This window comes from Superficieibacter sp. HKU1 (assembly GCF_029319185.1).
Lineage (GTDB): Bacteria > Pseudomonadota > Gammaproteobacteria > Enterobacterales > Enterobacteriaceae > Superficieibacter.
In genome coordinates, this window is the sequence record NZ_CP119754.1 from 343,910 (window position 1) to 401,580 (window position 57,671).

The 57,671-nt window shown below is 54.6% G+C and carries 51 protein-coding genes (2 of these 51 running past the window's edge); 37 read left to right on the forward strand and 14 right to left on the reverse strand.

Annotated elements, in window-relative coordinates:
- From P0H77_RS01630 to rsmD, 3 genes are all read right to left on the reverse strand, one after another.
- Positions 1-512, reverse strand: partial view of a lysoplasmalogenase gene (locus P0H77_RS01630; protein ID WP_276165220.1) — the 5' portion only. 115 nt of this gene lie to the left of the window's left edge; only the first 512 of its 627 coding nucleotides appear in the window; its start codon is at positions 510-512; its stop codon lies beyond the left edge, outside the window.
- 160 nt (positions 513-672) lie between these two features.
- The gene (locus P0H77_RS01635) at positions 673-945 is read right to left on the reverse strand and encodes a DUF1145 family protein (protein ID WP_276161664.1); all 273 of its coding nucleotides are present in this window, start codon (positions 943-945) and stop codon (positions 673-675) included.
- Positions 935-1,531: a 16S rRNA (guanine(966)-N(2))-methyltransferase gene (gene rsmD / locus P0H77_RS01640; RefSeq protein ID WP_276161671.1), complete on the reverse strand. Its 597-nt coding sequence runs from the start codon at positions 1,529-1,531 to the stop codon at positions 935-937. The genes P0H77_RS01635 and rsmD overlap by 11 nt, the downstream gene beginning before the upstream one ends.
- Positions 1,532-1,726: 195 nt before the next feature.
- On the opposite strand from rsmD, the gene ftsY reads away from it, so the two are divergent.
- The 8 genes from ftsY (at position 1,727) to P0H77_RS01680 (ending at position 10,015) form a co-directional block, all read left to right on the forward strand.
- Positions 1,727-3,247 carry a signal recognition particle-docking protein FtsY gene (ftsY, locus tag P0H77_RS01645; RefSeq protein WP_276161677.1) on the forward strand — a complete coding sequence of 507 codons (1,521 nt, stop codon included), beginning with the start codon at positions 1,727-1,729 and terminating at the stop codon, positions 3,245-3,247.
- A 2-nt stretch (positions 3,248-3,249) separates the two neighbouring features.
- Positions 3,250-3,918, forward strand: coding sequence for a cell division ATP-binding protein FtsE (ftsE, locus tag P0H77_RS01650; protein ID WP_276161680.1), 669 nt, complete (start codon positions 3,250-3,252; stop codon positions 3,916-3,918).
- Positions 3,911-4,969, forward strand: a complete 1,059-nt coding sequence (gene ftsX, locus P0H77_RS01655; RefSeq protein WP_276161685.1) for a permease-like cell division protein FtsX — start codon at positions 3,911-3,913, stop codon at positions 4,967-4,969. Before ftsE ends, ftsX begins: the two co-directional genes overlap by 8 nt.
- A gap of 270 nt (positions 4,970-5,239) precedes the next feature.
- On the forward strand, positions 5,240-6,094 hold the full coding sequence (gene rpoH, locus P0H77_RS01660) for an RNA polymerase sigma factor RpoH (protein WP_176919445.1): 855 nt from the start codon (positions 5,240-5,242) through the stop codon (positions 6,092-6,094).
- 175 nt (positions 6,095-6,269) lie between these two features.
- Complete coding sequence (locus tag P0H77_RS01665) at positions 6,270-7,535, forward strand: 4-aminobutyrate--2-oxoglutarate transaminase (RefSeq protein WP_276161694.1); 1,266 nt, start codon at positions 6,270-6,272, stop codon at positions 7,533-7,535.
- Between the two features lie 217 nt (positions 7,536-7,752).
- On the forward strand, positions 7,753-8,856 hold the full coding sequence (gene livJ, locus P0H77_RS01670; RefSeq protein WP_103675794.1) for a branched chain amino acid ABC transporter substrate-binding protein LivJ: 1,104 nt from the start codon (positions 7,753-7,755) through the stop codon (positions 8,854-8,856).
- A gap of 355 nt (positions 8,857-9,211) precedes the next feature.
- A complete protein-coding gene (locus P0H77_RS01675) occupies positions 9,212-9,481 on the forward strand; it encodes a DUF1778 domain-containing protein (RefSeq protein WP_176919441.1) in 270 nt (89 codons plus the stop codon).
- Positions 9,482-9,484: 3 nt separating this feature from the next.
- Complete coding sequence (locus tag P0H77_RS01680; protein WP_276161710.1) at positions 9,485-10,015, forward strand: GNAT family N-acetyltransferase; 531 nt, start codon at positions 9,485-9,487, stop codon at positions 10,013-10,015.
- Between the two features lie 12 nt (positions 10,016-10,027).
- Here P0H77_RS01680 and P0H77_RS01685 read toward each other — a convergent pair whose 3' ends face one another.
- Positions 10,028-11,866 (reverse strand): DUF2207 domain-containing protein, encoded by a 1,839-nt coding sequence (locus P0H77_RS01685; protein WP_346429456.1) that lies wholly within the window; start codon positions 11,864-11,866, stop codon positions 10,028-10,030.
- 474 nt (positions 11,867-12,340) lie between these two features.
- On the reverse strand, positions 12,341-12,724 hold the full coding sequence (panM, locus tag P0H77_RS01690) for an aspartate 1-decarboxylase autocleavage activator PanM (protein ID WP_276161728.1): 384 nt from the start codon (positions 12,722-12,724) through the stop codon (positions 12,341-12,343).
- Positions 12,725-13,146: 422 nt separating this feature from the next.
- Between panM and livK the strand changes: the two genes are divergently transcribed.
- From livK to ugpQ, 12 genes are all read left to right on the forward strand, one after another.
- Positions 13,147-14,256: a high-affinity branched-chain amino acid ABC transporter substrate-binding protein LivK gene (livK, locus tag P0H77_RS01695; RefSeq protein WP_276161734.1), complete on the forward strand. Its 1,110-nt coding sequence runs from the start codon at positions 13,147-13,149 to the stop codon at positions 14,254-14,256.
- Between the two features lie 48 nt (positions 14,257-14,304).
- Positions 14,305-15,231 carry a high-affinity branched-chain amino acid ABC transporter permease LivH gene (gene livH, locus P0H77_RS01700; protein ID WP_176919434.1) on the forward strand — a complete coding sequence of 309 codons (927 nt, stop codon included), beginning with the start codon at positions 14,305-14,307 and terminating at the stop codon, positions 15,229-15,231.
- Complete coding sequence (gene livM / locus P0H77_RS01705) at positions 15,228-16,505, forward strand: branched chain amino acid ABC transporter permease LivM (RefSeq protein WP_276161746.1); 1,278 nt, start codon at positions 15,228-15,230, stop codon at positions 16,503-16,505. The genes livH and livM overlap by 4 nt, the downstream gene beginning before the upstream one ends.
- Positions 16,502-17,269: a high-affinity branched-chain amino acid ABC transporter ATP-binding protein LivG gene (gene livG / locus P0H77_RS01710; protein ID WP_176919432.1), complete on the forward strand. Its 768-nt coding sequence runs from the start codon at positions 16,502-16,504 to the stop codon at positions 17,267-17,269. The genes livM and livG overlap by 4 nt, the downstream gene beginning before the upstream one ends.
- 1 nt (position 17,270) lies before the next feature.
- On the forward strand, positions 17,271-17,984 hold the full coding sequence (livF, locus tag P0H77_RS01715) for a high-affinity branched-chain amino acid ABC transporter ATP-binding protein LivF (RefSeq protein WP_276161760.1): 714 nt from the start codon (positions 17,271-17,273) through the stop codon (positions 17,982-17,984).
- Positions 17,985-18,071: 87 nt separating this feature from the next.
- Positions 18,072-18,293 carry a type II toxin-antitoxin system Phd/YefM family antitoxin gene (locus P0H77_RS01720; RefSeq protein WP_276161769.1) on the forward strand — a complete coding sequence of 74 codons (222 nt, stop codon included), beginning with the start codon at positions 18,072-18,074 and terminating at the stop codon, positions 18,291-18,293.
- Entirely contained in the window at positions 18,290-18,658 is a 369-nt protein-coding gene (locus P0H77_RS01725; protein WP_276161778.1) for a type II toxin-antitoxin system death-on-curing family toxin, read from the forward strand. The genes P0H77_RS01720 and P0H77_RS01725 overlap by 4 nt, the downstream gene beginning before the upstream one ends.
- 168 nt (positions 18,659-18,826) lie before the next feature.
- Positions 18,827-20,143 carry a sn-glycerol-3-phosphate ABC transporter substrate-binding protein UgpB gene (gene ugpB, locus P0H77_RS01730; RefSeq protein WP_276161786.1) on the forward strand — a complete coding sequence of 439 codons (1,317 nt, stop codon included), beginning with the start codon at positions 18,827-18,829 and terminating at the stop codon, positions 20,141-20,143.
- A gap of 101 nt (positions 20,144-20,244) precedes the next feature.
- A complete protein-coding gene (gene ugpA / locus P0H77_RS01735; protein ID WP_276161794.1) occupies positions 20,245-21,132 on the forward strand; it encodes a sn-glycerol-3-phosphate ABC transporter permease UgpA in 888 nt (295 codons plus the stop codon).
- Positions 21,129-21,974, forward strand: a complete 846-nt coding sequence (ugpE, locus tag P0H77_RS01740) for a sn-glycerol-3-phosphate ABC transporter permease UgpE (RefSeq protein WP_276161799.1) — start codon at positions 21,129-21,131, stop codon at positions 21,972-21,974. The genes ugpA and ugpE overlap by 4 nt, the downstream gene beginning before the upstream one ends.
- A gap of 1 nt (position 21,975) precedes the next feature.
- A complete protein-coding gene (locus P0H77_RS01745) occupies positions 21,976-23,049 on the forward strand; it encodes a sn-glycerol-3-phosphate import ATP-binding protein UgpC (RefSeq protein WP_276161806.1) in 1,074 nt (357 codons plus the stop codon).
- Positions 23,046-23,789, forward strand: coding sequence for a glycerophosphodiester phosphodiesterase (gene ugpQ / locus P0H77_RS01750; RefSeq protein WP_276161813.1), 744 nt, complete (start codon positions 23,046-23,048; stop codon positions 23,787-23,789). The genes P0H77_RS01745 and ugpQ overlap by 4 nt, the downstream gene beginning before the upstream one ends.
- Here the strand turns inward: ugpQ and P0H77_RS01755 are convergent.
- Entirely contained in the window at positions 23,786-24,166 is a 381-nt protein-coding gene (locus P0H77_RS01755) for a DUF2756 family protein (RefSeq protein WP_276161820.1), read from the reverse strand. The two genes, ugpQ and P0H77_RS01755, sit on opposite strands and share 4 nt — an antisense overlap.
- Before the next feature lie 123 nt (positions 24,167-24,289).
- On the opposite strand from P0H77_RS01755, the gene ggt reads away from it, so the two are divergent.
- Complete coding sequence (gene ggt, locus P0H77_RS01760) at positions 24,290-26,023, forward strand: gamma-glutamyltransferase (RefSeq protein ID WP_276161826.1); 1,734 nt, start codon at positions 24,290-24,292, stop codon at positions 26,021-26,023.
- A gap of 560 nt (positions 26,024-26,583) precedes the next feature.
- On the opposite strand, the gene yhhY is transcribed toward ggt, so the two are convergent.
- The 4 genes from yhhY to P0H77_RS01780 all read right to left on the reverse strand — a co-directional run bounded on the left by yhhY (position 26,584) and on the right by P0H77_RS01780 (position 33,077).
- Positions 26,584-27,072 (reverse strand): N-acetyltransferase, encoded by a 489-nt coding sequence (gene yhhY / locus P0H77_RS01765; RefSeq protein WP_276161829.1) that lies wholly within the window; start codon positions 27,070-27,072, stop codon positions 26,584-26,586.
- 222 nt (positions 27,073-27,294) lie between these two features.
- Positions 27,295-28,554, reverse strand: coding sequence for an MFS transporter (locus tag P0H77_RS01770; RefSeq protein WP_276161835.1), 1,260 nt, complete (start codon positions 28,552-28,554; stop codon positions 27,295-27,297).
- Positions 28,555-28,617: 63 nt separating this feature from the next.
- Positions 28,618-31,710: a beta-galactosidase gene (locus P0H77_RS01775; protein WP_276161841.1), complete on the reverse strand. Its 3,093-nt coding sequence runs from the start codon at positions 31,708-31,710 to the stop codon at positions 28,618-28,620.
- Positions 31,711-31,994: 284 nt separating this feature from the next.
- Positions 31,995-33,077: a LacI family DNA-binding transcriptional regulator gene (locus P0H77_RS01780; RefSeq protein ID WP_276161846.1), complete on the reverse strand. Its 1,083-nt coding sequence runs from the start codon at positions 33,075-33,077 to the stop codon at positions 31,995-31,997.
- Between the two features lie 137 nt (positions 33,078-33,214).
- Here P0H77_RS01780 and P0H77_RS01785 point away from each other — a divergent pair, with 137 nt between their 5' ends.
- From P0H77_RS01785 to P0H77_RS01815, 7 genes are all read left to right on the forward strand, one after another.
- Positions 33,215-34,249, forward strand: coding sequence for an oxidoreductase (locus tag P0H77_RS01785; RefSeq protein ID WP_276161854.1), 1,035 nt, complete (start codon positions 33,215-33,217; stop codon positions 34,247-34,249).
- Positions 34,250-34,371: 122 nt separating this feature from the next.
- Positions 34,372-35,067 carry a pirin family protein gene (locus tag P0H77_RS01790; RefSeq protein WP_276161863.1) on the forward strand — a complete coding sequence of 232 codons (696 nt, stop codon included), beginning with the start codon at positions 34,372-34,374 and terminating at the stop codon, positions 35,065-35,067.
- A gap of 93 nt (positions 35,068-35,160) precedes the next feature.
- Positions 35,161-36,156, forward strand: a complete 996-nt coding sequence (gntR, locus tag P0H77_RS01795) for a gluconate operon transcriptional repressor GntR (protein ID WP_276161870.1) — start codon at positions 35,161-35,163, stop codon at positions 36,154-36,156.
- 151 nt (positions 36,157-36,307) lie between these two features.
- Positions 36,308-36,841 (forward strand): gluconokinase, encoded by a 534-nt coding sequence (gene gntK / locus P0H77_RS01800; RefSeq protein ID WP_276161872.1) that lies wholly within the window; start codon positions 36,308-36,310, stop codon positions 36,839-36,841.
- On the forward strand, positions 36,838-38,178 hold the full coding sequence (gntU, locus tag P0H77_RS01805) for a gluconate transporter (RefSeq protein ID WP_276161873.1): 1,341 nt from the start codon (positions 36,838-36,840) through the stop codon (positions 38,176-38,178). The genes gntK and gntU overlap by 4 nt, the downstream gene beginning before the upstream one ends.
- A gap of 144 nt (positions 38,179-38,322) precedes the next feature.
- On the forward strand, positions 38,323-40,416 hold the full coding sequence (locus tag P0H77_RS01810) for a RecQ family ATP-dependent DNA helicase (protein ID WP_276161874.1): 2,094 nt from the start codon (positions 38,323-38,325) through the stop codon (positions 40,414-40,416).
- The gene (locus tag P0H77_RS01815) at positions 40,413-41,600 is read left to right on the forward strand and encodes a DNA-processing protein DprA (RefSeq protein WP_276161876.1); all 1,188 of its coding nucleotides are present in this window, start codon (positions 40,413-40,415) and stop codon (positions 41,598-41,600) included. Before P0H77_RS01810 ends, P0H77_RS01815 begins: the two co-directional genes overlap by 4 nt.
- 15 nt (positions 41,601-41,615) lie before the next feature.
- Here the strand turns inward: P0H77_RS01815 and P0H77_RS01820 are convergent, their stop codons facing one another.
- The gene (locus P0H77_RS01820) at positions 41,616-42,311 is read right to left on the reverse strand and encodes a TIGR00266 family protein (RefSeq protein WP_276161877.1); all 696 of its coding nucleotides are present in this window, start codon (positions 42,309-42,311) and stop codon (positions 41,616-41,618) included.
- Positions 42,312-42,464: 153 nt separating this feature from the next.
- Positions 42,465-42,917, reverse strand: coding sequence for a hypothetical protein (locus tag P0H77_RS01825; RefSeq protein WP_276161878.1), 453 nt, complete (start codon positions 42,915-42,917; stop codon positions 42,465-42,467).
- Between the two features lie 459 nt (positions 42,918-43,376).
- Between P0H77_RS01825 and P0H77_RS01830 the strand changes: the two genes are divergently transcribed.
- On the forward strand, positions 43,377-44,111 hold the full coding sequence (locus P0H77_RS01830; protein WP_276161879.1) for a metallophosphoesterase: 735 nt from the start codon (positions 43,377-43,379) through the stop codon (positions 44,109-44,111).
- Between the two features lies 1 nt (position 44,112).
- Here P0H77_RS01830 and P0H77_RS01835 read toward each other — a convergent pair whose 3' ends face one another.
- Both P0H77_RS01835 and yhgN read right to left on the reverse strand, forming a co-directional pair.
- A complete protein-coding gene (locus tag P0H77_RS01835) occupies positions 44,113-44,784 on the reverse strand; it encodes a DUF4440 domain-containing protein (RefSeq protein ID WP_276161880.1) in 672 nt (223 codons plus the stop codon).
- Positions 44,784-45,377, reverse strand: coding sequence for an NAAT family transporter YhgN (gene yhgN / locus P0H77_RS01840; protein WP_194207392.1), 594 nt, complete (start codon positions 45,375-45,377; stop codon positions 44,784-44,786). Before yhgN ends, P0H77_RS01835 begins: the two co-directional genes overlap by 1 nt.
- A gap of 198 nt (positions 45,378-45,575) precedes the next feature.
- On the opposite strand from yhgN, the gene asd reads away from it, so the two are divergent.
- The 8 genes from asd to P0H77_RS01880 form a co-directional block, all read left to right on the forward strand.
- Positions 45,576-46,682 (forward strand): aspartate-semialdehyde dehydrogenase, encoded by a 1,107-nt coding sequence (asd, locus tag P0H77_RS01845; protein WP_276161881.1) that lies wholly within the window; start codon positions 45,576-45,578, stop codon positions 46,680-46,682.
- A 297-nt stretch (positions 46,683-46,979) separates the two neighbouring features.
- Entirely contained in the window at positions 46,980-49,166 is a 2,187-nt protein-coding gene (gene glgB / locus P0H77_RS01850; protein ID WP_276161894.1) for a 1,4-alpha-glucan branching enzyme, read from the forward strand.
- Positions 49,163-51,139 carry a glycogen debranching protein GlgX gene (gene glgX / locus P0H77_RS01855; RefSeq protein WP_276161900.1) on the forward strand — a complete coding sequence of 659 codons (1,977 nt, stop codon included), beginning with the start codon at positions 49,163-49,165 and terminating at the stop codon, positions 51,137-51,139. Before glgB ends, glgX begins: the two co-directional genes overlap by 4 nt.
- A 14-nt stretch (positions 51,140-51,153) precedes the next feature.
- Positions 51,154-52,437 (forward strand): glucose-1-phosphate adenylyltransferase, encoded by a 1,284-nt coding sequence (glgC, locus tag P0H77_RS01860; RefSeq protein WP_276161902.1) that lies wholly within the window; start codon positions 51,154-51,156, stop codon positions 52,435-52,437.
- Positions 52,438-52,526: 89 nt separating this feature from the next.
- On the forward strand, positions 52,527-53,960 hold the full coding sequence (gene glgA, locus P0H77_RS01865; RefSeq protein WP_276161908.1) for a glycogen synthase GlgA: 1,434 nt from the start codon (positions 52,527-52,529) through the stop codon (positions 53,958-53,960).
- A gap of 17 nt (positions 53,961-53,977) precedes the next feature.
- Positions 53,978-56,425, forward strand: a complete 2,448-nt coding sequence (glgP, locus tag P0H77_RS01870) for a glycogen phosphorylase (protein ID WP_276161913.1) — start codon at positions 53,978-53,980, stop codon at positions 56,423-56,425.
- A 399-nt stretch (positions 56,426-56,824) separates the two neighbouring features.
- Positions 56,825-57,337, forward strand: coding sequence for a hypothetical protein (locus P0H77_RS01875; RefSeq protein WP_276161919.1), 513 nt, complete (start codon positions 56,825-56,827; stop codon positions 57,335-57,337).
- A 228-nt stretch (positions 57,338-57,565) separates the two neighbouring features.
- Positions 57,566-57,671: the start of a hypothetical protein gene (locus tag P0H77_RS01880; RefSeq protein WP_276161924.1), read on the forward strand. The gene runs 323 nt beyond the window's last position; the window shows 106 of its 429 coding nt (coding positions 1-106); it begins with the start codon at positions 57,566-57,568; the stop codon falls past the right edge of the window.

Consider the following 57,671-nt stretch of genomic DNA (forward strand, 5'->3'; position numbering starts at 1 on the left):
CTGAGCAGCAGCAGTGCTGCCCCCACGAAGGCAGAAAGTGCCGTGTCGGTGGGGCGGAAGAACCACAGCTCCCCGGCCAGCCAGACCATCACCAGCGTCATGGCGATAAACGTGCAAATCGGCAGGCGTAACTCTTCCAGCCGCGTCCAGACGGTCGCGATCAGCAGCGCACCAATCACCAGTAGCACCAGCGGCAGCGGCCAGAAGAACGACAGCGTCATCTGGCTGGCAAAGTAAATGGTGTACAGCAAATGTGAGAGAAAGAACGCGCCGATGGCATACAACAGGCGCTGGCGTGACAGCAGGGTTAAAGCATCGCCCACCAGCGTCGCGCACAGTCCGGCCAGCACCAGGTAACTGATGGCATTAAACATGGGCGCTTGCCAGGCAAGCAGGAGTAAAAGCAGCAGCGTAACCGGTTTAAATACCCAGCGTTGCCAGACGGGTCCACGATAAGAAGCATCGACATACAGCCAGGCAGAAAAACAGACAGCGATAAATGACCAGAGCATCATAATTCCTTGAATTCGTTATACTCGTCGGCTTTAAGGTTGCACACACCGTTCTGCAACGTAAAATCCATCGAGTATGTCACTACGCAGGCATTATGCCTACAGCCCTGTTAATGAGTGTAGTGTCTGGCGCAGGGAGATGACAACGCCAGATCCCGGCTCATTTTTTTGTCGCTTTCAGCTTTTTCTGCCAGGCGACCAGTTCAAAAACGCCAAACAAGAAAATACGCACCTTCTGGCCGGTGGTTAAAGGCGGACCCTCTTTTGGCTGAGTTGCCTTGAGCAGCGCCAGTTGCAGACCGTGCATCAGGATCATAAATACCATTGCCACGTTGATAAAAATGTTGGCAGGAAACTTAAACGGATGCACCACATTCAGAAGCAAAAATGCCCAGACGCAGAGCATAAGCAAACGACCAAGATTAATCAGCATGTTGTTCTCCTTGCGCATCGCGCTGATACAGACGGTAAGCGACCTGGCCCGCCACTTTTTCACGGTATAATTGCCAGCTGGCCGGGACCGGCGGCATGCCGTTCTCTACTTCACTTTCGACGTAGATAAGCGCGTTATCCGCCAGCCAGCCGTGACTTTCCAGCAGGTGCAATGTCTCTTCCAGCAATCCTTTCCGAAAAGGAGGATCGACAAACACGATATCGTAAGGCGTCCCTGGTCGATTAAGGAACGCGAGCGTATTACCCGTTTCGACCCGCCCGTGAGTTGCGTTAAGTGTTGCAAGATTTTTCTGTAGCTGCCGGGCGACGCTGCGTTCCATTTCAAGCAGCGTGGCCTGAGCCGCGTAGCGTGACAGCGCTTCCAGCCCCAGCGCACCGCTCCCGGCGAAGCAGTCGAGACAGCGGGCATCGACCATTGACGGGGCCAGCCAGTTAAATAACGTCTCTCTGACCCGGTCCGTGGTAGGGCGCAGACCGGGGCTGTCCGGAACCGGTAATTTACGGCCACGCCATTGCCCGCCGATAATGCGAATCTGGCCGCTGCCTGCGTGATTAGGTTTCTTCATTAAATGCTGCTCTGGTCACTATTTCGGCCTGCTATTCTAACGATGCGACGCTTGCGGTGAAACCTTATTCCGCAAGCGGTGATGCGAGTTAAGTTAAGTGATAGACTAGGTTACGAATTTCATCCTGATTTTCAGCGCCCGGCAGTATGGTTCCGGGGCTGAGCTTTGAATTAACAGCGGGGAGTGTGGTCGCAAATGGCGAAAGAAAAAAAACGTGGCTTTTTTTCCTGGCTGGGCTTTGGTCAAAAAGATGACGAGCAAACGGCACAGGCGGAGCAAAAGCCCGAAGAACAGTTGCCGGTTGCAGACGAGGCCGCGCCAGAAGCAGAGCCGCGTAGCGAGGCAGAAACCGACGCGTTTGCTGCTGAGATTGTTGAGGTAACGGAGCAGGTTGCGGAAAGCACCTCGCCGCAAGAAGCTGCGCAGCCTGAGCCGGTTGTCGAGCCCGAAGCGATCGTTGAGGTTGAGCCGGTTGTTGAGCCTGAAGTAATTATCGAGGTTGAACCGGTTGTTGAGCCTGAACCTGTTGTCGAACCTGAGCCAATCGTTGAACCCGAACCGGTTGCCGTCATCGAACATGAAGAACTACCGCTGGCGGAAGAACTGACGCCCGCCACGGTTGAGCCGGAAGAGTGGGTTAGCGAACAGGAGCCGTTAGCGCCGGAAGACGCCCCGATTAGCGACGAAGAGCTGGATGCGCTGGCCGCCGAAGCGGCGGAAGAAGCCGTGATCGTGGTGCCGGTCGAGGAAGATGCGCCCCAGGAAGAGGTTGCTCAGGAGCAAGAAAAACCGACCAAAGAAGGTTTCTTTGCGCGTCTCAAACGCAGCCTGGTGAAAACAAAAGAAAATCTCGGTTCCGGATTTATCAGTCTTTTCCGCGGCAAGAAAATCGATGATGATCTGTTTGAAGAGCTGGAAGAACAGCTGCTGATTGCCGATGTGGGCGTCGAAACCACCCGTAAAATCATCGCTAATCTGACCGAAGGCGCGAGCCGCAAGCAGCTACGCGACGCCGAAGCGCTGTATGGCCTGTTAAAAGATGAAATGGGTGAAATCCTCGCAAAAGTGGACGAACCGCTTAATATTGAAGGCAAAACCCCGTTTGTGATTTTGATGGTCGGCGTCAACGGCGTGGGTAAAACCACCACGATCGGCAAACTGGCACGCCAGTTTGAGCAGCAGGGTAAATCGGTAATGCTGGCCGCGGGCGATACCTTCCGTGCCGCCGCGGTTGAGCAGCTTCAGGTGTGGGGCCAGCGCAATAATATTCCGGTGGTCGCGCAGCATACCGGTGCCGATTCCGCCTCGGTGATTTTCGATGCGATTCAGGCGGCGAAAGCGCGCCATATTGACGTACTGATTGCCGATACCGCAGGGCGTTTGCAAAACAAAGCGCACCTGATGGAAGAGTTAAAGAAAATTGTCCGCGTGATGAAAAAGCTCGACGTGGACGCGCCGCATGAAGTCATGCTGACGCTGGACGCCAGCACCGGGCAAAATGCGGTAAGCCAGGCCAAACTGTTCCATGAGGCAGTGGGACTGACCGGGATCACGTTGACCAAACTGGACGGTACGGCGAAAGGCGGGGTGATCTTCTCCGTCGCCGATCAGTTCGAAATTCCGATCCGCTATATCGGCGTCGGCGAACGTATAGAGGACTTGCGTCCGTTTAATGCGGGCGATTTTATTGAGGCACTTTTTGCCCGAGAGGATTAATAATGATTCGCTTTGAACACGTCAGCAAAGCCTATCTCGGCGGGAGACAAGCGTTGCAGGGAGTGACTTTCCACCTGCAGCAAGGCGAGATGGCCTTCCTGACCGGGCATTCCGGCGCGGGGAAAAGTACGCTGCTTAAGCTGATCTGTGGCATCGAGCGGCCCAGCGCCGGGAAAATTTACTTCAGCGGTCACGACATCAGTCGGCTTAAAAACCGTGAAGTTCCGTTTTTACGCCGGCAAATCGGGATGATCTTCCAGGATCACCACTTGCTGATGGATCGCACGGTATTCGATAACGTGGCTATTCCGCTGATCATCGCGGGAGCCAGCGGCGATGATATCCGTCGTCGCGTTTCAGCGGCGCTGGATAAAGTCGGGTTGCTTGATAAAGCGAAAAACTTCCCCATTCAGCTTTCCGGCGGTGAACAGCAGCGCGTGGGGATCGCCCGCGCGGTGGTGAATAAACCCGCCGTATTGCTGGCGGACGAACCGACCGGTAACCTGGACGACGCGCTGTCTGAAGGCATTTTACGCCTGTTCGAAGAGTTTAACCGCGTAGGGGTAACGGTACTGATGGCGACGCACGATATCGGACTGATTTCCCGTCGTACGTATCCGATGCTGACCCTCAGCGACGGTCATTTGCATGGAGGCCATCACGGTGAATAAACGCGACGCTGTGAATCACATCAGGCAGTTCAGTAATCGCTTCGACCGCTTTCGTAAGCCACAGGGTGGCGCGGGTGACGGCAATCGCGGTGCGCCAAAACGTAATAAGCCTGCGCCAAAAGCGGCGTCGCGTAAGACCAACGTTTTTAACGAGCAGGTGCGCTATGCCTGGCACGGCGCGGTCCAGGATCTTAAAAGCAAGCCGTTTGCGACCTTCCTCACCGTCATGGTGATCGCCATTTCCCTGACGCTGCCGAGCGTCTGCTATATGGTGTACAAGAACGTCAGCGAGGCGGCGGCGCAGTATTATCCTTCGCCGCAAATCACCGTCTATCTCGACAAAGCGCTGGATGACGATGCCGCGGCCCGCGTCGTGGGGCAGCTTCAGGCGGAGCAGGGCGTCGATAAGGTCAACTACCTGTCGCGTGAGGAAGCGCTGGGCGAGTTCCGTAACTGGTCAGGCTTTGGCGGCGCGCTGGACATGCTGGAAGAGAATCCGCTTCCTGCTGTGGCAGTGGTCATCCCGAAACTGGACTTCCAGAACACCGACTCGCTCAACACCCTGCGCGACCGCGTCAGCCGCGTGCAGGGCGTAGATGAAGTGCGCATGGATGATAGCTGGTTTGCGCGTCTGGCCTCGCTCACCGGGCTGGTGGGCCGGGTGTCGGCGATGATTGGCATACTGATGATTGCCGCGGTATTTCTGGTCATCGGTAACAGCGTGCGCCTGAGCATCTTTTCCCGTCGTGACAGCATTAACGTGCAAAAGCTGATCGGTGCGACGGATGGTTTCATTCTGCGGCCGTTCCTTTACGGCGGCGCGGTGCTTGGCTTCTCCGGCGCGTTATTGTCGCTGATTTTGTCCGAGATTTTAGTCATGCGGCTCTCTTCGGCGGTGACTGACGTGGCGAAAGTGTTTGGCACCCAGTTTTCGCTCAGCGGCCTCTCTTTTGATGAGTGCCTGCTGCTGTTACTGGTGTGCTCAATGATTGGCTGGGTCGCTGCCTGGCTGGCTACGGTGCAACATTTACGTCACTTTACGCCTGACTAAAAAATTTCTGATATACTCTTCCCCTGCAATGCAATATTCCCTGTGCAGGGGAAGCGTAGCCAACCATTCCCGTCTTCCCTTGCCTGACTCTTTCAACGATATGTCACATTTTGTGCGTAATCTATTCACACGGTTGCATTGAACTTGTGGATAAAATCACTGTCTGATAAAAGAGTGGATGATATTCTCGTTGCTCGTACGCACTGGCACGTTTGTTGCTGTATCACGGGACAAGCCGCTGCCGGTAAGCTGTAAATTGAGAGGATTTGAATGACCAAAGAAATGCAAACTTTAGCTTTAGCCCCTGTTGGTAACCTGGAGTCATACATCCGGGCTGCGAACGCATGGCCGATGTTGACGGCCGATGAAGAGCGGGCGCTCGCTGAAAAGCTGCATTACCAGGGCGATCTGGAAGCAGCTAAGACGCTGATCCTGTCACACCTGCGCTTTGTTGTTCATATTGCTCGTAACTACTCGGGCTATGGCCTGCCGCAGGCTGACCTCATTCAGGAAGGTAACATCGGCCTGATGAAAGCCGTGCGCCGTTTTAACCCTGAAGTCGGCGTGCGCCTGGTCTCCTTTGCCGTGCACTGGATCAAAGCTGAAATTCACGAATACGTGCTGCGTAACTGGCGTATCGTGAAGGTCGCCACCACTAAAGCACAGCGTAAGCTGTTCTTTAACCTGCGTAAAAACAAGCAGCGTCTGGGCTGGTTTAACCAGGATGAAGTCGAAATCGTGGCGCGTGAGCTGGGCGTGACCAGTAAAGACGTGCGTGAGATGGAATCGCGGATGGCGGCGCAGGACATGACGTTTGATATGTCTTCCGACGATGAATCCGACAGCCAGCCGATGGCACCCGTGCTGTATCTCCAGGATAAAACGTCTAACTTTGCCGACGGCATTGAAGATGACAACTGGGAAGAGCAGGCGGCGAACAAGCTGACCGATGCGATGCAGGGCCTCGACGAGCGTAGCCAGGCTATTATTCGCGCGCGTTGGCTGGACGATGACAATAAGTCCACGCTACAGGAGCTGGCCGACCGCTACGGCGTTTCCGCTGAACGTGTGCGTCAGCTTGAAAAGAACGCGATGAAGAAACTGCGCGCCGCTATCGAAGCGTAATCCGCGCCGTACCCCGATAACCCCTGGACACGTCCGGGGGTTTTTGTTTTCTGCCTCCCCACCATAATCCTTTCCTCTGTCTGACTCCTGACATTCACTGGCGTTAATTCACGCTATGGCAAACAATTAGCTGTGCGCTCTATCCGTTTCGGGCTTCTTGTGGCAGGGGGTTATCGTGAGTAATGAATCACTCAATCAGCGACGTTTACAGGCAACGCCGCGCGGCATCGGCGTTATGTGCGGCTTCTACGCCGAACGGGCAGAAAACGCGACGCTGTGGGACAGTGAAGGAAAAGAAGTTATTGATTTTGCAGCCGGTATCGCCGTGCTGAATACCGGACATCGCCATCCGGACGTGGTGGCCGCTATCGAAAAGCAACTTCAGGCTTTCACCCATACCGCTTATCAAATCGTTCCGTATGAAAGCTATATTTTGCTGGCCGAGCGTATTAATGCCCGGGTGCCGATCGATGGCGTGGCCAAAACCGCGTTCTTCACCACCGGCGCGGAAGCGGTCGAAAATGCGGTAAAAATAGCGCGCGCTTATACCCGGCGTCCCGGCATTATCGCCTTTGGCGGCGGCTTCCACGGGCGTACCTCCATGACCCTCGCGCTGACCGGCAAAGTTGCGCCTTACAAAACAGGCTTCGGCCCGTTCCCCGGTTCCGTTTTTCACGCGCTTTATCCGAACGAACTGCACGGCATCAGCACGTCTGAGGCACTGAAAAGTCTCGAACGTATTTTTAAAGCTGATATCGGGCCGGATCAAGTCGCCGCTATTATTCTGGAGCCGGTGCAGGGAGAGGGCGGATTTAACATCGCGCCGCCCGATTTTATTCAGGCGTTGCGTGCGTTGTGCGACACCCACGGCATTTTGCTGATTGCCGACGAGGTTCAGAGCGGCTTTGCCCGTACCGGCAAACTGTTTGCGATGGAACACTACGCGCAAAAAGCGGATCTTATTACCATGGCGAAAAGCCTGGCGGGCGGGATGCCGCTCTCCGCCGTGGCCGGGCGCGCAGACGTGATGGATGCGCCCGCGCCGGGTGGCCTGGGCGGGACGTATGCGGGTAATCCGCTGGCGATTGCTGCCGCACACGCGGTACTGGACGTGATTGACGCAGAGCAGTTGTGCACCCGCGCCCGCGAACTGGGGGCGCATCTGGTGGAAGTGCTTAATAACGCCCGATCAGAGTGCGCATTCATTGTCGATGTTCGTGCGCAAGGCTCAATGGTCGCCGTCGAGTTTAACGATCCGCAGACCGGCCAGCCTTCGCCAGAGTTTACCCGACAGGTGCTGGAAGCTTCACTGGCCGAAGGACTGCTGCTATTAAGCTGTGGCGTCTACGGCAACGTCATCCGTTTTCTCTACCCGCTGACGATCCCGGAAGCGCAGTTCCGCAAGGCGCTGGAGATTATTTATCGCGCGTTAACGCGCTAAATCTGCTGTTTTTCCCCGGTAGCGCTGCGCTTGCCGGGGCATTCCTTCGCCCACTTCTTATTACTGCGACAAATTAGCTATTCCAAAATCATAAAAATGGGGTATGTTTTAGCATAGAATGCTGAAAAGACACGCTCAGCAGTCTTACAATCAAAATAATGTGTCGCATAACAACATCACAACACACGTAATAACCGCAATAATGGGGAATCTCAGGATGAAAATGAAGGGTAAAGCGTTACTGGCAGGATGTATCGCGCTGTCGTTAAGCAACATGGCGCTGGCTGAAGACATTAAAGTGGCCGTGGTCGGCGCAATGTCAGGCCCGGTAGCGCAGTATGGCGACCAGGAGTTTACCGGCGCTGAACAGGCCGTCGCCGATATCAACGCCAAAGGCGGCGTGAAAGGCAACAAACTGACCATCGTAAAATATGACGATGCCTGCGACCCGAAACAGGCGGTGGCGGTGGCAAACAAAGTGGTTAACGACGGCATCAAATATGTTATCGGTCACCTGTGTTCTTCTTCTACTCAGCCCGCGTCGGATATCTATGAAGACGAAGGCATTCTGATGATCACGCCAGCGGCAACCGCGCCGGAACTGACCGCCCGTGGTTACAAGCTGATCCTGCGTACTACCGGTCTGGATTCCGATCAGGGGCCGACCGCCGCGAAATATATTCTTGAGAAAGTGAAGCCGCAGCGTATCGCGATTGTTCACGATAAACAGCAGTACGGCGAAGGTCTGGCGCGCGCGGTTCAGGACAACCTGAAGAAAGGCAACGCGAACGTGGTGTTCTTTGACGGTATCACCGCCGGTGAGAAAGATTTCTCCACCCTGGTGGCGCGTCTGAAGAAAGAAAACATCGATTTCGTTTACTACGGTGGTTATCACCCGGAAATGGGCCAGATCCTGCGCCAGGCGCGTGCGGCGGGTCTGAAAACGCAGTTTATGGGACCGGAAGGGGTAGCGAACGTCTCACTATCTAACATCGCCGGTGATTCTGCCGAAGGGATGCTGGTCACCAAGCCGAAGAACTACGATCAGGTTCCGGCTAACAAACCAATTGTGGATGCTATCAAAGCGAAGAAACAAGATCCGAGCGGCGCATTCGTGTGGACTACCTACGCAGCGCTGCAATCTCTCCAGGCCGGTCTGAACCAGTCTGACGAGCCGGAAGAGATCGCTAAATACCTGAAGGCGAACAAAGTCGAAACGGTGATGGGGCCGTTGTCCTGGGATGAGAAAGGTGACCTGAAAGGCTTTGAATTCGGCGTTTTCGACTGGCACGCCAACGGCACGGCGACCGACGCGAAGTAATCATTTTGCTTAACCCTCTCCGTTAAGGCTGTCTCTTATACACAAATCCTCCGGCAACATTGTCGGAGGATTTTTTTTGAATCTTTTCTGTCTATGGTCGGCCTTATCGACCAGCAACGCTGGTGCCGTGTGACGGCGGATTACGGGGGAGCGTCCTTCAGTTTCTTCATTTGCGCTTATATAGTCATTTGTTTGTTCGTTATGGTTATAAATATCATGATCAGGAGATCTGAACGAGAGGCAGCCGTTTAGGGGAGGGTATTCCTTTGGCAACTCTCCGCACCCCCATGTTGAAATACGCGCTTACCGGGATTATCATATGTACGGATTAACACCGTACATATTGCGAGGAACTATGCCTGTACTAAAGAAACAGCGCATTGATCTCAGGCTCAGCGATGACGATAAAGGCATGATTGAAGAGGCGGCTGTACTCACCAACCAGACAATCACTCAATTTATGCTGCGCAGCGCGTCTGAACGTGCCGCACAGGTGATTGAACAACATCGTCGGATGGTCCTGAATGATGAATCGTGGGCGCGTGTGATGGATGCACTCAGCAACCCACCTGAACCCAATGAAAAACTGAAAAAAGCAGCCAGACGTCTACAAAACATGGAGTAAAGCGTGGACGAGTTAATTATTGAGCTTTTTGCTGACGCGACAGAATATAACCTCAACGAATTTGACTGCGGCGAAGAGACATTAAACCGCTTTTTATTTGAACACCTCAGCCGTCAGCACCATAGAAAAATCCTGCGTGGCTATGTGCTCAGAACCACAGGGCCTGTTCCTGCTGTTTTAGGGTACTACACGCTTTCCGGAAGCTGCTTTGAAAAAGCGTCTCTTCCCTCAAAAACACAGCAGAAACAAATACCTTATCGAAACGTACCCAGCATCACGCTCGGGCGTCTGGCCGTAGACAAAAGGCTTCAGGGTCAGGGATGGGGAACCATGCTTGTAACCCATGCTATGAAGGTTATTTTTGGCGCATCTCAGACTGTTGGCATCCACGGCATGTTTGTGGAGGCGCTAAATGATAACGCCAGAGCATTTTATCTCAGCCTGGGGTTTATTCCGCTATCAGGCGAGAACAATCATGCGCTCTTTTATCCTGTGAAATCCATTGAATCGCTTTTTGCGTCAGATATAGCGTAATGTGTAAATCGTCTACCACCCGCCACCACCGCCGCCTCCCGAACCGCCGCCGGACGAACCGCTGTCCGATGACCCCGACCCGCCTGAACCTGAATCCGACCCGCTGGAGCCTGAATCGGATGAGCCGCTGTGCGAGTTAAACGTCGGCATCTCCTGAGAAGAACTGTAAATAGCGTGGTTAAGATGATGCAGATGCGTCCAGTCAGCGCCGGAGAATGCGGTTGATGTCGCGCCGATGCCGCTCAGATATGCCGTAAAACCATTCGTCCAGGATTTTCCCACGCCGAGCGCCAGCGCGGCAGGCAGCAGGCTTTCAAAACTGAGTATCGTCTGACGGGGCTGGTAAACCGTCTGGTGGTGATGTTTTTCCGCCGTTTTGAGGTAGCGCTTCAGCCCTTTTGCCATCGCCAGCGCATTCAGTCCGCGCTGGGTATAACGCGGGGTGATCCAGCAAAAAAGCAGGCACAGTACGATAGCGACGGCGAGTGCGCCGGGATAACCTGCCGGGATCTGCTCAAGGGGAGGCAGCATGGCCGAAAGGAACACCGTACATCCTGTAATTAAACCCGCGCCGAATAAAAACGAAAACAGCAGCACCAAACCTCTGTTACGTCCGGTTTCGCGCGGATTGAAGATCGCTATCAGGAAGACCAGCAAAAGTATCAGTCCCGGAATCAGCATAAGCAGTCCCGGCAGCGTCAGTACTGCGACCGGAGTATTAAAAAATATTCCACAAATCAGGGGAATGAACAGGGCAAGCAAAATACAGCGACGTACGGGTTTACCCCATTTCCGGAAAAGCAGTTCCCGTTGCGCTTCACAGCGCTGAGTTAACCATTTACGCGCGTGGTTGACCATCGGCTGACGGGCGATGCGCAGATCGATACGGCTGCCATTACCGCCAAAAAGGATGTTCAGTAATTTCTGGTCGTCCGCCGTTAAACGTGGATTCCCTCCGGCAGACAGACGGGTTAACGATGGGGCGTTGTCGGAGGTCATACTGAGCGTCATACCTCCTTTGGCTACCAGCCCCAGCAGATCGCTGGTAAAAGCCACATCATCATAAATCCGGCGGGTGATAAAGCGCAGGTAGCCCGGCGACATACCGGCGGGGAGGCTGTATTGCGGCGTCACAGGCGGCATTTTCAGTCCGTCTGGCGTCACGTTTCTCCACCACCAGAGCAGGTAATACAACCCCATCAGCAGCACAGGGAGCCACAGTATGCTGGTATTCAGCGTCGGCAACAGCACATGCGCCAGGGGCGCAGTGGCTTGCGGGGTGGGTGCCCGGGCAAGTACCGTGCGCGGCCAGGTATAAACAACGGTCAGACCTTCCCCTTTTTTCAGCGGCTGCGAGGTTTCAACGCCGCCATCAGGGCGCAAAATGGCATTATGCTGTTTTGCCCCCAGTGGCCCAGTATAGACATCTATTGAGCGCAGACGGGTATCTTTACCGTCTTCATTCAAATAACCCGCCGCGTCAGGCAATTGCAGATGAAAACTGGCCTGGCTAATGGGCCAGTTCCAGTCGTTGCCCGTTACGTTCCAGTAAAGCTCATCCCCGTCAGAAAAACGGCTGAAATGGTTGCTGACCTGATAGCGAATTTCATAGCGGTAAATGCCTGGCTTCAGCGTGCGATCGGTGTTGCCAATACGCACCGTCAGCGTCTTGCCTGAGGCTTCAAGGCTGTAAGGTTCCGCTACCTCGTTACGAGAAACAGACTGGATCTGATAATCGACGCTGAACATCTTGCCGTCAGGACGATGCCAGGAGAGGGGAAGAGTGCGAAAAATACCGCGCCGGATCTCCTTGCCCAACGAAATCACGGTGATATTTTCCTGCACTTCCATCCGGCCATCCGGGGCGAAACGGGCGCGGGAGTCGAAGGAAAGAATATGTTCATAGGTTCGTGCCGCATTGGGCTGTAATCGGACCATATTCACGGCGGCAGGGGTATTCTCTGTTATCAGGATCAGCACGAGTGCCAGTAAGGCTGCTCGCCACCCTAATAAACCAGTCATAGCATTACCCCTTTAATGATAAGGGGCTTCTTCAGATGTTTGTACTGTGAAGAGTGATTCCCCGGGAAAATAAAAGGCGCCCGATGGTCATCAATAAAACGGTACCGACGTATTTATTGCTGCCCGTCAGGCAAAAATGAGCTACCGTTATTGACGCTCAACCGCCAGTCTGCCAGTGATTTACAGGCGAAATAAGCGTGATGAAGGTTATCGTACCGAAGTTGGGGGAGTAAACACCCAGTAATGGCGGGTATCGTTGCAAGAACTCCTCACGGCGGCGCCGAAAGGTAAACTCACGTAATGCTATCGCTTCACCCAGCCGTTCGCCTGTGCGGTAAAGCCCAGCGCCTGCATAAACGCCGCCATCACGCCCCGGTCTTCCACGCCGACATCCGCCATCCACCAGGAGGCGATGCCAGGGTTATCGCGCACAACCTCTTCCACCAGATACTGACCGACGCCGCGACGGCGGGTGACTTCACGCACGCGCAGGGAATCCAGTGCGCCTTCGGTGCCGCTTAACGTCACGCGGACCGCGCCGAGCAACCGTTCATTAAATCGCGCCGCGTAGAGACGATGCGTGTCATCAACGCGTAGTGAAGAGGGTGAATACTCCGGCCAGATTTTACCCAGATCGACGTAATCCTGAGCGCTCAGTGTTTCCAGACGGATGATAGTCAGTTTCATTAGCGGCATATCCAAAGCAAAAAAGTATGACGATTTTACTCATTTTCCTCCGGCATACGCTTTCTCTTTTTGAAGCATTCATCAGGTGATTAATTTTTGACGGGTCCAAAGCGCAGTGTGAAACAGTAAGGATCGAAAAATAAGCAGAATTTTAACCTAACAGGCAGCGTTTTATTCCACGCATTGTCCCGTTATTTTATGCTGCAATGCGGGCTTTTTTTTGTTTATCTCCGCCTTAATACAGAATATTATCTCTGCTTAATCGACTGAAATATAGCGGTTTTAGTCTGGATTGCGCCACAAAACAGCGCTAAACCATTAAAGATGCTGGTAAAAGTAGCGTTGTTTACAAAAAGTACAGAATGCTTTTTAACCATAAAAAAACAAAATATTTACATCATCACGAACGGGGATTCAGAAGTATGAAAAGGAATGCAATAACGCTTATCGCGGGCATCATTACGCTGGCCTGTGCGCACACAGCGATGGCGGAAGAGATCAAAGTCGCCGTTGTCGGCGCGATGTCCGGTCCGGTAGCCCAGTGGGGTGATATGGAGTTCAACGGCGCACGCCAGGCGATTAAAGACATCAATGCGAAAGGCGGCGTAAAGGGCAACAAGCTGGTCGGCGTGGAATATGACGACGCGTGCGATCCAAAGCAGGCGGTAGCCGTTGCCAACAAAATTGTTAACGACGGTATTCAGTACGTTATCGGGCATCTCTGCTCCTCCTCAACGCAGCCTGCCTCTGATATCTATGAGGATGAAGGCATCCTCATGATCACGCCGGGGGCGACTAACCCTGAACTTACTCAGCGAGGCTATCAGTACATTATGCGTACTGCCGGGCTGGATTCGTCGCAGGGGCCGACCGCTGCAAAATATATTCTGGAAACGGTGAAGCCACAGCGTATCGCCATCATTCACGACAAGCAGCAGTACGGCGAAGGGCTGGCGCGCTCGGTGCAGGATGGCCTGAAAAAAGGCAATGCTAATATCGTCTTCTTTGATGGCATCACCGCCGGGGAAAAAGATTTCTCCGCGCTGATTGCCCGCCTGAAGAAAGAGAACATCGATTTCGTGTATTACGGCGGCTACTACCCGGAGATGGGGCAAATGTTGCGCCAGGCGCGTTCCGTCGGCCTGAAAACGCAGTTTATGGGCCCGGAAGGCGTGGGGAATGCATCGCTTTCTAACATCGCCGGTGATGCGGCGGAAGGGATGCTGGTCACAATGCCAAAACGCTATGACCAGGATCCGGCGAACAAAGGTATTGTAGACGCGCTGAAAGCTGACAAAAAAGATCCGAGCGGACCTTACGTCTGGATCACCTACGCTGCCGTGCAGTCGCTGGCAACGGCAATGGATCGCAGCGGCAGTCAGGAACCGCTGGATTTGGTGAAAGATTTGAAAGCGCACGGGGCAAATACCGTGATTGGGCCGCTGAACTGGGATGAAAAAGGCGATCTGAAGGGATTTGAGTTTGGTGTCTTCCAGTGGCACGCCGATGGGTCTTCCACGGTAGCCAAATAATAGTCCCGCCGCCCGGTTTCGTCCGGGCGGGTTGAGAAAGGTTATTTTATGTCCGAGCAGTTTCTCTATTTCTTGCAGCAGATGTTTAACGGCGTCACGCTGGGAAGCACCTACGCGCTGATCGCCATCGGCTATACGATGGTTTACGGCATTATCGGCATGATCAACTTCGCTCACGGCGAAGTTTACATGATTGGTAGCTATGTCTCCTTTATGATCATCGCCGCGCTGATGATGATGGGTATTGATACCGGCTGGCTGCTGGTAGCCGCCGGGTTCATCGGGGCAATCGTAATTGCCAGCGCCTACGGCTGGAGCATCGAACGGGTGGCCTACCGGCCGGTGCGTAGCTCCAAGCGCCTGATTGCGCTGATCTCCGCCATCGGGATGTCGATCTTCCTGCAAAACTATGTCAGCCTGACCGAAGGTTCGCGCGATGTGGCGCTGCCCAGCCTGTTTAATGGTCAGTGGACCGTCGGCAGCAGCGAAAACTTCTCTGCCTCCATTACCACCATGCAACTGGTGATTTGGATTGTGACTTTCGTGGCAATGCTGGCGCTGACGATTTTCATCCGCTATTCACGGATGGGACGCGCCTGTCGCGCCTGTGCGGAAGACCTGAAAATGGCAAGTCTGCTGGGCATTAATACCGACCGGGTCATTGCCCTGACCTTCGTGATCGGCGCGGCGATGGCAGCGGTAGCGGGTGTGCTGCTCGGACAGTTCTACGGCGTAATTAACCCCTACATCGGTTTTATGGCCGGGATGAAAGCCTTTACCGCCGCGGTGCTCGGCGGCATCGGCAGCATTCCGGGGGCGATGATCGGCGGCCTGATTCTGGGTGTGGCCGAAGCGCTCTCCTCCGCCTACCTGAGTACGGAATATAAAGATGTGGTGTCGTTTGCTCTGCTGATCCTGGTGCTGCTGGTCATGCCGACCGGTATTCTGGGCCGCCCGGAGGTAGAGAAAGTATGAAACCGATGCATTTTGTCATGGCGTTGCTTTCTGCCGCGATGTTCTTCGTGCTCGCCAGCGTCTTTATGGGCGTTCAGCTGGAGCTGAACGGGACAAAACTGGTGGTCGATACGGCGGCGGACATCCGCTGGCAGTGGATTTTTATCGGTACGGCGGTGGTCTTTTTCTTCCAGCTATTGCGTCCGGCATTCCAGAAGTCGCTGAAAAGCGTCTCCGGGCCGAAGTTTGTCCTGCCAGCGATTGATGGCTCAACGGTTAAGCAGAAGCTGTTTCTACTGGCGCTGCTGGTGATTGCCGTAGCGTGGCCGTTTATGGTCTCGCGCGGAACGGTGGATATCGCCACCCTGACCATGATTTACATTATTCTCGGCCTGGGGCTGAACGTGGTGGTCGGGCTGTCCGGCCTGCTGGTGCTTGGCTACGGCGGCTTCTATGCTATCGGTGCCTACACTTTCGCGCTGCTCAATCACTATTACGGTCTCGGCTTCTGGACCTGCCTGCCGCTGGCGGGACTGGTGTCGGCGGCGGCGGGCTTCCTGCTCGGCTTCCCGGTGCTGCGCCTGCGTGGCGACTATCTGGCGATTGTGACCCTGGGGTTCGGTGAAATCGTTCGTATTCTGCTGCTCAATAATACTGAAGTGACCGGTGGCCCGAACGGCATCAGCCAGATCCCGAAACCGACGCTGTTTGGTCTGGAGTTCAGCCGCAGCGCGCGTGAAGGCGGCTGGGATACCTTCAGCAACTTCTTTGGCGTGAAATACGATCCGTCTGACCGGGTGATTTTTCTTTATCTGGTGGCGCTGTTGCTGGTGGTGTTCTCGCTGTTCGTGATTAACCGCCTGCTGCGCATGCCGCTGGGCCGCGCGTGGGAAGCCCTGCGCGAAGACGAAATCGCCTGCCGCTCGCTGGGCCTGAATCCGACGCGTATTAAGCTGACCGCCTTTACCATCAGCGCTGCTTTCGCAGGCTTTGCCGGCACGCTGTTTGCCGCACGCCAGGGATTCGTCAGCCCGGAATCCTTTACCTTCGCCGAGTCGGCGTTTGTACTGGCGATTGTGGTACTGGGCGGCATGGGATCGCAATTTGCGGTGATCCTGGCGGCGGTCCTGCTGGTGGTATCGCGCGAATTGATGCGTGATTTTAACGAATACAGCATGTTGATGCTGGGTGGCTTAATGGTTCTGATGATGATCTGGCGCCCGCAGGGGCTTCTGCCGATGACCCGTCCGCAGCTAAAACTGAAAAACGGTCAGGTGAAAGGAGAGCAGGCATGAGTCAGCCATTATTATCCGTTAACGGCCTGATGATGCGTTTTGGCGGCCTGCTGGCGGTCAATAACGTCTCGCTGGAGCTGCATCCACAGGAGATTGTCTCGCTTATCGGTCCCAACGGCGCGGGCAAAACCACGGTCTTTAACTGCCTGACCGGTTTTTATAAACCGACCGGCGGCACCATTATGCTGCGCGATCAGCATCTGGAAGGGCTACCGGGCCAGCAAATTGCACGCATGGGCGTGGTGCGAACTTTCCAGCACGTGCGCCTGTTCCGTGAGATGACGGTGATTGAAAACCTGCTGGTGGCGCAGCATCAGCAGCTGAAAAGCGGCGTCTTCTCCGGCCTGCTGAAAACCCCGTCCTTCCGCCGCGCCCAGAGCGAGGCGCTGGATCGTGCGGCCACCTGGCTGGAGCGTATTGGTTTATTAGCACACGCTAACCGTCAGGCCAGCAACCTGGCGTACGGCGATCAGCGTCGTCTGGAGATTGCGCGTTGCATGGTCACGCAGCCGGAGATCCTGATGCTGGATGAACCCGCAGCGGGTCTGAACCCGAAAGAGACCAAAGAACTGGACGAGCTGATCGTGGAATTGCGCAGCCATCACAACACCACCATCCTGCTGATTGAGCACGATATGAAGCTGGTGATGGGCATCTCCGACCGCATTTATGTCGTCAATCAGGGTACGCCGCTGGCCAACGGCACGCCGGAGCAAATTCGTAATAACCCGGACGTGATCCGCGCTTACCTGGGTGAGGCATAAGATGGAAAAAGAGATGTTGTCCTTCGATAACGTGAACGCCCACTACGGTAAAATTCAGGCGCTGCACGACGTCAGCCTGACAATCAATCAGGGCGAAATCGTCACCCTGATCGGCGCGAACGGCGCGGGAAAAACCACGCTCCTCGGCACCCTGTGCGGCGATCCACGCGCGACCAGCGGCCGTATTGTGTTTGACGGTAAAGACATTACCGACTGGCAAACGGCGAAAATTATGCGCGAAGCGGTGGCGATCGTCCCGGAAGGGCGTCGTGTCTTCTCACGCATGACGGTAGAGGAGAACCTGGCGATGGGTGGCTTCTTTGCCGATCGCGACCAGTTCCAGAGTCGTATTAAATGGGTCTATGAACTGTTTCCGCGCCTGCACGAGCGCCGTATTCAGCGTGCCGGCACCATGTCCGGCGGCGAACAGCAGATGCTGGCGATAGGCCGCGCGCTGATGAGCCAGCCGCGCCTGCTCTTGCTGGACGAACCCTCCCTGGGACTGGCGCCGATCATTATCCAGCAGATTTTCGACACCATTGAGCAACTGCGCGAACAGGGAATGACCATCTTCCTCGTTGAGCAGAACGCCAATCAGGCGTTGAAGCTGGCGGATCGCGGCTACGTGCTGGAAAACGGTCACGTGGTGCTGTCTGATACCGGTGACGCCCTGCTGGCGAATGAGGCGGTGAGAAGCGCCTATTTGGGCGGGTAAACTCACTATAGTGTAAAGAAGGAGCCGAAAGGCTCCTTTTTTGTACCTGATAGTTGTACAATTAACATGTACAATTAAGGAGGGAATATGCGTACAATTAACTATAGCGAAGCCCGGCAAAATCTTGCGGCCGCCCTTGAAACGGCTGTGACAGGTACGCCAGTGACCATTACACGACGTGGTCGCAAACCCGCCGTCATTATTAGCGCCGAAGAGTTTGAACGCTATCAAACGGCAAAACTTGATGCAGAGTTTGCTGCCATCATGATGGTACATGGAAATGAAATAAGGGAACTTGCGGATAAATGACACTGCAACTTATCTCAGCGGAAGAGATTGTATCGTTTCATGACAAACTGCTGAGCGTGACGCCCGGTGTACCCGGTATGCCCGATCCAGGGCGCGCTGAAGCGTTGCTCTATCGTGTTCTCAATAAATATGATTATGAAGGGATTTCTGGCCTGTGGAATCTGGCGGCCATGTATCTGCTGGCTATTTCACGTGGTCATATATTCAATGATGGTAATAAGCGTACGGCGTTGTTTATTGCGTTGCTTTTTCTGAAGCGTAATGGCGTGTCACTTCCTGCTAATCCGGCTTACGTTGAGTTAACCGTCGACGCTGCTGCGGGGCGTTTATCTCTTGAGGAAATTGCCGGGCGCTTGCGCGGGTAAATATTTTTCCCGCCATCTAACCTTCACCAATCCATCATCCCACCGACGCCTGGCTGTCATTTCTTCGTCATCAAACAGTTATTTTTCTGTCATTAGCGCATGTCATGTTAATTCGCGAACACGAAACGCGTGATTCCGCGCATCCGGCACAACAAGAGAGATAACCGAATGACATCGTTAAGACATACAGCACTGGCAATGGCGCTAAGTCTGGCATTTGCTGGCAACGCCCTTGCCGTTACCACCATTCCGTTCTGGCACTCAATGGAAGGGGAACTGGGTAAAGAAGTCGATTCTCTGGCGCAGCGTTTTAACCAGGCCAATCCGGATTACAAGATTGTGCCGACCTACAAAGGCAACTACGAACAGAGCCTGAGCGCGGGGATTGCAGCATTCCGTACCGGCAACGCACCAGCCATTTTACAGGTTTATGAAGTCGGTACAGCGACTATGATGGCGTCGAAGGCCATTAAACCAGTCTATGAAGTGTTTAAAGACGCGGGGATTAATTTCGACGAGTCGCAGTTCGTGCCGACCGTTTCCGGTTACTACACCGATTCTAAAACCGGGCATTTGCTGTCCCAGCCGTTCAACAGTTCCACTCCCGTCCTGTATTACAACAAAGACGCCTTCAAAAAAGCCGGTTTAGATCCGGAGCAGCCGCCGAAAACCTGGCAGGATCTGGCGGAATATACCGCGAAACTGAAAGCGGCAGGAATGAAGTGCGGCTACGCCAGCGGCTGGCAGGGCTGGATCCAGATTGAAAACTTCAGCGCCTGGCACGGTTTGCCGGTGGCGACCAAAAACAACGGTTTCGACGGCACCGATGCAGTACTTGAGTTCAACAAGCCGGAGCAGGTCAAGCATATCGCCTTGCTGGAAGATCTGAATAAGAAGGGTGATTTCAGCTACTTCGGGCGTAAGGACGAATCGACCGAGAAGTTCTATAACGGCGATTGCGCCATTACCACCGCCTCGTCCGGCTCGCTGGCTGATATTCGCCACTATGCCAAATTCAATTACGGCGTGGGCATGATGCCGTATGACGCGGACGTAAAAGGCGCGCCGCAGAACGCCATTATCGGCGGGGCCAGCCTGTGGGTAATGCAGGGTAAAGATAAAGACATCTACACCGGCGTGGCGAAGTTCCTCGATTTCCTCGCGAAGCCGGAAAACGCGGCGGAATGGCATCAGAAAACCGGCTATCTGCCGATTACCAAAGCGGCTTATGACCTGACCCGCAAACAGGGTTTTTATGACAAGAACCCGGGAGCGGATATCGCCACACGGCAGATGCTGAACAAGCCGCCGTTGCCGTTTACCAAAGGGCTGCGTCTGGGCAATATGCCGCAGATCCGCACCATTGTGGATGAAGAACTGGAGAGCGTGTGGACCGGCAAGAAAACCCCACAGCAGGCGCTGGATTCAGCGGTAGAGCGGGGTAATCAACTGCTGCGTCGCTTTGAGCAGTCGACGAAATCGTAATATGCAATGCCGGGTGACCCGGCCTACGATACTGCATTATGCACCCTGTAGGCCAGGTAAGGCGAAGCCGCCACCCGGCATTTTTTGGAAAGAGTCCATTTATGTCATCATCCCGTCCGGTGTTCCGCTCCCGCTGGCTACCCTATGTGCTGGTTGCGCCGCAGCTGATCATCACCATCATTTTCTTTATCTGGCCTGCGGGCGAAGCACTGTGGTACTCGCTGCAAAGTGTCGACCCTTTCGGCTTCTCCAGCCAGTTTGTCGGGCTGGCGAACTTTGTTTCCCTGTTCCACGACAGCTATTACCTTGACTCCTTCTGGACGACGATAAAATTCAGCGCCCTGGTCACTTTCAGCGGCCTGATCGTCTCCCTGTTTTTTGCCGCGCTGGTGGATTACGTCGTCAAAGGCAGCCGCTTCTACCAGACGCTAATGCTGTTGCCTTACGCCGTCGCGCCTGCGGTCGCTGCCGTCTTGTGGATCTTTTTATTCAACCCCGGACGCGGGCTAATCACCCATGCACTGGCATCGCTCGGCTATGACTGGAACCACGCACAAAACAGCGGCCAGGCGATGTTCCTCGTCGTTTTCGCTTCCGTATGGAAGCAGATCAGCTACAACTTCCTGTTTTTCTTCGCCGCGCTGCAATCCATCCCCCGCTCGCTGGTGGAAGCCGCCGCGATTGACGGCGCGGGGCCGGTGCGCCGCTTCTTTAAACTGTCGCTGCCGCTGATTGCGCCGGTGAGCTTCTTCCTGCTGGTGGTCAATCTGGTATATGCCTTCTTCGACACCTTCCCGGTGATCGACGCCGCTACTGCAGGCGGGCCGGTGCAGGCGACGACAACGTTAATCTACAAAATTTATCGCGAAGGCTTTGCCGGACTGGATCTCTCCGCCTCCGCCGCTCAGTCGGTAGTGCTGATGTTCCTCGTTATCATCCTGACGGTGATCCAGTTCCGCTACGTTGAAAGTAAGGTGCGCTACCAATGATTGAGAATCGTCGCGGGCTGACGATATTCAGCCATACCATACTGATCCTGGGGATCGTGGCGATCCTGTTTCCGCTGTACGTCGCCTTTGTCGCGGCGACGCTGGACAATCAGGCGGTGTTTGACACGCCGATGACGCTGATCCCCGGCACGCACCTGCTGGAAAACATGAAAACCATCTGGGTCAACGGCGTGGGTGTCAACAGCGCGCCGTTCTGGCGGATGATGCTTAACAGTTTCATCATGGCGTTCAGTATCACGGTGGGCAAAATCGCCGTCTCAATGCTCTCAGCGTTCGCCATCGTCTGGTTCCGTTTTCCGCTACGTAACCTGTTCTTCTGGATGATTTTTATCACCCTGATGCTGCCGGTAGAGGTGCGTATTTTCCCGACGGTGGAAGTGATCGCCAATCTGAAAATGCTCGACAGCTATGCGGGCCTGACGCTGCCGCTGATGGCCTCAGCCACCGCGACGTTTCTGTTTCGCCAGTTCTTTATGACCCTGCCGGACGAGCTGATGGAAGCGGCGCGTATCGACGGCGCGTCGCCGATACGCTTCTTTTGCGACATTGTACTCCCGCTCTCGCGTACCAACCTGGCGGCGCTGTTTGTGATCACTTTTATCTACGGCTGGAATCAGTATCTGTGGCCGTTGTTGATTATCAGCGACGTTAACCTGGGCACCGCCGTAGCGGGAATCAAAGGCATGATTGCCACCGGGGAAGGAACGACGCAGTGGAATCAGGTCATGGCGGCGATGCTGCTGACGCTGATCCCGCCGGTCATTATTGTGTTAGCCATGCAGCGCGCGTTTGTGCGTGGCCTCGTCGACAGTGAGAAATAAGATGGCAGGTTTAAAATTACAGGCAGTGACCAAAAGCTGGGACGGTGGAAAAACGCAGGTCATTCAGCCGCTAACCGTAGATGTGGCAGACGGCGAGTTTATCGTGATGGTCGGCCCGTCCGGCTGTGGGAAATCGACGCTGCTGCGGATGGTCGCCGGGCTGGAGCGCGTGACCAGCGGCGATATCTGGATCGACAGGCAGCGGGTGACGGAAACTGAGCCGAAAGATCGCGGTATCGCGATGGTCTTTCAGAACTACGCGCTGTATCCGCATATGAGCGTGGAAGAGAACATGGCCTGGGGCCTGAAAATTCGCGGTATGGGGAAAGGACATATTGCCGGGCGGGTGAATGAGGCGGCGCGGATTCTGGAGCTGGACGGCCTGCTGAAACGGCGGCCACGCGAGCTTTCAGGCGGTCAGCGTCAGCGCGTGGCGATGGGGCGGGCCATCGTGCGCGATCCGGCGGTATTCCTGTTTGACGAGCCGCTCTCAAACCTTGACGCCAAACTGCGTGTCCAGATGCGTCTTGAGCTGCAACATTTACATCAGCGCCTGAAAACCACCTCGCTGTACGTCACGCACGATCAGGTGGAGGCGATGACCCTCGCCCAGCGGGTCATGGTGATGAATAAAGGCGTGGTAGAACAAATCGGTACGCCGGTTGAGGTGTATGAAAAACCCGCCAGTCGCTTTGTGGCGAGCTTTATCGGCAGCCCGGCGATGAATCTGCTGGAGGGGCGCATCAGCACCTCCGGCAGCCATTTTGAACTGGAAAGCGGAATGGCGCTGCCGATCAACTGGTATTATCGCGGCTATGCCGGGCGTAAAATGACGCTGGGTATTCGTCCCGAGCATATTGCGTTAAGCTCGCAGGCGGAAGGCGGCGTACCGCTGGTGATGGACACCCTGGAGATGCTGGGCGCAGATAACCTGGCACACGGGCGCTGGGGCGAGCAAAAGCTGGTTGTGCGGCTGGCGCATAAAGAGCGCCCGGCGGCGGGAAGCACGCTGTGGCTGCATATAGCAGAAGCGCATTTGCATCTTTTTGATGGTGAAACAGGACAACGCGTATGAGTAACTGGCCTTACCCTCATATTGTCGCCCATCGCGGCGGTGGCAAACTGGCTCCGGAAAATACTCTTGCTGCCATTGATGTTGGCGCACAACTGGGGCATACGATGATCGAGTTTGACGTCAAGCTGTCGCGCGACGGGCAGATTTTTTTGCTGCACGATGACAATCTCGAACGCACCAGTAATGGCTGGGGCGTGGCAGGGCATTTAACATGGAATGAACTGCTCAACGTTGATGCCGGAAGCTGGTTTAGCGGCGAGTTTAAAGGTGAACCGCTGCCGTTGCTGTCGCAGGTGGCGGAACGCTGTCATGAGCACGGCATGATGGCCAATATCGAAATTAAACCCACCACCGGTAGCGGAACGCAAACTGGTAAGGTCGTGGCGCTTGCCGCGCGCGAACTGTGGCAGGGCATGACCGCGCCGCTGCTTTCCTCTTTTGAGATTGCTGCGCTGGAAGCGGCACAGGAAGCTGCTCCGGAGATACCTCGCGGGCTGCTGCTGGATGAATGGCGTGAGGACTGGCGGGAGTTAACTTCGCGGCTGGGCTGCGTCTCGATTCATCTTAATCATAAGTTGCTGGATGAAGAACGGGTAGACGCGTTACGCGACGCCGGTTTACGCATCCTTGTCTATACGGTTAACCAGCCCCAGCGCGCGGCACAATTGCTGCGCTGGGGCGTGGACTGCATTTGTACCGATCGTATTGACCTGATCGGGCCAGATTTCCAGCCGGACTAACGCACCGCAGGGGACGGCGTAACGGTGTTATTCAGCATGTCGCCGTTCTTTTTCTCGGTCAGCATATGTTGCTGGCCGCTACTCAACATGCCACCGTTGGTATTCGGCAGTACCTGCTCACGCGGCTGATTCTGTATCATGCGCTCTGAATTATTATCCATTTGGGTCTGCAAATGCTGCTGCTGCATCCGCGTTTGCGTCTGGAGCTGCTGATTCAGCATTCCTTTCTGTTGGATTTGCTGATTCTGCATCTGCGTTTGCATCCGTTGCTGGCTGGGGATCTGGTAGCCAGGCTGATTCGGGTTGTTCATGGTGTTCAGTGGCTGCGCGAGAACGACAGCGGGTACAAAAAGCGACAGAAGTAAAAGTCGTTTCATCTGCTTTTCCTCCTCCAGTAGATTCTCTTAAGTGTAATCGCTTTCCGTCAAAACGATGATCTTTTAAGCATTGTGGACCAGGCTTAAGCGGGGACTCATCCCTCATATCTCTGGAGAAAAAAGATGATGAAACCGACGTTTTTGCGCTGGGTGGCGGTTGCTGCCCTGATGGCGGGAGGCTGCTTTGGCGTGGCGGCGGCACCGCCAGTCTCTTACGGCGTTGAGGCCGATGTCTTTCATCCGGTGGTGGCGAAGCAGGGTATGGTCGCCTCGGTGGATGAAATGGCGACGCAGGTAGGCGTTGATATTCTGAAGGAGGGCGGTAATGCGGTAGATGCCGCCGTGGCAGTCGGCTATGCGCTGGCGGTGACGCATCCGCAGGCGGGCAACCTCGGCGGCGGTGGCTTTATGCTCCTGCGTACCAAAGATGGCAACACGACCGCGATTGATTTCCGTGAGATGGCCCCGGCCGGTGCCACCCGGGATATGTTCCTTGACGATCAGGGTAACCCGGACAGTAAAAAATCACTGACCTCACACTTAGCCTCGGGTACGCCGGGCACGGTTGCCGGATTCTCGCTGGCGCTGGAGAAATACGGTACGCTGCCGTTGAACAAAGTAATACGTCCGGCCATTAAGCTGGCGAAAGAAGGGTTTGTCGTCAACGATGCGCTGGCGGACGATCTGAAAACCTATGGCAGCGAAGTGCTACCTAATTATGAGAACAGCAAGGCAATCTTCTGGAAAGACGGTGAACCGCTGAAAAAAGGCGATAAGCTGGTCCAGGCGAACCTCGCCCACAGTCTGGAGATGATTGCCGAAAACGGTCCATCGGAATTTTATAAGGGGACGATTGCCGACCAAATCGCGCAGGAAATGAGTAAGAACGGCGGTCTTATTACTAAAGAAGATTTAGCCGCCTATCGCGCTGTGGAGCGCACCCCCATCAGCGGTGACTATCGTGGCTATCAGGTATTTTCGATGCCGCCACCCTCTTCGGGCGGGATCCACATCGTGCAGATCCTCAATATCCTGGAAAACTTCGACCTGACGAAGTACGGTTTCGGCAGCGCGGATGCCATGCAAGTGATGGCGGAAGCGGAGAAATACGCCTATGCCGACCGTTCGGAATATCTGGGCGATCCGGATTTTGTAAAAGTGCCGTGGCAGGCGTTGACCAATAAAGACTATGCCAAATCCATTGCTCAACAGATCGACGTTAATAAAGCTAAGCCCTCCAGTGAAATTCGCCCGGGGAAGCTTGCGCCGTATGAAAGTAATCAGACCACCCATTTCTCGGTGGTGGACAAAGACGGCAATGCCGTCGCGGTGACCTATACCCTGAATACTATTTTCGGCACCGGGATCGTCGCAGGCAATAGCGGTATTCTGCTGAATAACGAAATGGACGATTTCTCTGCCAAACCCGGCGTGCCCAACGTCTATGGTCTGGTCGGCGGCGATGCCAACGCGGTAGGGCCGAAAAAACGCCCGCTGTCATCCATGTCACCGACCATCGTTGTTAAAGATGGCAAAACCTGGCTGGTCACTGGTAGCCCCGGAGGCAGCCGGATTATCACTACCGTGCTGCAAATGGTGGTTAACAGCATTGATTTCGGGATGAACGTCGCCGAAGCAACAAATGCGCCGCGCTTCCATCACCAGTGGCTGCCGGATGAGCTGCGGGTAGAAAAAGGCTTTAGCCCGGATACGCTGAAACTGCTGGGGCAAAAAGGGCAGAAAGTGGCGGTGAAGGAATCGATGGGCAGCACGCAAAGCATTATGATTGGGCCGGACGGCACGCTGTATGGCGCATCCGATCCGCGGTCGGTAGATGATTTAACGGCAGGATATTAACGGTGTCTGCGGTTCGGTCCATATCTGAAGAGTGAGGCTGGGCCGCAATGACATTGAGGATATTCAGGTTGAAGAATGTTCCCGGTAAGCATTTGTTGCACAAGCGAAGAGGCAGGATACGGGAGTAGAATAGCGCCACGTCAGCGCTTTTGCTGACCAGGCGCAACGTTGCGGGGGCTTTAACCCCGGCGGCGTCATTGCTGGAAAGAAAAAACCCTCGCACGTTGTTTTTAAGGCAACTTACGAGGGCGATTCTTTGAAAACCAACAATTCAAGGATAGCCGCGAACGGTTGCCGGTGCAATCAGAAAAGGCTATACGATGCAGCACGTGTTAATGGCGATGTTGCAGGATCTGACGGTATGCACCCTCGCGGGGGTGTTATCCGGTCTTATCCTGGTTTACCTTGCCCGCCGCCGTAAATAACGGTAGCACTTAAACGGGCTGCAGGCCGCACTGGCGACGCGCCCGGAGCCGGTCAGGGGGCGACCCCTGACCATTTTCGGTATATTGCCAGTGAGTGCGGTTTATTACCGCTTCCCTTAAAAAAGAAGCAGCAAATTATTTCAACCGCGCCATAAAATAGGCATCCACATATTTTCCATTACGCAGCGCGTAATTCTTGCCGGTGCCTTCAATGTCAAAACCGAACTTCTGATACAGTGCCACCGCAGCCGGATTCCCGACAAAGACCGTTAATTCGATCCGCTCAATACGTAGCCAGTTATCGCAGAGATTCACCATTTCGCGCATCAGAGCCGATCCTACGCCGCGCTGGCGAAAATCAGGTGCAGTACTGATACCAAAACTGGCAACGTGACCGCGACGCGCGTTTTGTTCAACGCGCAGTGCCAGATGTCCGACAACCTGCTCATCAATACAGGCTACCAGATGACGAAGACCCGGCTGGGGTTTTAGCCGCTCTTGCCATAGCTCGACGGAAGGATAGGGAAGCTGGAGCAGATCAGGATACACCTCAGGATGCGCATTGATTTGACGTAATGCTTCTGCGTCGCGCGTTTCGATGTGGCGTATCACAATATCGCTCATTCCTTTTATCCTCAGTGTGTTAGAAGTCCCCTTTAACATCAATGACTTTCGCAACGCTGTCAACCGGCAAAATTTTCAAAAAAGGAGTAGACAAGTGCGAATGATAATGATTATTATTGTCATGCGTTCAGGGAGTCCTTTACGGAGAACCTGAAAGCACGACATTGCTCACATTGCTTCCAGTATTATCTTAGCCAGCCGCGTGCTGGCTTTTTTTTACCCTCAGGCCAGCGTTTCCCGCTTACCAAAGGAGCGGATTGCCGCCAGCGGGCCCATGCCGCTTAGCGTAAAGATGGATAGCACGGTGAAGGCCAGCGCCACCAAACCCAGCACCAGATACGCGCCATGGAAGCCCACCTTGTCATACATGTATCCTGCAAACACCGACATAAATATCATGGCCAGTTGTTTGAAGAAACAGAAGCAGACCAGGTAAATCGTCGCCGAAAAACGCACTTCAAACTGACTGGTGATGTATTTAAAGCAGCCGACGATCAGAAAGGGGATCTCGAACATATGCAGCGTTTTCAGGATAATCACTTCCAGCGGTGAAGAGGCAAACGACGAACCGATAATGCGCACTGACATGATCGCACCTGCCAGCAGCAGCGCGTTTTTCCCGCCGATGCGGTTCACAATCAGCGGCGCAAAAAACATGATGCAGGCGTTGAGCAGTTCGCCCATGGTGGTGACGTAGCCAAAGACACGGGTTCCCTGGTCGTGCGTCGTAAAGAACGAGGTAAAGAAGTTGGCGAATTGCTGGTCGAAAACGTCATAGGTACAGGAGACGCCGACCACGTACAACGACAGGAACCAGAGCTTCGGGTTTTTAACCAGTTCCAGCGCCAGGCGGAAGCTGAACGGTGAATGGTTTGCGCCCAGCGAATCAGCGACCTGCGCTGAAGGCTGCGCTTGCGGCCTGGCAATAAACAGCAGGATCGCAAGGATCACCGCGCAGCCGGAGCCAAGCCAGAAGACAAACTGGTTGTTGATGGTGAACATAATGCCGACAATAGAAGCGCACAGTGCCCAGCCGATGCAGCCGAATAACCGCGCCCGTCCAAATTCAAACTGACTGCGGCGACTCACTTTCTCGATGTAGGCTTCAATCGCCGGCGCGCCGCCGTTGTAGATGAATCCCAGATAGATCCCGCCGACAATCGATCCCAGCAGAATATTGGTTTGTAGTAGCGGACCAAATACATAAATAAAGAAGGGGGCGAACATCACCAGCATACCGGTAATGATCCACAGCAGATGTTTCCTCAATCCCAGTTTGTCGGACAGCAGGCCAAAAATCGGTTGAAATAGCAAAGAGAAAAAGGAGATACAGGCAAAAATAATCCCCGTGTCGCTCTTGCTGATGTGGTTGATATCATGCAACCAGATAGGGAAAAAAGGGAAATACGCTCCCATGATAAAAAAGTAAAAGAAAAAGAACAGCCCGAACATCCAGAAATTGGTGTTTTTTAAGTAGTACATGATTTTTATCCTTAGGGTAGCAGCGGGCAGACTGGCCAGGCCTGCCCGAATAGAAGCCCGCCGTTAACGACGGGCCCAGCTCAGCGCATAGTGGTAATGACTTTCCTGTAATAAAAATTCGGCTGAAACGCTGGGGCTCCAGGAATCGTCGCCGCCGACGCCCATATGGAAACCATCCAGATTCAGCCAGACGCCCGGTTCTTCCCTTAACAGATGGCGGTGCGAGGTCTCCCGCAACTGCTTCTGTCCGTAGCGACTGATATTGAAATGGAAATTGCCCTGCCAGCAGCTGTCGCCATATTCCAGCCGTGTGGTATCGCAGCGCAGGCCGTTTTCGCCCGGGAAGACGTAAGGGGTATAGAGATCGCACAGCGGGCGCTGCCAACGGTCGTAACGGGCGGAGGATTTCCGGTCCGGATAGTTTTCATGCGGCCCCAGCCCCTGCCAGGTGACGTCAGGCTCTACGTCCGCCAGTTGGCAGGTCAGACCGATACGCGCCGGGGCGGGCGTGCCATGGGCAACATCGACATCCACGCTGATGTGCAGTTCACCCTGGGCGTCAATGCGGTATGTTTTGCAGCTGATAAACAATGTCTTGCCCTGATGCTGCCAGAGATGTGCAGTATGGAGCTGGATCTCCTGCCCGCAGGTATTGGCGTCGCAGCGTGCCAGCGAAGACTCAAGATCGTACATCCCCGCCGCTTTCCAGCGTTCCATCCAGGCGTTAGGGTCAATGCGGGTGGCCTCGCTGACGCCGATGTCGTTATCGAGCGGCGCACGGGTGAACTGATCCTGCAACGGCGTGAGCAGCGTCTCTTTGCCATCCGCCCACCACTGTGAGAGCAGGCCAGTCTGACGGCTGAACTGCCAGCGCTGGCTGCCGTGGTGGATTTCATAATACGCTTCGCTGACGTTAAGCTGCGGCGCGCTGCCCGTCCGTGGAGCGGGAGAAACGTCGATGACCTCCGGCATACGCCACTGTTGCCACGCGCAGACATGTCCGGCCTCGCTCCAGGCGGTAGCGGCAATCTGCTGTACTTCGACATTGAGCCAGACCTGCCCCGGCCGGGTCACGCTGGGGAGCGCATCCAGCAGTAGCGTCTGCGTGCCTTGCGGCGCAATATTCAGCACCGCTTCGCCCTGCGCCAGCGTCTCGCCTTCCTGCTTCAGCGTCCAGATCAGACGTTCGTTATCGCTGTGGCGGAACAGATATTCGCTGGTGATGAGCAGCCTGTTCTCATGCAGGGTGAACTGGAAAAACTGCTGTGCCTGTTGCGCTTCATAGAGTGAAGGATGCGGCGTGCGATCGGCGAAGACCAGTCCGTTCATACAGAACTGGCGATCGTTGGGCGTATCACCGAAATCGCCGCCGTAGGCTGAGAAAGGCTGGCCGCTATCGTCGTGCTTGATCAGTGACTGATCGACCCAGTCCCAGATAAACCCGCCCTGCAGCCGTGGATGCTGGCGGAATGCCGCCCAGTATTTATGAAACCCGCCAAGGCTGTTGCCCATAGCGTGAGCATACTCGCAGAGGATCAGCGGACGCGTCTCGTCCGGCATGCCGATCCACTTCTTGATCGACCATTTCGGCACCTGCGGGAAGGGCTGATCCTGATCCACGCGCGCGTACATCGGGCAGATAATATCGGTCGCCGGGCTGTTTGCGCCGCCGCCTTCATAATGCACCGGGCGAGAAGGATCGTTCGCCTTGATCCAGCGATAAAGCGCGTCATGATTGGTACCATGGCCGGATTCATTGCCCAGCGACCAGATGATAATAGACGGATGATTACGGTCGCGTTGCACCATACGCGTCACGCGCTCGCTCATCGCCGCCAGCCAGGCAGGATCATCGGTCAGACGGTTCATGGGCACCATGCCGTGCGTTTCAATATTGGCTTCGTCTACCACGTACAAACCGTAGCGATCGCACAAGCGATACCACAGCGGATGATTGGGATAATGCGAGCAGCGCACGGCGTTAAAGTTATGCTGTTTCATCAGCAGAATATCTCGGCGCATGGTCTCTTCGTCCATCACCTGACCGTTTTCAGGATGATGTTCATGGCGGTTAGTGCCGCGAATGAGCAGCGGTTTACCGTTGAGTTTCAGCAACCCCTGAGAGATTTCTACCTTGCGGAAGCCGACGTCATACGCCTCGGCTTCAATCACCTCACCGTCAGTATTTTTCAGCACTATCACCGCGCGATAGAGCTGCGGTACCTCGGCGCTCCACAGCAGCGGGCGGTCAACCGACAGGTGCAGGGTAGTACGATCATGGTAAGCACCGCGTTCGTCGATAATCTCGCTGCCGATGGCTTGTTGGGTTTCTGCGACCAGCGTGTCGTCTTTCCACAGTTGCAGGGCAATCTGCGTCTTTGCATCCACATTGCCGCCCACGATGGCCAGCGCTCCCAGAGTTGCCCGGGTAAAATCTTCGTTTAGTTGCGTGGTAATACGGATATCGCTCAGGTGCATTTGTGGCTTATGCAGCAGAGAAACATCGCGGAATATGCCGCTCATCCGCCACATATCCTGATCTTCCAGATACGAGCCGTCGCTCCAGCGCAGCACCATCACCGCCAGACGGTTTTCGCCAGGCTGTAGCACGCCGCTCAAATCAAATTCGGAGGGCAGACGGCTGTCCTGCGCGTAGCCTATCCAGTGACCGTTACACCACAGGTGGAAGGCGGAGTTCACCCCATCAAAGATGATCCGCGTTTGACCGCTGTTCAGCCAGTCCGGATTGATGTTGAATGTGAGCGAGTAACATCCTGTCGGGTTTTCCTGCGGGACAAACGGCGGGTTCACCGGGATAGGGTAAGTGACGTTAGTATAAACCGGCGCATCATAACCGAGCATTTGCCAGTTCGACGGCACGGTTATCTCATCCGCGCTCGCTTCATCCTGGGCGATCCAGCGTTCGGGGACCGCTTCCGGACGGGTAAAATAACTGAATTTCCAGCGCCCGTTGAGCGACATAATGCTGTCAGACGCAGTATCTGTCCTCGCGGCGTCCGGTGTACGCCAGCTGGCAAAGGGAGGGTGTGCGGCAAGCTGATTCAGGTGCGTTACTGCCGGATTTTCCCAGTCGCGGCGCGCGAGAATGGAAGCAAGAGTGGCACCGGGCGTGCCCGCGTGAATAGTCATAGTCATGTTCCTTTAAATTTTGCGATGCGCTCACAATTTGGATTGACTATGGTTTCCGATGGAAAGTCTGTAAAGCGGGAGAGGGAGTTTAGGTGACTAACGTCACAAACTTTTCTGTTACGTTGCTGGCATCGGTGGCATGGCCTGCCGGGTGGCGGCTACGCCTTACCCGGCCTACAACCACAGAAAATTCAGCGGGTTAGACTACTTGTAGGCCCGCGCAAGCGCAGCGCCGCCGGGCAGGGCGGCACAAAAAACCACCTTACAATAGCATCACTTGCTGCCGGCACTCAGCGCAGGCGTGCCACCTGATGCGCCAGCGTGGCCAGCGCCTCGGCCAGCGCCTGAGCCGTTGGCGAGGCATTGCCAGGCGCGGCGGTGGTTTTACGCTCTACCAGGGTTACCGGCAGCATCTGCGAGCTACCGTCTTTATCGTCCCCGGAGATTAACGACATCAGGCGGGTAACGCTTGCCCGGCCCAGCACTTTGAAATCCTGCTTTATGGTCGTCAGCGGCGGAATAAAACAGGCGCTGTCTTCAGTGTCGTCATAGCCAATAACCGACATCTCCTCGGGTACCCGCAGACCCGCTTCCGAAAATGCCCGCAGCGCGCCGAGCGCCATTTGATCGTTGGCCACCAGAATGGCGCCAGGCATGGTCTTCCCCTGAAGCAAGCGCAGGGTTTGTTCATACCCGGACAGCGAACTCCAGTCGCCGTGCAGCACAGTGGCGGCGCGGAGCTGGTGATGAGCGAGCTGCTGCTGCCAGCCTTCAAAACGCAGGCGTGCCGACACCGACGCCAGCGGCCCGGTCAGTAAAGCAATCTCCCGATGGCCCAGGTTGACCAGATGATCGACGCCGAGTCGTGCGCCCTCAAACGGATCGAAAATAATATGATGTGCCGGGAGATCGGGGGAAACATCGAGGAACAGCACCGGTACGCCGCCGCACACGGATTGCACCGCCTGCGCGTCCTCATTCTCCAGCGGGATATTAACGATCAGGCCATCGACCCGCTGAGAAAGCAGGCTATTTATGGCGGCTTTGCACGCTTCCGGCCCCGGTTTTTCAACCATCGAAATCACGACATTAAACTGCTGCTCGCCCGCTCTGGATTTGATGGCCGCTGCAATTTGTGACGGGGCATGTAGAGAGAGAGTGGTGGTGGCAAGGCCGATCGTTTGACTCTGCTTGCCCGCCAGTTGCTGTGCGACCCGATTCGGCACGTAGTGTAGCGCCTGCATCGCCTCCTCAACCTTAAGCCGGGTTTTCTGCGAGACGTGGCTGGCCTGATTAATGACCCGTGAAACCGTCTGATAGGAGACACCGGCAGCGTCGGCTACATCGTATAGCGTCACAGATTTGGCTTTCATACCGGATTTCCTTAAACGTACACAACGGACCGGGCTATTTTACACATATTCCGCTTCCGCGCCGGATAATCAACGTGCCATCCCTCGCGAAAATGCATTAAGGTTAATGGTATTCGACGTCAAAAAAGGATATGACCATGACTCTGGAGTGTGCATTTATCGGTTTCGGCAAGAGTACCACCCGCTACCATCTTCCCTATGTGCTGAACCGCAAAGACAGCTGGCACGTGGCCCATATCTTTCGCCGCCATGCAAAGCCGGAAGAGCAGCAGCCGCACTATTCGCATATTCACTTCACCAGCGATCTGGATGAAGTGTTGAACGACGAAAAGGTCAAACTGGTGATTGTCTGTACCCATGCGGACAGCCACTTTGACTACGCGAAACGCGCGCTGGAAGCGGGTAAAAACGTGCTGGTGGAAAAACCGTTTACCCCCACTATGGCCGAGGCGAAAACGCTCTTTGAACTGGCGAAAAGCAAAGGGCTGACGGTGACGCCGTACCAGAACCGGCGTTTTGACGCCTGCTTCCTGACGGCTAAAAAAGTGATTGAAAGCGGTAAACTTGGCGACATTGTGGAGTTCGAAAGCCACTTTGACTACTACCGCCCGGTAGCGGAAACCAAACCCGGCCTGCCGCAGGACGGCATGTTTTACGGGCTCGGCGTGCATACGCTGGATCAGGTCATCTCGCTGTTTGGTCGTCCTGACCACGTTGCCTATGATATTCGCAGCCTGCGTAATAAAGAGAATCCGGATGATACTTTCGAAGCGCAGCTCTTTTATGGCGATCTGAAAGCGATTGTGAAAACCAGCCATCTGGTCAAAATCGATTATCCAAAATTTATCGTCCACGGCACCAAAGGCTCGTTTATTAAATACGGTATTGACCAGCAGGAGACCAGCCTGAAAGCCAACGTGATGCCGGGTGAACCAGGTTTTGCCGCTGATGAGAGTATCGGCCAGCTGGAGTATATCAACGACGAAGGTTTAACCGTGCGGGAAGAGGTTACGCCGGAAATCGGCGACTATGGCCGGGTCTATGATGCGCTGTATGCCACCATCACTACCGGCGCGGCAAATTACGTCAAAGAATCTGAGGTAATGACTAATCTCGAAATCCTTGAACGCGGATTCGAGCAGGCGTCTCCCGCCACGGTTACCCTCGCCTGATAGCGTGGATTGGCTCCTCCATTGTTCATAATTTTTGAACAGAGGAGTCAATTTTCACCCTCTATGATCCTGTCTGCTTTCGGTCCAGACTTACTCCATCGACAGCATACGGGAGTAAAAAAATGATCTACTTACGCAACGCCAGCGAGCGCGGGCATGCTAATCACGGCTGGCTGGATTCCTGGCACACCTTCTCGTTTGCCAACTATTACGATGCTAACTTTATGGGCTTCTCGGCGCTACGCGTTATCAACGATGACGTTATCGATCCGGGACAGGGATTTGGTACGCATCCGCATAAAGACATGGAAATCCTGACCTACGTGCTGGAAGGCGCGGTAGAGCATCAGGACAGCATGGGCAATAAAGAGCAGGTGCCCGCAGGTGAATTCCAGATCATGAGCGCCGGAACCGGTGTGCGGCATTCGGAATACAATCCGAGTGACACTGAACGTCTGCATCTGTATCAAATCTGGATTATGCCGGAGAAAAACGGCATCGCACCGCGCTATGAGCAGCGCCGCTTTGACGCGGCGCAGGGTAAACAACTGGTGCTTTCGCCGGACGCCCGTGACGGATCGCTGAAAGTGAATCAGGATATGGAACTCTACCGCTGGGCGCTGGCGAAAGACGAGCAGTCGGTGCACCAGATTGCCGCCGACCGCCGCGTCTGGATCCAGGTGGTGAAAGGCGACGTCACTATCAACGGCATCAAAGCCACCACCGCGGATGGACTGGCAATCTGGGATGAACAGGCTATCTCCGTTCATGCCGACAGCGGCAGTGAAATTTTGCTGTTTGATTTGCCACCGGTATAAATAATTTGCTCAACCTTTCCTGATGGCAGGAAAGGTTGAGCGTCGTCCGTGATAAACTGAGGAAATGTTTCCCTCTTTATCTCATTGCGGACGATGAAAAAGAAAAGACCCGTACTTCAGGATGTGGCCGATCGCGTCGGCGTGACCAAAATGACGGTCAGCCGGTTTTTACGTAACCCGGAGCAGGTCTCCGTTGCGCTGCGAGGCAAGATTGCCGCCGTCCTTGACGAACTGGGTTACATTCCCAACCGCGCTCCCGATATTCTTTCCAACGCCACCAGCCGCGCGATAGGGGTGCTGCTTCCCTCATTAACCAACCAGGTGTTTGCCGAAGTGCTGCGCGGTATTGAAAGCGTGACCGATGCGCACGGCTACCAGACCATGCTGGCGCACTACGGTTATAAACCCGAAATGGAGCAGGAGCGGCTGGAGTCGATGCTCTCCTGGAACATCGACGGGCTGATCCTCACCGAACGCACCCATACGCCCCGCACCCTGAAGATGATTGAAGTCGCCGGTATTCCGGTGGTGGAACTGATGGACAGCCAGTCACCGTGTCTGGATATCGCCGTCGGGTTCGATAACTTTGAAGCGGCGCGCCAGATGACCGCCGCGATTATCGCCCGTGGTCATCGCCATGTCGCCTATCTCGGCGCACGTCTGGATGAACGTACTATCATCAAACAGAAGGGCTATGAACAGGCGATGCTGGATGCCGGACTGACGCCTTACAGCGTGATGGTCGAGCAGTCCTCTTCCTATTCATCGGGTATTGAGCTGATGCGTCAGGCGCGTCGTGAGTATCCGCAGCTGGACGGGATCTTCTGTACCAACGATGACCTTGCGGTCGGTGCGGCATTTGAGTGTCAGCGGCTGGGGCTGAACATCCCCAACGATATCGCGATTGCCGGTTTTCACGGCCACGATATCGGTCAGGTGATGGAGCCGAGGCTTGCCAGCGTGTTGACGCCGCGCGAGCGGATGGGGCGCATCGGTGCCGAACGCCTGCTGGCCCGGATCCGGGGCGAGGTCGTGACGCCGAAAATGTTAGATTTAGGTTTCACATTGTCACCAGGTGGATCTATTTAGTCTGACAAATTTGACGTAGCTCACACTTATTCACTTCTGCGCCCAATGGTTATTGCTTCTGCAGTTGTCCGACCGGACAATGTTACCGATAACTGTTACCCGTAACAAATATTCAGAATACTCAGCTAATCAATCCTGTTGGGAGGGCGCTTTGAGCACGACGAATCACGATCACCACATTTATGTCCTGATGGGCGTCTCCGGCAGCGGTAAATCTGCGGTTGCCAGCGAAGTAGCGCATCAACTACACGCTGCTTTCCTGGACGGCGATTTTCTCCATCCGCGCAGCAACATTAACAAAATGGCTTCCGGTGAGCCGCTGAACGACGATGACCGTAAACCGTGGCTGCAGGCGCTAAATGACGCCGCCTTTGCCATGCAGCGCACTAACAAAGTGTCGCTGATTGTCTGCTCGGCGCTGAAAAAGCACTATCGCGACCAGCTGCGCGAGGGTAATCCGAATCTCTCTTTCATCTACCTGAAAGGCGATTTCGAGGTGATCGAAAGCCGTCTGAAAGCGCGTAAAGGCCATTTCTTCAAGACGCAAATGCTGGTGACCCAGTTTGAAACCCTTCAGGAGCCGGGTGCGGACGAGGGTGACGTGCTGATCGTGGATATCGATCAGCCGCTGGAGGGTGTTGTCGCCAGTACTATTGAAGTCATCAACAAAGGCAGTAATCAGTGAGTACATTAACGCTTGTTTTAACAGCAGTCGGCTCGGTGTTGCTGCTGCTGTTTTTAGTGATGAAGGCGCGTATGCACGCCTTCGTCGCTTTGATGGTGGTTTCTATTGGTGCAGGTCTCTTTTCCGGTATGCCGCTCGACAAAATCGCGGCAACCATGGAAAAAGGGATGGGAGGCACGCTGGGATTTCTGGCGATTGTGGTCGCGCTGGGCGCGATGTTCGGTAAGATCCTGCATGAAACAGGGGCAGTCGATCAGATTGCCGTCAAAATGCTTAAATCGTTCGGCCACAGTCGCGCGCACTATGCGATTGGCCTGGCGGGGCTGATTTGCGCGCTGCCGCTATTTTTTGAAGTGGCAATTGTGCTGCTGATAAGCGTCGCCTTTTCGATGGCCCGTCACACGGGCACTAACCTGGTAAAACTGGTGATCCCGCTGTTTGCCGGGGTCGCTGCGGCGGCAGCCTTCCTGCTGCCGGGGCCTGCGCCAATGCTGCTGGCCTCGCAAATGCACGCCGATTTTGGCTGGATGATCCTCATTGGCCTGTGCGCAGCTATTCCTGGCATGATCATCGCCGGTCCGCTGTGGGGCAATTTCATCAGCCGCTACGTGGAACTGCATGTGCCTGCTGATATTACCGAGCCGCATCTGGGCGAAGGCAAAATGCCGTCATTTGGTTTTAGCCTTTCACTTATTTTGCTGCCGCTGGTGCTGGTCGGCCTGAAAACTATCGCCGCACGTTTTGTTGCCGAAGGCTCCACGGCGTACGAATGGTTCGAGTTTATCGGCCATCCGTTTACCGCGATTCTGGTGGCCTGCCTGGTAGCGATTTATGGCCTGGCAATGCGTCAGGGCATGGCGAAAGATCGGGTGATGGAAATCTGCGGTCACGCGCTGCAACCGGCGGGGATTATTCTGCTGGTGATTGGTGCGGGTGGCGTGTTCAAACAGGTGCTGGTGGATTCCGGCGTCGGCCCGGCGCTGGGTGAAGCCCTGACCGGAATGGGACTACCGATTGCCATCACCTGCTTTGTGCTGGCAGCGGCGGTGCGTATTATCCAGGGATCTGCCACGGTGGCCTGCTTAACGGCGGTCGGCCTGGTGATGCCGGTAATTGAACAACTGCACTACAGCGGCGCGCAGATGGCGGCCCTGTCTATCTGCATCGCGGGCGGCTCGATTGTGGTCAGCCACGTTAACGACGCGGGTTTCTGGCTGTTCGGCAAATTTACCGGCGCAACCGAAGCGCAAACGCTGAAGACCTGGACGATGATGGAAACCATCCTCGGTACCGTCGGGGCGATTGTCGGGGCGATTGCGTTTAGTTTGTTGAGTTAGTTACTGTTGCACATGTTGCTGCGAGCATGCTCGCAGCAATCCTCTTCTCTTTTTTATTCTTTCATTAACTTTGATTTACATCATCCTGATAACGCCTTTTTCAGCGGTTTAATCGTGCATTAATTTTGTCGCGGGAATGACAATATGCACAAGCGAGACGCTGAACAACTGTTGCAACATATGCTCAATAATCCTTTGGCTCAATTTCGTAAAGGGCAATGGGAAGCGATTGACTCCGTTGTTAACCAACGACGCAAATTACTGGTTGTACAGCGAACCGGCTGGGGTAAAAGCGCCGTCTATTTTATTAGCTGCAAAATTTTTCGACAGCGGGGAATGGGGCCAACCATCATTATTTCGCCTCTGCTGGCACTGATGCGTAACCAAATCGCTGCCGCCGCACGATTAGGGATTAAAGCGCAAACGCTGAACTCTACTAACAAAGACGAGTGGCAGGCGATCGTGCGGCAAATTCGAACTAACGACATTGATTGCCTCCTGGTTTCTCCAGAGCGTTTTGCCAATGATGAATTTCGCGATGCCGTACTTGCGCCGATTGCCGCCAGTATCGCCCTGCTGGTCGTTGACGAGGCACACTGTATTTCTGACTGGGGTCATGATTTCCGCCCCGACTACCGACGTATTCTGAATACGCTTCGGCAGTTACCTCCGGGCACACCAGTATTGGGGACAACGGCAACGGCGAATAACCGGGTTATTACAGATATCCGGCAGCAACTGGGCGACATTATTATTCAACGCGGCACGCTGGCGCGTGAGAGTCTGGCGCTGGATGCGCTGCGCTTGCCCGATCGATCCTCAAGGCTGGCATGGCTTGCCAGTGTAATCCCTGTGCTTCCTGGTTCAGGTATTGTCTATACCCTGACGACACGCGATGCTGACTGGGTTGCTGCATGGCTACAGCAGAACCACATTGAGGCTTATGCTTATTATAGCGATGCCACTCATCCTGATTTTACTGACAGTAACGCCTGGCGCATTTATCTTGAGGAGGCATTGCAGACAAACAGCATTAAAGTCCTCGTCGCTACAACGGCATTAGGTATGGGGTACGATAAATCGGATCTGAGCTTTGTTATCCATTATCAAATGCCCGCATCTATTGTTGGCTATTATCAGCAAGTAGGGCGTGCAGGCCGTGGTATTGAACATGCTGTGGGCATATTGCTTGCCGGGGCTGAAGATCGTGCTATTCATGATTTTTTCCGGGAAAGCGCATTTCCATCCCTGGCGCATGTACAGGAGATCCTGAACGTACTGGAAAACAATGATGGGCTGACGATAAGTGAAATTGAGGTGCAAAGTAATTTGCGTCGGGGCCAAATCGAAAAAACACTCAAGCTTCTAAGCGTGGAGTTTCCTTCTCCTGTACTTTATGACAATAAGCGCTGGCGCAGGACAGCGGTTCCTTTTGTGTTAGATCAGAAACGCATCGATCATTTGACCCGGCAACGTGAGCGGGAGTTAGCCGAAGTTCAGGAGTATATAGATACTCAAGGATGTAAAATGGCTTTTTTGCGTTCTTCGCTGGATGAAGAAAACCCTACTTTCTGTGGTAAATGCAGCGCATGTACACAGATGTCATTGTTTGATCCCTCCCGTAACGATGAGCTGATTCACCACGCAAATCTTTTCCTACAGCGTTCAGAAATCCCTTTGCATTTGAATAAACAGGTGGCAGCAGGTGCGTTTAACACTTATCCCTTTCGTGGCAACTTTCCCGCTACCCTACGAGCGCAGGAAGGACGAATATTGTCGCGTTGGGGGGAGGCAGGTTTGGGACAACTCGTTGCGCAGGATAAACATGCCGGGTACTTTAGTGATGCGCTTGTGAGCGCCGCTGCCGGGATGATTCTACAGCGCTGGCAGCCGTCTCCAGAATGGGTTTGCTGCGTTCCATCGTTACACCACCCGGATCTTGTGTCATCGTTTGCCAAAAGGTTGGCTGAGAAACTGGAGTTACCTTTTGTTGATGTTGTGGCAAAGGTCATAGACAATCAACCGCAGAAACTACAGCAAAATCGTTATCACCAGTGCCGAAATCTGGACGGTGTTTTCAACATCATTACACCTCTTCCGTCAGGCAATGTCTTGCTGGTTGATGATGTTATCGATTCAGGCTGGACCTTAACAATACTTACAGCCCTGCTCCGTCAGGCGGGCAGCGGTGAGATTTTCCCGCTCGCGCTGGCGACAACCTCGGTGAAAAATGGATGAATCTGACCGCGACAGCCCAGGCTACATTGCTGCTTACGAGCTACTTCTCAGCGGCAAAAAATGAAGAATGCAAGCCTCTCAGTAATACAGAATGGGGGCGGTTCGCGCTATGGCTCAGGTATCAGCAACTGGCCCCTGCGGATTTACTGGCGGCGGGTGCCGAAACGCATCTGGCACACTGGAATGATAGCGACATTCCTGTTTCGCGCATTATGACGCTATTAGGACGCAGCCATAGCCTGGCGCTGGCCGTCGAAAAGTGGCAACGCGCGGGATTATGGATTGTTACCCGAGCTGATGCTGATTATCCCGTCAGATTAAAAAATCAGCTTAAAAATGATTCTCCTCCTGTCCTTTTTGGCTGTGGCAATCGAGCGTTATTAAGTAAAGGCGGTGTGGCAATAGTAGGATCGCGCAATGCTATAAACGACGATCTTCATTTCACGGAAACGCTGGCACAAAAGCTGGCTGAGGAGAGAATGAATGTTGTTTCCGGAGGGGCCAGAGGCGTTGATGAACACGCCATGCTGGCGGCGTTGGCGGCCGGAGGAACCGCAACGGGGATCTTAGCCGATAGCCTGATAAAAGCCGCCACTTCTGCGAAATGGCGGCAGGGATTAATGAGCAGTAACCTGGTCCTGATCTCGCCTTTTTACCCTGAAGCGGGTTTTAGCGTGGTCAATGCCATGTCGCGCAATAAGTATATTTATTGCCTGGCGGACAGTTCACTGGTCGTGCATGCCGGAATGAAAGGCGGCACGCTGAGCGGTGCGCTGGAGGCGTTAAAGCATCAGTGGGTGCCGCTGTGGGTGAAACCTACCGACGATCAACAATCGTCCAATGTTCAGCTTGTACAAAAGGGAGGGCGATGGTGCGCACAAGATGCCCATGATATCTTGCCTGCGACTTTGCGTGCTTCCCGCAATCATACTCCTGCTCAAACTCAGCCGATGCTTTTCTCCCTACAGGAGCCTTCTGCACCTTATAGCCCTTCAGGCGTAGATTTTTATTCCCTGTTTCTCCGCGAACTAAATCGACTTGCGCAAACGCCGGTAACCCTGGAGGTGCTGCTGAGCGAGACGAAGCTGCATAAAGAGCAGATTGCCGTCTGGCTTGAAAAAGCCATGATTGAGGGCTCAGTTGAATGCTTGTCTGACCCGGTGCGTTATCAGCTTCGCCAATAACGCAACCGCGGGGATTTATTTTTTCACTAAATAAGGCGCAAGCGTTGAGGCAAATTCCTTAATATTCTTCGACTGCACCAGCAGCTTGCCTCTGCCGGAAAATTCATTGACCACGCCTTCGCCGGTTTTAAAACCAAAAATGCCGGACGCCATTTTAATATTATACGAGAGTGTATTTTCCCAGGCGACGACGTGGAGGTTATCCACGACCAGCGTATCGTTACCGTCCAGATCCAGTTCAACGATTTCGCCAAAACCGTTCACCAGCAGCGTCCCTGTTCCGGCGGTTTCCATCACGAACAGTCCCCCGGTACCGCCGAAAATCGCACGACCGACGGACTGGCTTTTCATACTGTAAGTAACGCCACCGTCGCAGGCCAGAAAGGCACCGTCGTTCAGCCGCCAGGTGCTTTTGCCAACTTCCAGCGCCTTGATATTGCCAATGCTGCCGGAGGAGATTGCCAGCAGTCCGTCATTAGCAGTACCGGTGGCGGTAGTGACAAAAAAGCTTTCGCCGCTGACGACCGATCTGGCGGCGGCTTTGATAATACCGCCTAACATTCCTGAGCCGTTCTGGTTCATGCGGCCTTCAAGATTCACTTTGCCGTTATGAAAAACCATTGAACCGCGTTCAATACTGACCTGTTCGCCCATGCCAAGAGAAATCAATACCAGCGGGCAAGAGCCGTCGCTTGAGAGTTCGTATTTCATGAGTCATCTCCGTTATTGGATAAGTGCATTCCATTACTGAATAGATACGCCTGATACAGTGTCGTGGGGACAAATAATATCGTTTCTTGTATCGATATAAATTAATTTTGTCCAATAAGTCCGGTAGTAGACAGTGACCTGAATTTATGCGTTTTACATCTCGATTGCGACCCGGCCTTGTGGAGTATTGAGCCAGCGCGGCGCTTTCAGTATATCGGCAAAATAAAGCACTAAATCCTGTAATAGCGCCCCGGCGGTATTTTCCATCTGTGCAGAAAGCGATCCGCCGAGCAGAAGCTGAGTTAAAAACTGGCAGTAGTCGGCTAACTGATCGGCATCCGGTTCGAAAGCGGGTTGCCGGGTGGGCAAGGTATCAACCGTCAGGCCCGGCTGCAGATGGAGCGGAACAGGTTCAAAAAGCGTGGGCTGCAATAGCGCCAGGCAGGCAGATAAGCGACCGCAGAGGGCCATTTTATGCGCCGGATCGCTACAGGCACCCAGTTCGTCGGCAAAGCACTGGCAGCAATCCGCCAGCTCGGTAAAGTCAGTGGTGTGGTTAAAAGGGATTGTTAGTGATGAAAGAGAAGAGTCTGAGGTGGCACACATATAAAAATTCTCCGATGAGTCGTGTTTATCCGTCACCGGAGAGGCTAATCTCCTGGGTGGCGGAACCTGACAGGGTTAGCCTTACCGGCCTCATCGGATACCGGCGCATCTTTCGATGCCCCTGCCAGGCCCACCATTGGAGTGTAGCCAGGCGTGCGACACAAAAATAGTTGCGTCACCGACGAGAAGATCAGGAGGCTAATCCCGACGCCTGATTTTGCAGGCGCGGCAGGAAGATACCGCGTTGCCGGAACGGTGACAAGAGGGCTTTTCTGAAGCAGACTCGCAGAAATGAAAAGCCAGTTTTGCAGGCATTGCATACAGGATGAAAGGTAAAAAGCGGCCAGTCCCTCTCCTCGCTGATGCCCCGGACATTTTATCCGGTGCCAGCATGACGCGCTGGTCATCATTTTCTACACTCAGCGTGATGCTTTTTCAGCCAGCCTGTCAGGAGACGCCATGATCATTGCCCAGCTTTCAGATATTCATGCCTCGCCGAATAATGCCAATCTGGCGCGGTTTGAACACGCCCTGGCATGGCTGGAGACGGTGGGACCGGATATCCTGGTCCTGACCGGCGATCTGATCGATGACGGCTGGCACGAGGGGTATTCTACCATTGCCCACCTGCTTAACCGGTTAACGTATCCTGTGCTTATCCTTCCCGGTAACGCAGATGATCGCGAGGTAATGAAGCGGACGTGGAACGGTATGTGGGTCAGTGACGCCCCGGCTGGCGCGTTGAATATCATTATGAATACCGGAGAGTTACGTTTAATCGGTATTGATACCACGCTTGCGGGCAACGCCGCGGGAAGCCTTCGCCATCAACTTGACTGGCTGGAAAATGTGCTAACCACTGGCAATGCGACTGACTCTGTGATCTTTATGCATCATCACGTATTTGCGAGCGGCATCCCGACCATGGATGAGATCATGTGTGACGGTAGCGCAGAGCTGGCCGATATGCTGACCCGACTTCTTCATAAACCGCTGGCCATCGCGACCGGGCACGTTCACCGGCCCATGGCTGGTAGCCTTGCAGGGATACCCGCCTATATTTGCGGCTCGGTGTGCCCGGCTAATCCCTTATGGTTTGGTGGCGATAAGGTGCCGCCCGTCAACGATCCTGCCATGCTGATGATCCACCGGTTTCATCATGGTGTGCTGGTCAGTCACACGGTTTCTGTCTGATTCACGCGTTCGTCGGCGTGCCCTGATGAAAGATCATCTGCCAGCATCCTTCCGCTGATAACACCCAGCATGATGAGCGGAGCGCTGAGTGGGGGCCGAGGGTTCGGTAAATCAGCGTGGCACAGCCGTGACCCGTTATCAGAAGCTGGAAATCCGAGGCCCGCAACGCAGGCGCAGTGCTTTCCTGACTCAGGGCGTCAAGGGTCTCATCGCGAGTGACAAGAGCACCAGAGCGCGTGATTTCGGTAAAGTGGGGATGCAGGATTGCCTCAAGCCAGGTGCGGTCATGGCGCTGCGAATGGTGGAGGCTGCATTCCAGATGCGTCAGTAACGCAAGCAGCACGTCCTTGTCCGTATCCCTGCCCAATGGGGCAGAATGGTGGATAACCTCTACTACTGAATCCAGCCGGATCGCCGGATAGTGCTCTCTCATGCCTTCCAGCAACACGCCGTCAGGCCATTCATCGGACTTGCCGAGATACTCCGCCACCGCTGAAAGCGGCATAGGCACAACGGCAGTGACCCAGACATTCACCATGTCGTGCGCATCGTCGGCGTTGATATAGCACAGCGGGCCGGGTGAAATCGCACGCTCCCGCCAGCGTATCGTATGACGTTTGTGGCCTGCCCGGACCTCGGGCAGCAGGCGAGGCACAATCGGCAGCGTCTGCATTAGCCTTTCATCCACATCCGGATGCCGTCGAGGAACATCTGCGTGGCAAGCATCACCAGCACCAGCCCCATCAGACGCTCCAGCGCGTTAACGCCTTTCTCACCCAGCAGACGCAGGAACAGCGACGATTGCAGCAGGATCACAAAGGTTCCGCCCCACGCGAGCAGCAGCGCAATCACCAGGTGGCTCATCTGATTTGGATACTGGTGCGAGAGCAGCATCAGCGTTGCCAGCAATGTCGGACCGGCCACCAGCGGGATTGCCAGCGGTACGATAAACGGCTCTTCACCCGCAGGTAGCCCGGTACTGTTGCCCGAGGCGCTGGGAAAAATCATTTTGATGGCGATCAGAAACAGAATGATGCCGCCGGAGATAGAGACCGTTTCGGCACGCAGGTTGAGGAAGGCGAGAATTTTTTCGCCCGCGAACAGAAAAATCAGCATCAGCAGCAGGGCGATGAACAGCTCGCGGATCATGATCGCCCGCCGACGTTTCGGTTCCGTATGCTTTAGCACCGACATAAAAATCGGCAAATTTCCCAGCGGATCCATAATCAGGATCAACAAAACGGCGGCTGAAATGATGTCATTCATTAACTAATTTCCCTGATAATCAGTGTGTATTTATTATTCGTTTTCAGAACGACAGCGGGCGTGATAAGTCGCTCTTCTGATGGCCTTGCCATCATTGATTAATTTCACTTGCGACTTTGGCTGCGTTTTGTATGGTGAAGGATATAACACCAGGTGACTGGCTTGCACAACAGCACACATCTTCGCAGGAAAAACGCTATGAAAAATGTTGGTTTTATTGGTTGGCGCGGTATGGTCGGCTCCGTTCTCATGCAACGCATGGTTGAAGAGCGCGATTTCGACACCATTCGCCCCGTCTTCTTTTCTACTTCCCAGCTGGGGCAGACCGCACCGACGTTTGGTGGCACCCAGGCAGGCACGCTTCAGGATGCCTTCGATCTTGAAGCGCTGAAGGCGCTCGACATCATCGTCACCTGCCAGGGCGGCGATTATACCAATGAAATCTATCCAAAGCTTCGTGAAAGCGGCTGGCAGGGCTACTGGATTGATGCGGCGTCATCGCTGCGCATGAAAGATGAGGCGATCATTATCCTCGATCCGGTCAACCAGGACGTGATCACCCACGGGCTGAACCACGGCGTGAAAACCTTTGTCGGCGGTAACTGCACCGTCAGCCTGATGCTGATGTCGCTTGGCGGCCTGTTTGCCAACGATCTGGTGGACTGGGTCTCCGTGGCGACCTATCAGGCGGCCTCCGGCGGCGGCGCGCGTCATATGCGCGAACTGCTGGCGCAGATGGGGCAGCTTTATAATCATGTCGCCGACGAGCTGGCGGACCCGGCTTCCGCTATCCTTGATATCGAACGTAAAGTCACGACGCTGACCCGCAATGGCGATCTGCCGGTCGATAACTTCGGCGTGCCGCTGGCGGGCAGCCTGATCCCATGGATCGACAAACAGCTGGATAACGGCCAGAGCCGCGAAGAGTGGAAAGGCCAGGCGGAAACCAACAAGATTCTCGGCACCACCACGACCATTCCGGTAGACGGCCTGTGCGTACGCGTCGGCGCGCTGCGCTGCCATAGCCAGGCCTTCACCATCAAGCTGAAAAAAGACGTTTCGATCCCTACCATCGAAGAACTGCTGGCGGCGCACAATCCGTGGGCGAAAGTCATTCCTAATGATCGTGAGCTTTCCATGCGTGAACTGACCCCGGCTGCCGTGACCGGCACACTGACTACGCCGGTTGGCCGCTTGCGTAAACTGAATATGGGACCAGAATATTTGTCGGCCTTTACCGTGGGCGACCAGCTATTGTGGGGGGCTGCGGAGCCGCTCCGCCGCATTCTCCGCCAACTGGCATAATGACGCAGCATAAACAACGGGGTGTAATAACACCCCCTTTTTTTGCGCTAAACAAGGAGTAACGCAATGTTTCATTTTTTTTCGGGAGAGCAATAAGACGTTGGCTATGCTTAAGCAAGGTGCTTATACACTTTGGCTGAAGGTTGAACGGCGGAGATGGACGCACATTATGCAGCCCCGTTCAGGTCAAAAAATGTCGCAACCGGGTGTCTGTACTCAACATACTTTGGCTCCCCACGTATGACAATTGTGCATACCGCAGGAATGAAGCGACACATATAAAACAGGATGAGATCCATGTCGAATCATGTAGACAAAGACGTGATTAACGCGCTAATTGCCGGGCACTTTGCGGATCCTTTTTCCGTACTGGGCATGCATCGAACCGATGCCGGGCTGGAAGTCCGGGCCTTGTTACCCGATGCCACTGAGGTCTGGGTCATTGAGCCTAAAACGGGCCGCAAGGTGGGTAAACTCGAATGCCTGGATTCACGAGGCTTCTTTAGCGGCATTCTGCCGCGCCGCAAAAATACTTTTCGCTATCAGCTTGCCGTGATCTGGCACGGCCAGCAGAATCTGATTGACGATCCTTACCGTTTTGGCCCTCTGCTTCAGGAGCTAGATGCCTGGCTGCTGTCGGAAGGTACGCACCTGCGTCCTTATGAAACGCTTGGCGCACATGGCGACACGATGGACGGCGTGACCGGCACCCGCTTTGCCGTCTGGGCACCGAATGCCCAGCGCGTCTCCGTGGTCGGCCAGTTTAATTTCTGGGATGGCCGCCGTCACCCGATGCGCCTGCGCAAAGAGAGCGGCGTGTGGGAGTTGTTCATCCCTGGCGCGCACAATGGTCAGCTCTACAAATACGAAATTATCGACGTGCACGGCCAGCTGCGCATTAAAGCCGATCCTTATGCCTTCGAAGCCCAGATGCGCCCGGAAACAGCGTCTCTGATCTGCGGCCTGCCGGAAAAAGTGGTGCAGAGCGACGAGCGCAAAAAAGCCAATCAGTTTGACGCGCCAATCTCCATTTATGAAGTGCATCTCGGCTCCTGGCGTCGCCATACCGACGATAACTTCTGGTTGAGCTATCGCGAGCTGGCGGACCAGCTGGTGCCCTATGCCAAATGGATGGGCTTCACCCATCTGGAACTGCTGCCGGTCAATGAGCATCCTTTTGACGGCAGCTGGGGCTATCAGCCCACGGGGCTTTATGCGCCAACGCGCCGTTTCGGTACCCGCGACGACTTCCGCTATTTTATCGACGCCGCGCACGCCGCCGGGCTGAACGTGATCCTCGACTGGGTGCCGGGTCATTTCCCGGCGGACGACTTCGGGCTGGCCGAATTTGACGGTACCGACCTCTATGAGCACAGCGATCCGCGCGAAGGGTACCATCAGGACTGGAACACGCTGATCTACAATTACGGTCGCCGTGAGGTACGCAACTATCTGGTGGGCAATGCGCTGTACTGGATCGAGCGTTTCGGCATTGATGCCCTGCGCGTCGATGCCGTGGCCTCGATGATTTACCGCGACTACAGCCGAAAACAGGGCGAATGGATCCCGAACGAATATGGTGGTCGCGAAAACCTCGAAGCCATTGAGTTTTTACGTACCACCAACCGTATTTTAGGCGAGCAGGTCTCCGGTGCAGTCAGCATGGCGGAAGAGTCGACCGATTTTGCGGGCGTCTCTCGTCCGTCTGATACCGGCGGCCTCGGTTTCTGGTACAAGTGGAATCTGGGCTGGATGCACGACACCCTCGACTACATGAAGCTCGATCCGGTCTATCGTCAGCATCATCATGACAAGCTGACGTTCGGCATGCTCTATAACTACACCGAAAACTTTGTGCTGCCGCTATCCCATGACGAAGTGGTGCACGGCAAAAAATCGATCCTCGACCGGATGCCGGGCGACGCGTGGCAAAAATTCGCCAGCCTGCGCGCTTACTACGGCTGGATGTGGGCCTTCCCTGGTAAAAAACTGCTGTTTATGGGCAATGAGTTTGCCCAGGGGCGCGAGTGGAACCATGATGTCAGCCTCGACTGGCACTTGCTGGAAGGGCAGGACAACTGGCACCACGGCGTTCAGCGGCTGGTTCGCGATCTTAACCTGACCTACCGTCATCATAAAGCGCTGCACGAGCTGGACTTTGACCCGTACGGCTTTGAGTGGCTGGTGGTAGACGATAAAGCGCGCTCGGTGCTGATTTTTGTCCGTCGCGATAAGGAGGGCAACGAAATCATCGTCGCCAGCAACTTTACCCCGGTTCCGCGTCATGATTACCGCTTCGGCATTAACCAGCCGGGTCAGTGGCGTGAAGCGCTGAACACCGACTCCATGCACTATCATGGCAGCAACGCCGGCAACGGCGGCGTGGTGCATAGCGATGAGATTGAAAGCCACGGGCGACCACATTCCCTGAGCCTGACTCTGCCGCCGCTCTCGACGATCTGGCTGTACCGGGAGGCGGAGTGATTAAACTGTCCCAGGGAAAATCCGATCCGCTCGGCGCACGCTTTGACGGCAACGGCGTGAACTTTACGCTGTTCTCTGTGCATGCCGAACGGGTGGAACTGTGTGTATTTGACGAGGCGGGTTTCGAGCAGCGTTACGATTTGCCTGCGCGTACCGGTGATATCTGGCACGGCTATCTTCCTGATGCCCGGCCAGGGTTACGTTACGGCTACCGCGTCCACGGGCCGTGGGAGCCTGCGCAGGGGCATCGCTTTAATCCGGCAAAACTGTTGCTCGATCCCTGCACGCATCTGGTTGACCGGCATCCTAAAGACGATGCGTTGTTTCACGGCGGCCATGATACCCCCGATCACCATGACAGTGCGCCCGTTGCGCCTAAGAGCGTGGTCGTTGACCTGAGCTATGAGTGGGGCGACGACGCGCGGCCGCACACGCCGTGGGGTAAAACCGTTATCTACGAAGCCCACGTTAAAGGGCTGACGTATCTGCATCCGGAGATCCCGCCGGAAATCCGCGGCACCTATAAGGCGCTGGCGCATCCGGTGATGATCAACTATCTCAAATCGCTGGGTATTACCGCGCTGGAATTGCTGCCGGTGGCCCACTTTAGCAGCGAGCCGCGCCTGCAGCGTCTGGGATTAAGCAACTACTGGGGCTATAACCCGCTGGCGATGTTTGCGGTCGATCCGCGCTACGCCAGCGAACCGGCGCAAGCGCTGAATGAATTTCGCGATGCGGTAAAGGCGCTGCACAAGGCCGGAATTGAAGTCATTCTGGACATCGTGCTTAACCACAGCGCGGAGATCGATCTGGATGGTCCCACCTTCTCGCTGCGCGGAATTGATAACCGTAGCTATTATTGGATCAGAAAGGATGGCGACTACGAAAACTGGACCGGCTGCGGCAATACGCTCAACCTCAGCTCGCCGGGCACAGTGGAGTATGCGCATCAATGTCTGCGGTTCTGGGTTGACGTATGCCATGTTGACGGATTTCGTTTCGACCTTGCCTCCGTCATGGGCCGCACCCCTGAATTTCGCCAGGATGCGCCGCTGTTTGAAGTGATAAAAAACGACCCGCAATTAGCTTCGTTAAAGCTGATTGCGGAGCCGTGGGACGTTGGCCATGGAGGGTATCAGGTCGGCAATTTTCCGCCGCTGTTTGCGGAATGGAACGACCATTTTCGCGATGCCATACGCCGCTTCTGGCTGCATCAGGATCTGACGCCCGGTGATTTCGCCAGACGTTTTGCTGCCTCAAGCGATGTCTTTCAGAACAATGGTCGCCTGCCGTCGGCGACCGTGAACCTGGTGACCGCGCATGACGGATTCACTATGCGCGACTGCGTTTGCTTCAACGAGAAGCACAATGAAGCAAATGGTGAGGAAAATCGCGATGGCACTAACAAAAATTACAGCAATAATCATGGTATAGAAGGACTTGACGGCATTCTTGATGTGATTGAGCGTCGACGGGCCAGCGTCCATGCTCTGTTGGTATCGTTATTGCTTGCTCAGGGTACGCCAATGCTGCTCGCCGGGGATGAACACGGCCACAGTCAGCATGGCAATAACAACGCGTATTGCCAGGATAACGCCCTGACCTGGCTTGACTGGACTCAGGCGAATAAAGGATTGACGGCATTTACTGCGGCGTTAATCCACCTGCGTCAGCGCATCCCGGCACTTACCCGCGATAGCTGGTGGCAGGAGGGGGACGGAAACGTGCATTGGTTAAATGCGCAGGCGCAGCCGTTAAGCGCCAGCGAGTGGCAGGGCGGGACGCGGCAGATGCAAATTCTGCTTTCAGACCGCTGGCTCATGACACTCAATGCTACGCAGGATGTTGTGGATATGGTTTTACCTGATGGGGAGTGGCATGCCATTCCTCCGTTTGCCGGAAAGGACAATCCGGTTGTCATGGCTATCTGGCACGGGCCCGCGCATGGAGTGTGCGTTTTTGAAAGGTCATAAAAAAGGAGTTCGACATGGTTAGGCTTGAAAATGATAATTTGCTGATGCTGTCGCGCCAGTTGCCAATGAAGTCTGTTGCCCTGATCCTGGCAGGAGGGCGCGGAACGCGCCTGAAAGATTTAACGGTCACGCGGGCAAAACCCGCCGTCCACTTTGGCGGTAAGTTCCGTATTATTGATTTTGCATTATCAAACTGCCTCAACTCCGGCATTCGCCGGATTGGTGTGATCACTCAGTATCAATCGCATACGCTGGTACAGCATATCCAGCGCGGCTGGTCATTCCTCAGCGAAGAGATGAATGAATTCGTCGATTTGCTGCCTGCGCAGCAGCGCGTACACGGTGAAAACTGGTATCGCGGTACCGCCGATGCGGTCACGCAGAACCTGGATGTTATTCGCCGTTACAAAGCGGAGTACGTGGTGATCCTGGCGGGCGATCATATCTACAAGCAGGATTACTCGCGGATGCTGATCGACCACGTGAAGAAAGGCGCACGCTGCACCGTAGCCTGCCTGCCGGTACCTAAGGCAGAGGCGACGGCGTTTGGCGTTATGCACGTTGACGAAGATGACAAAATCATCGATTTCGTTGAAAAACCGGCTAATCCGCCAACCATGCCTAACGACGACACCAAATCGCTCGCCAGTATGGGGATTTACGTTTTTAACGCTGATTACCTCTATGAACTGCTGGAACAGGACGATCTCAACGAAAATTCCAGCCACGACTTCGGCAAGGATATTATTCCGCAGATCACCAAAGCGGGCATGGCCTATGCGCATCCTTTCCCGCTTTCCTGCGTCCAGTCAGATCCAGAAGCAGAACCTTACTGGCGCGACGTCGGTACGCTCGAAGCTTACTGGAAAGCTAACCTTGATTTGGCCTCGGTCACACCAGAGCTGGATATGTACGATCAGGACTGGCCGATTCGCACGCACATGGAATCGTTGCCGCCGGCGAAATTCGTTCAGGATCGCTCCGGTAGCCACGGCATGACGCTCAACTCGCTGGTGTCCGGCGGCTGTATCATCTCCGGTTCGGTCGTTGTGCAGTCTGTGCTATTCCCGCGCGTCAGGGTAAATTCGTTCTGCAACATTGATTCATCCGTGCTATTACCGGATGTATGGGTGGGACGTTCCTGCCGCTTGCGCCGTTGCGTAATCGATCGTGCTTGTGTGATCCCGGAAGGTCTGGTGATCGGTGAAAACGCTGAAGAAGATGCGCGTCGTTTCTACCGCTCGGAAGAGGGGATCGTGCTGGTCACACGAGACATGCTGAATAAACTGAAAATTTAGAAATTCAAATAATAACCTTGCGCGGAAGGGGTCCGCGCGCTGTTTTACTGCAAGCGCCAGAGTGCCTTGTGGTGTTGACAGGAGCGATAATGCAGGTTTTACATGTATGTTCTGAGATGTTCCCGCTGTTAAAAACGGGCGGTCTGGCAGACGTGATTGGTGCGTTACCCGCAGCACAAAAAGCGGAAGGTATTGATGCTCGCGTACTGCTTCCTGCGTTTCCTGATATTCGCCGGGGCATTCCTGATGCACAAGTCGTGACGCGGCGTGACACGTTTGCCGGACCTATCACGCTGCTGTTTGGGCACTATAACGATGTGGGGATCTACCTGATCGATGCCCCGCATTTATACGATCGCCCTGGTAGCCCTTATCACGACACCAATTTGTATGCTTATACCGACAACGTGCTGCGCTTTGCGCTGCTCGGTTGGGTAGGTTGCGAGATGGCCTGCGGACTGGATCCGTTCTGGCGTCCTGATGTAGTGCACGCTCATGACTGGCACGCGGGACTGGCTCCGGCCTATCTTGCGGCTCGTGGCCATCCGGCGAAATCCATTTTCACCGTACACAACCTGGCGTACCAGGGGCTGTTTTATGCCCATCATATGAGTGACATCCAACTGCCATGGTCGTTCTATAACATGCACGGGCTGGAGTTCGAAGGGCAAATCTCGTTTCTGAAAGCGGGCCTGTTTTATGCCGATCATATTACCGCCGTCAGCCCGACCTATGCCCTTGAAATCACCCAGCCGCAGTTTGCTTATGGCATGGAAGGTTTGCTTCGTCAGCGACAGATGGAAGGCCGTCTGACCGGCATCCTTAACGGGGTTGATGAAAAGATCTGGAGTCCGGAAACCGACTTACTGCTTAACTCCCGCTATGGTCGCGATACACTGGAAAGCAAGGCGGAAAACAAGCGCCAGCTGCAAATTGCGATGGGCCTGAAAGTGGATGATAAAGTTCCACTGTTTGCGGTGGTGAGCCGTCTGACCAGCCAGAAAGGACTGGATTTAGTGCTTGAGGCGTTGCCGGGATTGCTGGAGCAGGGCGGACAACTGGCGCTGTTGGGCGCGGGCGATCCGGTGCTTCAGGAAGGATTCCTGGCTGCCGCAGCCGAACATTCCGGCCAGGTAGGTGTACAGATTGGCTACCACGAAGCCTTCTCGCATCGCATTATGGGGGGCGCGGATGTCATTCTGGTTCCCAGCCGCTTTGAACCGTGCGGCCTGACTCAGCTTTATGGATTGAAATACGGCACGCTGCCGCTGGTGCGCCGCACCGGCGGGCTTGCCGATACCGTCGCTGATAGTTCCCTGGAAAATCTGGCGGATGGAGTCGCCAGTGGCTTTGTATTTGAAGACAGCAATGCCTGGTCCCTGTTACGGGCGATCCGGCGCGCTTTTGTGTTGTGGTCGCGTCCGTCGCTATGGCGTTACGTACAGCGTCAGGCGATGCATATGGACTTTAGCTGGCACGTTGCCGCCCAGTCCTATCGCGATCTCTATCAACGTTTGATGTAACAACAGGAATCAAGTTGATGAATGCACCTTTTACTTATGCCTCCCCCACGCACAGCATTGAGGCATTGAAGCATTCCATTGCCTATAAGCTTATGTTCACTATTGGGAAGGACCCTGCTATTGCCAACAAGCACGACTGGCTTAACGCCACGTTGTTTGCCGTACGCGACCGGCTGGTGGAGCGCTGGCTGCGCTCCAACCGGGCGCAGCTTTCCCAGGAAACGCGTCAGGTTTATTACCTGTCGATGGAGTTTTTGATTGGGCGTACCCTCTCTAACGCGCTGTTATCGCTGGGCGTCTATGACGACGTGAACAATGCGCTGGATGAGATGGGGCTTAATCTCGAAGAGCTGATTGACGAAGAGAATGACCCGGGGTTAGGCAACGGTGGCCTCGGACGTCTGGCAGCCTGCTTCCTTGACTCGCTGGCCACGCTGGGCCTGCCGGGCCGGGGCTACGGGATCCGGTATGACTACGGCATGTTCAAACAGAACATCGTCGATGGTCGGCAGAAAGAATCGCCGGACTACTGGCTGGAATACGGCAACCCGTGGGAATTCAAACGCCATAACACGCGCTATAAAGTGCGTTTTGGCGGGCGTATTCAACAGGAAGGCAAAAAAAGCCGCTGGATAGAAACCGAGGAGATCCTCGCGGTCGCGTACGATCAGATCATTCCCGGCTACGATACCGATGCCACCAACACGCTGCGCCTGTGGAATGCGCAGGCGAGTAGTGAAATCAACCTCGGTAAATTTAACCAGGGTGATTACTTTGCGGCGGTGGAAGATAAAAACCACTCTGAAAACGTATCGCGCGTTCTGTACCCGGACGACTCCACCTATTCCGGGCGCGAACTGCGTCTGCGGCAGGAGTATTTCCTCGTCTCCGCCACTATTCAGGACATTTTAAGCCGTCACCATCAGTTGCATAAAACCTATGCCAATCTGGCGGAAAAAACCGCGATTCACCTCAATGATACTCACCCGGTATTGTCGATTCCCGAGCTGATGCGCCTGCTGATCGACGAGCACAAATTTAGCTGGGATGAAGCGTTTGAGATGACCTGCCAGATCTTCTCTTATACTAACCACACGTTAATGAGCGAAGCGCTGGAAACCTGGCCTGTAGACATGCTCGGTAAGATTCTGCCGCGCCATCTGCAGATCATCTTTGAAATCAACGACTATTTCCTGAAAACGGTTCAGGAGCAGTATCCGCAAGATACCGGTCTACTGAGCCGCGTTTCGATTATTGATGAGTCGAACGGCCGCCGCGTGCGCATGGCGTGGCTGGCAGTGGTGGCGAGCCATAAGGTCAACGGCGTATCGGAACTGCACTCCAACCTGATGGTCCAGTCGCTGTTTGCCGACTTTGCGACGATCTTCCCGACCCGCTTTACCAACGTAACGAACGGCGTCACGCCGCGTCGCTGGCTGGCGCTGGCAAACCCGTCGCTCTCCGCCGTGCTGGATGAGAACATTGGCCGTACCTGGCGCACCGATCTCAGCCAGCTTAGCGAACTCGAACAGCATATTGATTACCCGCTGGTCAATCAGGCGGTACATCAGGCGAAGCTGGAAAATAAAAAACGCCTGGCGGTGCTGATCGCCCAACAGCTTAACGTGGTGGTCAATCCGCACGCGCTGTTTGATGTGCAGATCAAGCGTATTCACGAGTACAAGCGTCAGCTGATGAATGTGCTGCACGTGATCACCCGCTATAACCGCATTAAAGACGATCCGTCGGCGGAGTGGGTGCCGCGCGTCAACATCTTCGCCGGTAAAGCCGCCTCGGCCTACTATATGGCAAAGCATATTATCCACTTGATCAACGATGTCGCGAAGGTGATCAACAACGATCCACAAATCGGCGACAAGCTGAAAGTGGTGTTTATCCCTAACTACAGCGTCAGCCTGGCGCAGGTGATCATTCCGGCGGCAGATCTTTCCGAACAGATCTCGCTGGCGGGCACCGAGGCTTCCGGCACCAGTAATATGAAATTTGCCCTGAACGGTGCGCTGACCATCGGCACGCTGGACGGTGCGAACGTCGAGATGCTGGAACACGTCGGCGCGGAAAATATCTTTATTTTCGGTAATACCGCAGAAGAGGTCGAAGAACTGCGTCGGCAGGGCTATAAACCGCGCGACTATTACGAAGAAGATGAGGAGCTGCGTCAGGTGCTGACCCAAATCGCTACCGGCGTGTTCAGTCCTGACGAACCGGGCCGCTACCGCGATCTGGTCGACTCGCTGATTAACTTCGGCGACCACTATCAGGTGCTGGCGGACTACCGCAGCTATGTGGACTGTCAGGACAAGGTGGATGACCTCTACCGTCAGCCAGAAGAGTGGACCAATAAAGCGATGCGCAACATCGCCAATATGGGCTATTTCTCTTCCGACAGGACGATTCAGGAGTATGCGGATCAGATTTGGGGGATTACCCCGGTCAGGTTGTAAGGCTGTCATGCCGGGTGGCGGCTTCGCCTTACCCGGCCTGGGGGATGCAGGATACGGACGTTCTGTAAGACCTTCGTAGGCCCGGTAAGCGCAGCGCCACCGGGCAAATTTACGCAAGTTTTCACCCAATCGGGGCCATTTGGCCCCGATTTTTTACCTGTAATTCAGAAAAGTGCCCGATCTGTTTATTTTATAATGTAGCCCTCTGAAAGGACTCAGCAGGAAGAACATGGAAAAGTTAAAGTCCATAGCCTTATCGGTATGTCTGGCATTCTCTGGCGCACGTTGTCGCGTTTATCGTTAGCTTTCAAACGGATAAGATCCAGTCGATAGCTGGATGATCGACGAGTGTCTGTGCGCCATGCATGATGCCTCGCTGCAACCAGGGAAAGGATACGCATGGAAAAACTGAAAGGGCAAATCTCCTCATTGTGCTTTGCATTTCTCGGAGTACCGCTACTGGCCTATCCCGTTATTCTCTTTATGCTCGCGTTGGGTCTGTTATTAAGTGGCCTGTTGTTACCGTGGTCGGTAATGCACAGGAGGATTAGCGGGCTGGAAATAACCCTGACGCTGCTCGCCGATTATTGCGTTATTTTTATATTGATGATGATCGCTGGCTGGCGGATTGCTCGTCGCGCCGCTCCGGCGCAGAAAACGCCGCTCTGTTGCGGACTGATGCTTACACCAGCCTTGTTATTCCTCATCATCGCGGGAGCTGAGATCTATTTCCGCTCGTTAAACATCTTTGTCGGGGAAAGCCTTCGCACGCTATATGTGGATATTATCTGGTTTCCGGTCCGGTTTTTATCACTGTTCAGCGATGAAGAGTGGGGCCAACTGGTGGGGCCGCTCAGCGCCCAGTCAGGCTTTGCGCTGGGATATTATTGGCAGTCGCGCGGAATACCGTAGATGACAATGGCGTCCAGGCTAAGAAATAAAATGGAGTCATAGCACAGGATCATATGGGATTGCGTTTCGCTTATCCGCTCTACAGGGTGGATATAAGACTTTGATATAAAATAAATTTAGGTAGATGCCTTTATCATCTTGCGCCTCGTTCCGGTATGGATTCGGAGTATTTTTACGTCATCATGTGGCGCAAAATGGTGTGTTTTTTAACGCACGGAGAAAGGATGCATGAACAGTAAAATAACCTTAGCGACGCTTTTATGCTGTGCTCTGATAGCCCCTGCCGTAGCGGATACGCTCAGGGATGCAGATGGTCATTCTATCGGTTCAGTGG

What these genes read in the sequence shown, in the direction of transcription:
- P0H77_RS01635 (WP_276161664.1), bottom strand. Translation starts at nt 945, where the DNA reads ATGCTGATTAATCTTGGTCGTTTGCTTATGCTCTGCGTCTGGGCATTT.
- rsmD (WP_276161671.1), bottom strand. Translation starts at nt 1,531, where the DNA reads ATGAAGAAACCTAATCACGCAGGCAGCGGCCAGATTCGCATTATCGGC.
- ftsY (WP_276161677.1), top strand. Translation starts at nt 1,727, where the DNA reads ATGGCGAAAGAAAAAAAACGTGGCTTTTTTTCCTGGCTGGGCTTTGGT.
- ftsE (WP_276161680.1), top strand. Translation starts at nt 3,250, where the DNA reads ATGATTCGCTTTGAACACGTCAGCAAAGCCTATCTCGGCGGGAGACAA.
- rpoH (WP_176919445.1), top strand. Translation starts at nt 5,240, where the DNA reads ATGACCAAAGAAATGCAAACTTTAGCTTTAGCCCCTGTTGGTAACCTG.
- livJ (WP_103675794.1), top strand. Translation starts at nt 7,753, where the DNA reads ATGAAAATGAAGGGTAAAGCGTTACTGGCAGGATGTATCGCGCTGTCG.
- P0H77_RS01675 (WP_176919441.1), top strand. Translation starts at nt 9,212, where the DNA reads ATGCCTGTACTAAAGAAACAGCGCATTGATCTCAGGCTCAGCGATGAC.
- P0H77_RS01685 (WP_346429456.1), bottom strand. Translation starts at nt 11,866, where the DNA reads ATGGAAGTGCAGGAAAATATCACCGTGATTTCGTTGGGCAAGGAGATC.
- panM (WP_276161728.1), bottom strand. Translation starts at nt 12,724, where the DNA reads ATGAAACTGACTATCATCCGTCTGGAAACACTGAGCGCTCAGGATTAC.
- livK (WP_276161734.1), top strand. Translation starts at nt 13,147, where the DNA reads ATGAAAAGGAATGCAATAACGCTTATCGCGGGCATCATTACGCTGGCC.
- livH (WP_176919434.1), top strand. Translation starts at nt 14,305, where the DNA reads ATGTCCGAGCAGTTTCTCTATTTCTTGCAGCAGATGTTTAACGGCGTC.
- livM (WP_276161746.1), top strand. Translation starts at nt 15,228, where the DNA reads ATGAAACCGATGCATTTTGTCATGGCGTTGCTTTCTGCCGCGATGTTC.
- livG (WP_176919432.1), top strand. Translation starts at nt 16,502, where the DNA reads ATGAGTCAGCCATTATTATCCGTTAACGGCCTGATGATGCGTTTTGGC.
- livF (WP_276161760.1), top strand. Translation starts at nt 17,271, where the DNA reads ATGGAAAAAGAGATGTTGTCCTTCGATAACGTGAACGCCCACTACGGT.
- P0H77_RS01720 (WP_276161769.1), top strand. Translation starts at nt 18,072, where the DNA reads ATGCGTACAATTAACTATAGCGAAGCCCGGCAAAATCTTGCGGCCGCC.
- P0H77_RS01725 (WP_276161778.1), top strand. Translation starts at nt 18,290, where the DNA reads ATGACACTGCAACTTATCTCAGCGGAAGAGATTGTATCGTTTCATGAC.
- ugpB (WP_276161786.1), top strand. Translation starts at nt 18,827, where the DNA reads ATGACATCGTTAAGACATACAGCACTGGCAATGGCGCTAAGTCTGGCA.
- ugpA (WP_276161794.1), top strand. Translation starts at nt 20,245, where the DNA reads ATGTCATCATCCCGTCCGGTGTTCCGCTCCCGCTGGCTACCCTATGTG.
- ugpE (WP_276161799.1), top strand. Translation starts at nt 21,129, where the DNA reads ATGATTGAGAATCGTCGCGGGCTGACGATATTCAGCCATACCATACTG.
- P0H77_RS01745 (WP_276161806.1), top strand. Translation starts at nt 21,976, where the DNA reads ATGGCAGGTTTAAAATTACAGGCAGTGACCAAAAGCTGGGACGGTGGA.
- ugpQ (WP_276161813.1), top strand. Translation starts at nt 23,046, where the DNA reads ATGAGTAACTGGCCTTACCCTCATATTGTCGCCCATCGCGGCGGTGGC.
- P0H77_RS01755 (WP_276161820.1), bottom strand. Translation starts at nt 24,166, where the DNA reads ATGAAACGACTTTTACTTCTGTCGCTTTTTGTACCCGCTGTCGTTCTC.
- ggt (WP_276161826.1), top strand. Translation starts at nt 24,290, where the DNA reads ATGATGAAACCGACGTTTTTGCGCTGGGTGGCGGTTGCTGCCCTGATG.
- yhhY (WP_276161829.1), bottom strand. Translation starts at nt 27,072, where the DNA reads ATGAGCGATATTGTGATACGCCACATCGAAACGCGCGACGCAGAAGCA.
- P0H77_RS01770 (WP_276161835.1), bottom strand. Translation starts at nt 28,554, where the DNA reads ATGTACTACTTAAAAAACACCAATTTCTGGATGTTCGGGCTGTTCTTT.
- P0H77_RS01775 (WP_276161841.1), bottom strand. Translation starts at nt 31,710, where the DNA reads ATGACTATGACTATTCACGCGGGCACGCCCGGTGCCACTCTTGCTTCC.
- P0H77_RS01780 (WP_276161846.1), bottom strand. Translation starts at nt 33,077, where the DNA reads ATGAAAGCCAAATCTGTGACGCTATACGATGTAGCCGACGCTGCCGGT.
- P0H77_RS01785 (WP_276161854.1), top strand. Translation starts at nt 33,215, where the DNA reads ATGACTCTGGAGTGTGCATTTATCGGTTTCGGCAAGAGTACCACCCGC.
- P0H77_RS01790 (WP_276161863.1), top strand. Translation starts at nt 34,372, where the DNA reads ATGATCTACTTACGCAACGCCAGCGAGCGCGGGCATGCTAATCACGGC.
- gntR (WP_276161870.1), top strand. Translation starts at nt 35,161, where the DNA reads ATGAAAAAGAAAAGACCCGTACTTCAGGATGTGGCCGATCGCGTCGGC.
- P0H77_RS01810 (WP_276161874.1), top strand. Translation starts at nt 38,323, where the DNA reads ATGCACAAGCGAGACGCTGAACAACTGTTGCAACATATGCTCAATAAT.
- P0H77_RS01815 (WP_276161876.1), top strand. Translation starts at nt 40,413, where the DNA reads ATGAATCTGACCGCGACAGCCCAGGCTACATTGCTGCTTACGAGCTAC.
- P0H77_RS01820 (WP_276161877.1), bottom strand. Translation starts at nt 42,311, where the DNA reads ATGAAATACGAACTCTCAAGCGACGGCTCTTGCCCGCTGGTATTGATT.
- P0H77_RS01825 (WP_276161878.1), bottom strand. Translation starts at nt 42,917, where the DNA reads ATGTGTGCCACCTCAGACTCTTCTCTTTCATCACTAACAATCCCTTTT.
- P0H77_RS01830 (WP_276161879.1), top strand. Translation starts at nt 43,377, where the DNA reads ATGATCATTGCCCAGCTTTCAGATATTCATGCCTCGCCGAATAATGCC.
- P0H77_RS01835 (WP_276161880.1), bottom strand. Translation starts at nt 44,784, where the DNA reads ATGCAGACGCTGCCGATTGTGCCTCGCCTGCTGCCCGAGGTCCGGGCA.
- yhgN (WP_194207392.1), bottom strand. Translation starts at nt 45,377, where the DNA reads ATGAATGACATCATTTCAGCCGCCGTTTTGTTGATCCTGATTATGGAT.
- asd (WP_276161881.1), top strand. Translation starts at nt 45,576, where the DNA reads ATGAAAAATGTTGGTTTTATTGGTTGGCGCGGTATGGTCGGCTCCGTT.
- glgB (WP_276161894.1), top strand. Translation starts at nt 46,980, where the DNA reads ATGTCGAATCATGTAGACAAAGACGTGATTAACGCGCTAATTGCCGGG.
- glgC (WP_276161902.1), top strand. Translation starts at nt 51,154, where the DNA reads ATGGTTAGGCTTGAAAATGATAATTTGCTGATGCTGTCGCGCCAGTTG.
- glgA (WP_276161908.1), top strand. Translation starts at nt 52,527, where the DNA reads ATGCAGGTTTTACATGTATGTTCTGAGATGTTCCCGCTGTTAAAAACG.
- glgP (WP_276161913.1), top strand. Translation starts at nt 53,978, where the DNA reads ATGAATGCACCTTTTACTTATGCCTCCCCCACGCACAGCATTGAGGCA.
- P0H77_RS01875 (WP_276161919.1), top strand. Translation starts at nt 56,825, where the DNA reads ATGGAAAAACTGAAAGGGCAAATCTCCTCATTGTGCTTTGCATTTCTC.